Raw genomic sequence first — 57,671 nt, forward strand, 5'->3', positions numbered from 1 at the left:
CGCCTCCGCTTTTCGTGTTGTCCAGCTCCGGCGGCTAGTCCCTCGAGGTCATAAGCTAAATTGGCCAGAAAGGCAAAAAGCGCCTTTCCAGCCAATTCATCTTATGCTTGTCGGGCCTGACCAAACCGCCTCCGCTTTTCGTGTTGTCCAGCTCCGGCGGCTAGTCCCTCGAGGTCATAAGCTAAATTGGCCAGAAAGGCAAAAAGCGCCTTTCCAGCCAATTCATCTTATGCTTGTCGGGCCTGACCAAGCCGCCTCCGCTTTTCGTGTTGTCCAGCTCCGGCGGCTAGTCCCTCGAGGTCATAAGCTAAATTGGCCAGAAAGGCAAAAGGCGCCTTTCCAGCCAATTCATCTTATGCTTGTCGGGCCTGACCAAGCCGCCTCCGCTTTTCCTCTTGTATCTTCCTGAATTATCTGATAACATATATTCCTGCTCCCAAACGCCTACATAATTTTTACAGATTTCGATATGTCTTAATATCGTCTAGCTCCGGCGGCTAGGCCCTCGAAGTCATAAGATGAGTCTCTCAAGAAGGCAAAAAGCGCCTTCACGCCAGACTCATCTTATGCTTTTCGGGCCTGATCGAGCTGTCTCTGCTTTTCGTTATAAACGTTTTCCCCACCGAGAGTCGTTACCTTGGTGGAATTGGCAAGACGTTTTTTCTCCATTGCGGCTAAAACATTTGAAAGGAGAAATGTATGACGAAGGAATCGACTATTCATCCCGATTTTTCAAGTGAATCAGAACGGTTAGAGTTTACAAAGCGCTATATCGATGTGGTCATCAGCACATCTCAGACGAGTAAGGAAAAGTATAAGGAAAACATGGAAAAAGCTTTTGGAGATATTGATTGGGGAGAGTCGAGTGCCGCCTACATCGATATCTTGACGAACTCAAGCTTTTTTGAGATGTCCAAAGAAGAATTGGAGTCCCTTACGAAAGCAAAGACAAAACCTTACTTTGCCCGGATCGATTTTCAACATGAGGGTTCAGGCAAGGTGGAGAAGCATTACATCGGGAAGACCTCCCTGTATCAGCGGGAGAACCAGGAGCAGATCATCGTGGACTGGCGCTCTCCCATCGCAAACCTGTATTACGAAGGAAGGATAGGCGATGTGTCGTACGTCGTGGAAGGAGAGACGTACGAAGGTGATTTGTCCCTGAAGCGGCAATACATGATTGAAGATGGACTCCTGGAAGAAATTCGCGATATTGACTTAACGACAACGGATGAACTGCTTCAGGACTCATTAGCTAAAAGCTCCAGTAACCGGCTGACTGAAATCATTTCCACCATTCAGGAGGAACAGAACCGGATCATCCGTGCCGACTTGAACAAGCCGATCATTGTACAGGGTGCGGCGGGAAGCGGGAAAACAACCATTGCCCTTCACCGGATTTCTTATTTTATTTACAATTACAAACAACACTTTGATCCGAGACAACTGATGATTCTGGCTCCGAGTAATTTGTTCATCGACTATATTTCAGAAGCGTTGCCGGAACTTGGGGTGGAACGGGTGAGGCAAACGACATTCACGGATTATGTTATGACCTGCTTAGAAAAGAAGCTTACCATTATAGAAGATAACAAACTCATTCAGCTGATCGAGACCCATGATGAAAAGGTAGAGACAGCATCATGGATATCAGGATTCAAAGGATCTAAAGCATTCAGGAGAATTCTCGAGCATTATATAGAAGAAGTCGAACAGCGCTTTTATACATCAAAGGACTTCTATGTGGATAAATACAAGCTCTACACGGCCAAAAGGTTCACCCATCTTTTCAAAGAGGAATATACGTATATGCCGATCTATCGCCGGGTGGAAAAGCTGAAGTCACTCCTTCAAGGTTACGTCCGCTCGAACAAGAAGCAAATGGTTGCGAAGGTGGAGAAATTCTTTGATGAGCGGATCGAAACGGCACTCTTTGAACGATCAAAGGCAGGAAACCGAAAGGAATATGTCTCGAAAGCATTGGATAAGAAAACAGAGCGTGTGGACGAGATCAAGAAAGCGATACGAACAAGCGTCAATGGATATATGAAGCAGTTTGAAAAGAAAAATCTGCATCAATACTTCATAGAACTATTTTCGGATCCTGTGCGTCTTGCTTCCTACTCAAAGGGGGAAATCAGCGGCAGACAGGCGGAACAACTCTGTCACTACACGTTGAAATATGCGAAGAAAAAGCAGTACGAAGTAGAAGACTTGGCTATCCTGTTGTACTTGCAATCCCATTTATTTGGAATCGACAAATTCCATAAAGCAAAAAACATCGTCATAGATGAAGCACAGGATTATAGCTATATGCAGCTCTTTTCATTAAAACGTGCTCTTGAGACCGACATGTTTACCCTGGTCGGGGATCTTGCTCAAGGGATCCACTCATACCGGGGTCTTCAGTCCTGGGAACCTGTCTATCGGGACATCTTTCCGAGGGCGACCTATACCGAGCTTCAAAAAAGCTACCGTACGACGATTGAAATCATGGAGGAAGCGAATAAACTGCTGAGTCTCTTACCCTATGATTTCCCTAAAGTCAACCCGGTCGTACGACACGGAGATGCTCCGAGCTTTGATGAGTATGTACAAGTGGATGAACTCGCTTCCTTCATCGAGAAGAGAGTGGATTCAGGACGGAAGGAAGGATTCCAAACCTTCGCTGTCATCGGAAAAAGCATGACGGACTGTGTGAAAATAAGCGAAATCCTTCAAGAGAGGCAGCCCGGGAAAGTAAAGTTGTTGGAAGAACGGGAATCGATCCCGAAAGATCAAATCGTCGTCGTTCCTTCCTATCTCTCAAAAGGACTCGAGTTTGACGTGGTCATCATCGCTGCGGTGGAGGAATCATTCAACCCGGAAAACGAACTCGACATCAAGCTCCAGTACGTGGCCATGACACGACCACTTCATAAGCTTCTGTTCATAGGAAAGAAAAAAGAACAATTCATCGGTAGGTAGGCAAAGTAGAAGAAGAGGAGGCTCACCGCCAGCCCCGCGGAAAGCGAGCAACAGTATTTACGTAAACAGCTACATGATAAATCCGACCGATTTCTTCGTTCGGATTTTCTTTTTCCTAAAGAATTTTGTCCCAGCCTCCTATTTCTGATCAAGGAATATCCCAAAATCATAAAATTAGCAAAATGCAGATTAAGTTTGTAAAATAATGAATCAGGAGGGATGCAATATGTTGAAAAACTTACAGAGTACAAAAACGCTACATAACGGAATCGACATTCCTTATGTCGGTTTAGGAGTTTACCAAATGAAAGATCCGTCTGAAACGGTACAGGCTGTTCGAGCTGCGATTCAGTCAGGGTACCGTTCCATCGATACCGCGGCGATCTACGATAATGAAGAAAGCGTAGGTCAAGGGGTGAAAGAAGGTGGAGTAGCAAGAGAGGACCTGTTCATCACTTCGAAAGTGTGGAATAGTGACCAAGGCTATGATACGACTTTAAAAGCATTTGAAACGAGCCTGAAGAAGCTGGAGATGGATTATCTGGACATGTATCTCATTCACTGGCCGGTAGAAGGAAAGTACAATGATACGTGGAAAGCGATGGAGAGGCTGCACGGAGAAGGATTGATCAAGTCAATCGGTGTAAGTAACTTCCACCAGCATCATCTGGAAGACTTGATGAAAAACAGCAATGAAAAACCTGTATTAAATCAAATCGAGTTACATCCTCGTTTGAATCAGGAGAAAATAAGAGAATTCTGTGCTTCACAAAATATCGCAGTAGAAGCGTGGTCACCAATCGCTCAAGGGCGTGTACTGGATGAACCTACACTAAACCACATTGCAGAGAAGCATGAAAAGTCTGCTGCACAGGTGATTCTGCGCTGGCACCTTCAGAATGATGTCATCATCATTCCAAAGTCAGTTCATGAAAACCGCATTATAGAAAATGCAGATCTGTTCAACTTCGAACTATCGCTGGAAGAAATGAATCAAATCAACCAACTGAACCTGGACGAACGTTTTGGTCCAGATCCAGACAACTTCGATTTTTAATCGATAACACGAAGAGGTCCGTCCCTCCAGAGAAAGGGGACGGACCTCTTTTTTCTTCCTCCAACCCATTTCAATAAATGTTGCAAATAGTTATTGACAGAGAGGAGAAGAGTATTATACAATTATCTCGAAATCAAAATAATCACATTCGAGATAACTTGTCTATTTTTTTAATTATATATCTCAAATTCAAGATAGTTGACATAAGAATAATTGAATTTGAAATGTTTGAAGCTAAATCTCGAAGGGAAAACATGAAGGAGGAAAAAAGATGACAGCATTGGCTGCGTTCGGTTTATTGGTCATTCGTTTGGTTGTGGGATTAACTTTCGCTGCTCACGGAACACAGAAATTATTTGGGTGGTTCGGAGGTCATGGAATACAGGGCACGGGAGGTTTCTTTGAGTCGATTGGAATCAAGCCGGGAAGAATGATGGCGTTACTTGCAGGGTTATCCGAAGTAGTGGGTGGATTATTGTTTGCCGCAGGCTTCCTTACGCCATTAGGTGCATTACTCATCATTGGCACGATGATCGTGGCCATCGTGAAGGTTCACGGTGCAAACGGTTATTGGGCAACGCAAAATGGTACAGAATATAATGTGATGCTCATTGTTGTGGCACTAGGGGTAGCCCTCGTAGGAGCAGGGAGCTTTTCAATAGATGCACTATTATTTTCTTAATGGATTTACATGCAACCTGATTCTGTGTTTCATCCAATTACTATATATAAAACATATTAAAAGGAGAGATTTTGATTATGTCTAACGTAAAATTGGCAATCATGTATTACAGTTCAACAGGAACCAACTATCAGATGGCGAAATGGGCAGAAGAGGCTGCGAAAGAAGCAGGGGCAGAAGTGAAATTGCTTCGCTTTGAAGAGACTGCACCAGAAGGAGCGATTGCTTCCAACCCGGCATGGGAAAAGCACTATAAAGAAACAAAAGATACGGTCCCGGTAGCAACCCTGGATGATCTGGAATGGGCAGACGCATATCTATTCAACGTTCCAACCAGATTCGGAAATGTACCTTCTCAGGTCAAAGCGTTTCTGGATACGACTGGAGGCCTTTGGTTCAATGGGAAACTGGCAAACAAAGTAGTAAGCGCCACATCATCTGCAAGCAACTCACACGGTGGGCAGGAGCAAACAGTTCTGGCTCTGTACACAACGATGATGCACTGGGGTGCCATCATCGCAGCACCTGGATACACAGACCAATCAAGCTTTGCGACTGGAGGAAATCCATACGGTACGAGTGTAACGGTCGATCAGGAAGGGAAAATGGTTGAATCCGTTGAACCTGCCGTGAAACACCAAACCCGCCGTACGATCCAAATCGCTGAAGCGGTGAAAAATGGATTGAAATAAATATTAAAAGACCTGGTCACTCTTGATTTTGAGTGACCAGGTCTTTTTTGTGCTTATTTGATGGGGTCCATTACAACCCTACATCATCCCTGCAATCCGCCTCACATTCAATCCGTTCCCCCGTCAGAGGATGAGGGAATGAAATTCGTGCTGCATGCAGTGCCTGCCTGCTGAATACCGATTTCCCCCCATATAATGTGTCGCCAACCAGAGGGTGACCGATGTGGCTCATATGCACGCGGATTTGGTGCGTACGGCCGGTATCAAGCTGTATTTCGATGAGTGTGTTCGGATTCCTGAATTCCATCACTTTATAATGAGTCACTGCATCCTGCCCGGAAGGAGAAACCCTTCTTCTCGTATTGTGATGACGATCTCTCCCTATCGGCTCGGAAATGGTGCCTTTTTTTTGTTTCAATCGACCGTGAACCAGGGCATGATAGGTACGCTTGATCTGGCGCTCTGCAAGAAGCCTGTCAAGGATTGCCTTACTTAACGGATGCTTGGCGAAGATGAGCGCACCGGACGTATCTCGATCCAACCGATGGATATGTAAGACACGACAGCTTTCCCCTTGTGCCTGATGATGGAAAGCGACTAGGTTGGCCAGGGTATCCGTTTCATCAGGAGTATTCGGATGAGTATCGATCCCGGCCGGTTTGTTGACGACAATCAGATGTTCATCTTCAAACAACACATCCAATTCTCCGTAGGTTGGGGGAACATCGTATTCGACTTCCTTGAATAAACGGATCTGTAGAATATCCCCTTGTGAGAGGGGAGCGGTCCATGAAATCAACTCTCCGTTCACTTTGACATCACCGTCCATCCTCATGGAATGAACCAGTTTCTTAGGGGCCTGCCAGTGATTTCTAAGAATTGTTTCAATCGTTACATTTTTCCAATTATTTGGAATAACTAGGTCGAATCGTTCGCCTATTTTCCTTGTTTTCATCAAAAAACTCCTTTAAATGACAAAAATCTTATACTCTTGTGGGTATTTAATCCTACCATAACCCCTATTCAACCCAATTCATGGGTATAATTACCACGCTGTTGGTTCTACTTCTATGTTATCCTTAATATATCTATTACAGAGAGATTACAACCATTACAAAGGTGGGTTATGATGGTGAAAGTTTTACTAGCATCAACACATGAACAGGAAGACAAAATTCAAGAGCTTATACAGTACATGTATTGTACTATTTTCCCTGATTATTTCACAGATGATGAAATCGAACAATTCGATGATATGCAAGTATTACATACGACGACGAGAAACTTTGAATATTTTGGGACCCTTAAAGAAGCATTTCAGGTGATCTCAAGCCTGCAAACGCTGATCTCCATCGTCGAAAGCGGATCAAAAGAAGACGTATATGAAGATATGTTCTATCACAATGCCGGGATCCTTCAAAGCTTTGGCATGTTCTTTCCTTTATCGTATGATCAATTTACGGAAGAAGCAGACTGTAAACATAATCTCAGCATTTACTCGAGGGCGGATAACCAGCTGCTTGTGTAAGCTGTATCACGCTCTTAATAGTTAGATACTTTAGAAAATTCTCATTAACATGTTTGAAACGTTCTTGTGAGGGGAAAATAGCATGTAATAAGTTAATCTTGAAGATACAACGTATCTTCATCTTGAAATTCCTCCTCACTTGAAAGGGGCTGACTCGTGGAAAAGTCAGCCCCTCTTTTTTTATTCTGATTTTACGTTCTCTTCGAAAAATGATTTGAAATCTTCTTTAGGGTGTTCCCCTACGATTCTTGCCACTTCTTTTCCATTCTCGTAATGAACGAGTGTAGGGGTGGCTTCGATTCCGTATTGATCCCAGCCCTGTTCGAATTCAAGCAGATTATATTGAACCATGTCGACTCCCATATCTTCGGCAAGAGGTGCGAGGGTAGGTGTCGTTCTTTTACAATGGATACAAGTAGAGCTATAAAAGTATACGGTTGCATCTTCTTTGTTCTTTAATTTCTCCTCCAGCTCTTCGGGAAGGATGACATTTTGATAGTTCGGATCATCCAGCAGTTCAACGGTCGCCGGATCGAGTTTCGCTTTTTTGAATTTATTCCCCTCGGCTTTTTGATTGTTCTGGACGCTTGTGACAATGGCGATGGCTGCGAATAATGCGACAATGGCCACCAGGAATATGATGATTTTCTTCAATCTAGTTTTCCTCCTTTAAAGCTTTTAATACAATAACACTTGAACTGAAGATGATGATGAAACCCAAGAGTGCAAGGAACGGAATCGTGATAAAACCGAACAGGTTGATGTATTCACCTGTACAAGGAACACGTCCGCAGGCAGGTGCATTTTCAGTTAAGATCGTAATTTTTTGGATAGAGTAGTGATAAATGGAAATGAGTAGGCCGATACCGGAAAAAATCGTAGAATATAATGCCGCTTTAAAATCTTTGCGTACATAAGCCACTCCTAGTAAAATCACCATCGGGTACATTAATATGCGCTGATACCAGCATAATTCGCATGGCTCATATTTCATGATTTCAGAGAAATATAAACTCCCCATCGTGGCGATCAGGGAAGAAGCCCAAGCTAGGAATAACAGAGAATCTGCTTTTTTATTCATATAGAATTCCTTTCTACATATATTCTATCAAATTATAGTATGATATTATTATAAATGTAAAATGAGAAAACTTTATGAAGAAATATGATATTTTTTTAACGATTTGTGCAAACGGTTGCAGAAAGCGTTTGCTCGTTACTGACGGATCTAACAGGAGGAAAACACATATGACAAAACAATGGTGGAAAGAATCGGTAGTCTATCAAATTTATCCTCGCAGTTTCATGGATAGCAACGGTGATGGGGTCGGGGATATCATAGGAATCATTTCTAAATTGGATTATTTAAAAGAACTGGGTATTGACGTGATATGGTTATCTCCTGTCTACGAATCACCGAATGATGACAATGGATATGATATTAGCGACTATAAAAAAATCATGGATGAGTTCGGCACAATGGCTGATTGGGAAGAAATGCTTGGGGAAATTCATAAACGTGGTATGAAGCTTGTGATGGATCTAGTGGTGAATCATTCTTCCGATGAGCACGGCTGGTTTGTGGAATCCAGGAAATCAAAGGATAATCCATATCGTGATTATTATATTTGGCGTGACGGAAAAGACGGGAAAGAGCCGAATAACTGGGAATCTGTATTTAGCGGTTCTGCGTGGGAATTTGATGAGACGACAAAAGAATATTTCTTACATCTCTTTTCTAAAATGCAGCCGGATCTCAACTGGGAGAATCCGAGGTTGCGCCAGGAAATCTATGAGATGATGAGATTCTGGCTGGATAAAGGAATCGACGGTTTCCGTATGGACGTCATCAACTTTATATCGAAAGTGCCGACATTACCAGATGCGCCGAACCCTGAAGGCAAAACATATGCTTCCGGTCATGAGTACTTTATGAACGGTCCACGCATTCATGAATTTCTTCAGGAAATGAATCAAGAGGTCCTCTCTCATTATAAGGCGATGACGGTTGGTGAGATGCCGGGTGTGACACCGGAGGATGCCGTACTTTACACTGGCGAAGACCGCAATGAAGTGAATATGGTATTTCAGTTCGAGCATATGGATGTCGATTCGGGTCCAGGAGGGAAATGGGACGTGATACCATTCGATCTTGTGAAATTGAAATCAATCCTGACTAAATGGCAAACCGAACTGCATGGTAAGGGTTGGAACAGTTTATATTGGAACAACCACGATCAGCCAAGAATCGTCTCAAGGCTTGGCGATGATGGGGAGTACCGGGTGAAGTCTGCTAAAATGCTTGCGACCCTCCTCCACATGATGCAGGGGACCCCATACATTTATCAAGGGGAAGAGCTGGGAATGACGAATGTCCGATTCTCGTCCATTGACGACTACAAGGATATCGAAACCCTCAACATGTATCGTGAAAAAATAGCGTTAGGAATGGATCCTGAGGAAATTATGAAATCCATTTACGTAAAAGGAAGAGACAACGCAAGGACCCCTATGCAATGGGACGGTACGGAGCACGGTGGATTCACAGAAGGAGAACCATGGATCGCCAGTAACCCGAACTACAAAGAAATCAATGCTGAAAAGGCTTTAAACGATCCGGAATCCATTTTCTACTACTACCAAAAATTGATCGCCATCCGCAAAAAGCATGACATCATTCCATACGGATCATTCGATCTTCACTATGCCGATCACCCTTCCGTATATGCCTATACGAGGACCCATGGGAATCAAAAGATCCTCGTTCTTTGCAATGTGTCAGGAGAAGAGCAAGTCATCGACAACATTGCTTCATTTGATATCACTAAGGCTGAAGTCCTCATAACAAACGAAGGGCTACATGAAAAAGATGCATTTACTTTAAACCCTTGGGAAGCAACGGCTTATTATTTTAAAGGGTAGGATGAAAGGAAGCACCTGGAGCGGAAATCCACCACTACTGGCTTTTAAAGAAAATATAGAGACAAATCATATTTCTTCAAAAAATCCTCACCCCTTTGCTAAAATAAAAGAAATGGACTGTCATGAACTTCGTTTCAACAGTGCACTATAAGGGTATATAATTCAGGTATTTTATGAAGGAGTCGATCATAGTTGGCAGAAAAACTGGACTTATCACAATTTGAAAAGAAAATGATCATCCGTCCAATGGAACATAAGGACATTCAAGATATTATCAACATGCAGTCTGTCTGCTTTCCAGGGATGGACCCATGGAAAGTGGAGCATCTGGAGAGTCACCTCGAAGTGTTTCCGGAAGGTCAGCTCGTAGCAGAATTAGATGGGGAAATCATCGCATCATGCTCGAGTCTGATCATTAACTTTGATGAATATGACGACCGTCACTCATGGGATGATGTAACGGATAATGGTTACATAACCAATCACAATCCCGATGGCTATAACCTGTACGGGATCGAAGTGATGGTGCATCCGGATTACCGGCGCATGAAGGTAGGTCACCGTCTGTATGAAGCAAGAAAGGATCTTGCCAGGCAGTGGAATTTAAAGAGTATCATCATTGGGGGACGAATCCCGAATTATCATAAACATTCTGATGAAATGTCTCCAAGGGAGTACGTTGATTCAGTGGGGCGTCATAAGATTTACGATCCCGTGCTTTCGTTCCAGCTTCTGAATGGATTCACCCTGATGAGGATCAATCCGAACTACCTGCCTGATGATAAGCGGTCCCATAAGTACGCCACACTGATGGAATGGAATAATGTCGACTACCGTCCATCCAGCAAACGTCACTTCAAAACGAGCTATCCGGTCCGAATCTGTGTCGTTCAATATATGATGCGGAAAATCAACTCCTTTGAAGAGTTTGCGAATCAGGTGGAGTATTTCACCGATGTGGCTTCCGATGCAAAGTCGGATTTCGTGGTGTTCCCTGAGATTTTCACCACCCAGCTCATGTCATTCCTGAACATTCAATCACCAAGCCTTGCTGTCAGAAGGTTGACAGATTTCACAGAGGATTATATTGAATTATTCACGGACCTTGCCGTTCGGTACAATGTCAACATCATTGGGGGATCTCACTTCGTCAAGGAAGAAAACGATGAAATCTACAATATTGCCTATCTCTTCCGCCGTGATGGGACGATCGAAAAGCAATACAAAGTTCACATCACACCGAATGAACGAAAATGGTGGGGAATCAGCCCCGGGGATTCTGTCAGGGTCTTCGATACGGATTGCGGAAAGATCGCGATTCAGATCTGCTATGATATTGAATTCCCAGAGCTTGCCCGTATCGCAACAGACAAAGGGGCGAAGATCATCTTCACCCCGTTCTGTACAGAGGATCGTCAAGGCTATCTTCGCGTCCGATACTGTGCACAGGCACGTGCTGTGGAGAATCAGATCTATACAGTCATTTCCGGTACGGTCGGTAATCTTCCACAAACGGAAAATATGGACATCCAATACGCCCAGTCCGGCATCTTTGCCCCGTCCGACTTCGAATTTGCACGCGACGGAATCGTAGGCGAAACAAACCCGAACATCGAAATGGTCATGATCGGAGACGTCGACCTCGAAGTCCTCCGCCGCCAGCGCCAATCAGGAACCGTCCGTCAGCTCAAAGACCGACGCCATGATGTTTATGGAGTGAATTATAAGAAGTAATCCCAAACGAGCGAAAGATGAATGGGAAAAAATATCGGTAACAAAGAAAATCCGAACGGTACTTTGAATTTCTTTAATGAAATTCAAATTCGTTCGGATTTTTTCATGATTATTGTGACAACATGTTTATTGTATTTAGCAGGTTCCAGCTATTGATTGGAGTGCAAGACGAAGACTCCCACGGGAAAAGCGGAATAGGTGAGACCCCGCAGGAGCGATAGCGACGAGGAGGCTAGCCGAACGCCCGTGGAAAGCGAAGTCTTGCACGGAAATCAATAGCGGTAAACCACGTGATCTAAATCTTTTTAGTATATATTAACCTATATTAGAAAGAAAAAAGACAAATTCCAACGAGAGAAATTATGCTAAAATAAGGATTAAACGAATCTTGTCGACATGTGACGGATTGTTTTAGAAGGAATTCTACAATATATGATAGAATTCATTATTATACAGCATTAGGAGGGGATCGTTTTGAGTTGGAAAACATCTTGGGAAAAATGGAGCAGCTACTTACATCTGGACAAAGAAGTCAATGAACTTTTAGAGTCGATGAAAGACGACGAAAAGACCTTGGAAGACGCATTCTACAAAAACCTGGAATTCGGTACTGGTGGAATGAGGGGAGAAATCGGTCCCGGAACCAATCGAATGAACATCTATACAGTCAGAAAAGCCTCTGAAGGACTAGCACGATACATAGAAGAACAAGGGCAGGAGGCTAAAAACCGCGGAGTTGTAATCGCTTACGACTCCCGTTATAAATCACCTGAATTTGCCATGGAGTCAGCGAAAACCCTTGCAACCCATGGCATCCAAACATATGTCTTCGATGAATTGAAGCCGACACCGGAGCTTTCATTTGCCTTGCGTCAGCTAAAGGCATTCTCCGGCATCGTGGTGACTGCAAGCCATAATCCGCCTGAATACAATGGGTATAAAGTGTACGGGGAAGATGGTGCACAACTTCCGCCACTTGTAGCGGATGCAGTGATCGAGAAAGTGAACGCTGTTGAAAACGAACTGGAAATCCATGTTCAGACCGAAGAAGAATTAAAATCAGCCGGCCTGATTAAAATGATCGGTGAAGATATCGATCAATCATACCTGGAACATTTGATTTCGATTTCAGAGAAACCTCAGATCGCCAAGGAAACCGATTTGAAAATCGTATTCTCACCACTGCATGGCACTGCCTTGAAGATGGCAGAAAAAGGTTTGAAAGCATTAGGATATGAGCAAGTTCACATTGTAAAGGAACAGGCAGTCCCGGATCCGGAATTTACAACAGTGAAGTCTCCTAACCCTGAGGACAAAGCGGCGTTTGAATACAGCATCCGTGACGGGAAGGAAATCGACGCGGATATCCTGATTGCGACAGATCCCGATGCAGATCGTTTAGGCGTAGCGGTAAAAGGCGAAACAGGCGAGTATATCCTCCTTACTGGAAACCAGACAGGTGCCATCCTCCTGGAATATATCCTTGCCCGCAAACAGGAAAAGAACATGATCCCTGAAAACGGCCGGGTATTCAAAACCATCGTAACATCCGAATTGGGCCGTAAAGTCGCTGAGCATTATGGAGCTTCAGTCGAGGATGTACTGACTGGTTTTAAATTCATCGGTGAAAAAATCAAGCAATACGAACAAACAGGTGAATATTCATTCTTATTCGGATATGAAGAGAGCTATGGATACTTGATCGGCGACTTCGCCCGTGATAAGGATGCCATTCAAGCAGTATTGATGGCGGCAGAAGCAGCTGCATATTATAAAAGTGAAGGTAAAACGCTATACAATGTTTTGAATGAATTATTTGAAAAACACGGATTCTACCAGGAAGGACTGAAGAGTCTGACCCTTAAAGGAAAAGAAGGCGCCGAACAAATTCAGGGGATCCTGAAGGACTTCAGAAACGAACCGTTGAAAGAAGTGGCAGGCTTACGTGTGGTTTCTTCAGAGGACTACAAAACAAGTAAGAAAGTGGATATGGTATCCGGTGAGGAATCATTGATCTCTCTACCATCTTCCAATGTGTTGAAATATTATCTTGAAGATGGATCTTGGATTTGCTTCCGTCCATCAGGGACCGAACCTAAGATCAAGTTCTATTTCAGCGTGATCGGGGAGACCGAAAGCGATAGCGGTGATAAATTACAAGCCCTGCAGGATGCCATCATGGCGAAAGTCGAAACGATGATCAGTTCGTCTGTAGGAAAGGCGTAGCCTTCATTTATTCTAAAAACAAGAGATGTTCCTGCATCTCTTGTTTTTTTGACTTGTGATGAGAACGAATGTTTTCGGTCAAAGGTCGTAGAATGGTGTCATTCTTTTTGATAATACCGAAATTATGAGAAATCTATATAATAGTAGTATAGGATCAGAGAGGACGATGAACATGAATTCTGAATCCCTTTCAAATATCGGACTTTTGAAAGAGATAGCCGAATTGCTGAATAACGAAACAGAGCTTGAATCCATGCTTTCGGGTGCACTGAAGAAGCTGATCAGGGGTTCAAACTTTACAACAGGGTGGATCTTTTTCATTGAAGAAGAAGGAAGCCACGAACTTGTTTCGTATGTGAACCTGCCTGGATCCCTCTCAGACCGCAAATGTGAGCCCATGAAAAAGGGTGGGTGCTGGTGTGTGAATCGATTTCGCAAAGGTAAGCTCACCAAAGCGTCCAATATTATTGAATGTCAGCGGATCGAGCAGGCCATCGAAGATAACAGGGAAGATACAGATGATATTACGCATCATGCGACGGTTCCCCTCCAGTCAGGGGATGAGTCCTTTGGGTTATTGAATGTCGCAGCACCGAACAAGACCCACTTCACAACAGACGAACTGGCGCTTCTTGAATCGGTTGCCTTCCAGATCGGATCCGCCATCAAGCGCATTCTGCTCACGAAAAAAGAGCAGGAAGTCGCATTGATCGGAGAAAGGAACCGACTGGCAAGAGATCTTCATGATTCGGTCAATCAATTGCTGTTCTCCCTTACGTTAACGGCAAGGGGAGGGGCAGAAATGACCGGTGATGAAGAAGTGAAGGATACGTTCAAAACGATTCAAGGTATGGCTCAGGAAGCATTATCAGAAATGAGGGCTCTCATCTGGCAATTGAGACCCCATGGACTTGAGAATGGAGTCGTGGAAGCAGCCAAAGGATACGCAGAGATGCTTGGATTAACCTTGGAGACAAAAGTTGAAGGAGTCATTTCCTTAAGCTCTAGAATAGAAGAAGTGTTGTGGCGTGTCAGTCAGGAAGCACTGAATAACTGTAAGAAGCATTCCGGGGAGAAACACATCCTCTATACATTGAAAAGTGATTTGCAATTCGTTCATTTGACAATTGAAGATAGAGGATACGGATTTCAATATGACGGAATGCAGTCCCTCCCTTCAGTAGGGATCCAAAGTATGAAAGAACGTGTAAAAAGCATTGGTGGTACGTTGACCATCGACAGTCAGCTTGGAATGGGAACGGTCATAACAGTTCAATTACCGTATTAGGAGGTGCCGGGTAAATGATTAGAGTATTGATAGCAGATGATCACCACGTCGTGCGGAGAGGGTTGGTTTTCTTTTTGAAAACACAAAAAGACTTGGATATTGTCGGTGAAGCGAGTGATGGGCAAGAGGCCGTCCGAATGGCTGCAACCTTGAAACCCGATATCATTCTAATGGATCTGATGATGCCGGTCATGGACGGGATCCAGGCGACCAGGGAAATTAAAGAGAGATATCCAGATATTCAAATTCTGATGCTGACGAGCTTTTCAGACCAGAATCACGTAATTCCCGCTATAGAAGCAGGGGCGGCCGGGTATCAGTTAAAGGACATTGAACCCGATGAATTAGTGAGTGGAATCCGAAAACTCCTATCGGGAGAAAATTCTCTTCACCCGAAAGCAACCAATCATTTACTGACGAGGATCACGAAACAAGACCCGCCCCATAAAATTCATGAACTGACAAAGCGGGAGAAGGATGTTTTGATTGAACTGACGAAAGGGAAGAGTAATAAAGAGATTGCTTCAAGCCTCTATATTACGGAAAAAACCGTCAAGACCCATATTTCGAACATTTTTTCCAAGCTGGAAGTGTCAGATCGGACACAAGCGGCACTCTATGCCGTGAAACATCAGTTGACAAAAAATTAATCTGGAAAGGATTTTTATGACATGAACATCGTAATTATTAACGGAAGCCCGAGAAAACGTGGACGCACTGGAATTGCGTCAAGATTCATTGCAAGAACATATGACTGTGACCTTATTGATTTAAGTGATGGCTCCCTTCCACTGTATACGGGAGAACAGGAGCAATCGGAGGTAGCCGCCGTCCAATCACTTAAGAAAAAAGTGAAAGATGCGGACGCCGTCATTTTAACTTCCCCGGAATATCACAGCGGTATGAGCGGGGCACTCAAAAACGCACTCGATTTCTTAAGCAGTGAGCAATTTGCCCATAAACCTGTTGCGCTTCTTGCATGCGCAGGCGGAGGGAAAGGCGGTATCAACTGCTTGAATAATCTTCGTATCGTCGGTCGGGGAGTGTATGCAAATGTCATTCCGAAGCAGCTTGTTCTTGATCCCCACTGCTTTGATTATGAAGGGGATGGTCTATTAGAGGAACCTGCCAAGTTAGTGGATGATTTGTTGAGGGAATTAAAGGTGTATGTAAAAGCGGCTGAACTGGTGAAATCTGAAATTTCGTCCCAATGATGAAAAATCGGCATTTTGCCGGTTTTTTTTATGATGTTCTACCTAATAAAAGCTGATCCAATAGCGCATACTAATTGGATCAGCCGTAGGTGGAATTCTCTTTTTTGTTACATCTCTGCAAAGGTTTCCTGGAGTGGTTGCTCGACACTATAGGTAAAGTTTGCATGTTCGATATATCGTAAAAGCGTATAGAGATTACGCTCTACAACCGTGTAATCATTTGAAAAATGATACGCATGTAAGAAATGTTCAATTCTTTTTGAAAGAAGGTCATCCTTCGTTCTCACCATAAGGATCAACAGGTTATCCCATTCTGATCGGTGAGTGTAATACAAGGCCCGATCGTAATCGACTTTGTTCACTTGGTTTCCCTCCTTCTGAAGGGGTACTCCTATTGTATGGAGAAAACCGTTATTATTTCTCTGTAAAAGTTGGTACTGTTGCAAATGCTCGTTTTCCTTCTATTGGGTGAATAAAAACGCCTGATTAATTCATCCTATGTAATGAAACGTAAACAGAGGTGATGAAAATGAAGAAAGCAATCGTGATAGTATCAACTGTATTTTTTCTAGTATTTTCAAATCAGGTACACGCCGAACAGTCGGATTATAAGAAGTTTGGACGCATTGCGACAGCAGTCATCAAAGAGGACTATCCCGGGCAGCCGGTAAAGGATTATCAGTATCAGGGACGTCAGAAATTGACGGAGAACAAAGTTTCTGATGCCTTTGAATTTACCGTGCAAGAAAACAATGCAGAGAAAAAGGTCGTTGTCATCGTGGTGCACGATCTTGACAATGAAAAGGTACTCAACATCTCGGTGAAGGAGTAACGGAAAGATGAAGTCTTCTTTGAATAAGGAGGCTTTTTTTATTAGGTTGAAACTGCCATAAGGGTATTTTGGCTGGAATTTTGGTTGCTGGTATTGATTTGGCACAAGTATAGACAATGGGGAATAACCAAAATGCCACATAAAACCTGCACCCCAACATCAATCTAACGATAAACTAAAGTATTACCTGCAAAATCATCACTGTTTTGCTAAAATGAAATCATACATAATTCGTTTTGATTCTGAAAGGGGATCTTTGTTCCGATGCGATGCTGTTCTTTTCTAACCTATAAATTAACTGAATAGAGGGAGGAAGAGATATGCATTCCAATGCATTCAGAAATCTGTGGTTCGGTCAGGCATTGGCCAATATGGGGGATGTTTTCTATATCGTAGGGTTGATCTCCCTTGTTTACAACATTACCGGTTCTGCTCTTTATATGACAGCTGTTCCTTTAGTCATTACATTTTCACGATTTATCAGCAGTGTGGCAGCACCTCTTCTGTTGAATCGTACACAGTTGAAGAGCTTAATCGCGTATTCGCAAATAGGAAAGACATTTTTTTTATGTGTGTTCCTCCTGCTAATGGTACTCAATGTAGGGAATGTGTGGATCTATTTCGTTTGTGCCAGTATCATTTCTTTTTTGGATGGATGGGCACTCCCGGCGAGGAACTCATATGTGCCATTCCTTGTGAAGCGGGAAGAATTGATGGGAGCGAATGGATTTCTCTCTACCGTGGATCAGACGATTCAATTTTCCAGTTGGGCATTGGGCGGAATTCTTCTAGCGGTCCTGAATGCAACGAATCTTTTTATTGTGGTGATCCTCTTGTTCCTGGCCAGCACCTTTTATATGCTGAAACTCCCGGTCATTCCTAGTAGTACGCTGGAGGTTCGCAAGGTTTGGTGGCAGGAGCTTGGAGATGGATGGTCACAGGTTAAAAGGCGGAAGGGCCTGGTTCCCGTTTTTTGGATATACGGGCTGGAGTCGGTGTCAGGGACCGTCTGGATTGCGGCTGTTCTTTATTTGTATGTGGATCTCTTGCTTCAGCGGGGTGAAGAATGGTGGGGATTCATCAACTCAAGCTTCTTTGTCGGATTGGTCGTTGCCTCATTTCTCATATTTAAACTGCATGGCATCTTTTCAAAGTACCGGCAAAAGTGGCTCCCTTTCTGTATGATCGTCACTTCAGCTGTCACCCTTGTATTTGCATGGAATAAAATTGCCGTGATGGCACTGTTCTTGTCATTTGTATTTGGGTTGTTTGATCAAATTAAGAATGTAGTGCTTCAGACGTATTTACAGGAGAATGCGCCGCCGGAAGAGCTTGGCAAGATTTACGCTGCACAAGGGGCATTAACCACTCTCTTGTTCGGCTTATCGTCAGTGGGGGTTGGACTTCTCCTTGAAGTGATGAGTGTTTCAATGGTGTTCACCTTGTCTGCATTCTTGCTATTCACCACGCTCATTCCAGTTAAAATACTGCAAAAGAATCTGAATACGTAAGGTTGATAAAGAGGCTGTTCCCTGGATTAGGGGAACAGCCTCTTTAGGGTGACCCGTCACATGCTTGTCGCCCCAGAACGAGCCCCTTCCGCTTTTCTGCGATGTCCAGCTCCGGCGGCTAGTCCCTCGAGGTCATAAGCTAAATTGACCAAATAGGCAAAGACCGCCTTTTCGGTCAATTCATCTTATGCTTGTCGGGCCTGAGCAAGCCGCCTCCGCTTTTCTTTATGTCCAGCTCCGGTGGGTAGAGGCTCGAGGTCATAAGCTAAATGGGCCAAGAAGGCAAAGGGGCGCCTTCTTATCCCATTCATCTTATGCTTGTCGCCTCTGCCCAACCCGCCTCCGCTTTTCTTTGTCCAGCTCCAGGGGCTTGGGGCTCGAGGTCATAAGCCAAGTCACCCATAAAGGCAAAGTGCGCCTTTCCGGGTGACTCGTCTTATGCTTGTCGCCCCAGAACGAGCCCCTTCCGCTTTTCTTTTCATCAAATCACCTTTCTCTTCATACATTTAGATAAGAGTATAAAGAGGGGGATGAAGATGAATTTAGAGGAGCAGAAGAATTTGCAAAATGCGATAGGGGAGATTACGGAGATTGCAGACGGTTTTGGTCTGGATTTTTATCCGATGCGTTATGAGATTTGTCCTGCTGACATTATATATACATTTGGGGCTTATGGGATGCCGACACGGTTTTCTCACTGGAGTTTCGGGAAGCAGTTCCATAAGATGAAACTTCAGTATGATTTGGGGTTGAGTAAGATTTATGAGCTCGTAATCAATTCGGATCCTTGTTATGCGTTTTTGCTGGATTCGAATTCTCTTATTCAGAATAAATTGATTGTCGCTCACGTGCTGGCACACTGTGATTTCTTTAAAAACAATGTCCGGTTCCAGAATACGAAACGGGATATGGTGGAAAGTATGGCGGCTACTGCTGAACGGGTACGCAGATATGAGATTGAGCACGGAAAACAGGAAGTTGAGAATTTCCTCGATGCGGTTCTTGCCGTGGATGAACACATCGATCCTTCCCTGATGCGTCCGAAGCTGTCGTGGACAATGGATGATGTAGAGTGGGAAGAGGAGGAAGTGAATCATGCATCCCCTTATGATGATCTGTGGTCACTTGACGAAAAGCCGAAAAGCAGGGAAAAGAAGAAGGTGAAGAAAAAGTTTCCTCCCCAGCCGGAGAAGGACATTCTTCTTTTCATCGAACAGTACAGCAGGGAATTATCGGACTGGCAGCGGGATATATTGACGATGATGAGGGAAGAAATGCTGTATTTCTGGCCACAGCTTGAAACGAAGATCATGAATGAAGGTTGGGCCTCGTATTGGCATCAGCGGATCATTCGTGAAATGGATCTGACAAGTGGTGAATCGATCGAGTTTGCCAAGTTGAATGCTGGTGTCGTACAGCCGTCCAGGACACAGATCAATCCCTATTATCTCGGTCTGAAGATTTTCGAAGATATTGAGGATCGGTTCGATAACCCGACGGAAGAAATGAAAAAACGGGGGGTAAAGCCGAATTCCGGTCGTGAAAAAATGTTTGAAGTGCGTGAAATCGAATCGGATATTTCCTTTTTACGAAACTATTTAACGAAGGATCTGGTGATGAGAGAAGATATGTACTTGTTCCAAAAACAGGGGAAGGATTATAAAATTGTCGATAAGGAATGGACCCATGTCCGGGATCAGCTTGTGGGCATGAGGGTGAATGGCGGTTTCCCTTACATCACAGTGAATGATGGGGACTACATGAAGAGCGGAGAGCTCTATCTTAAGCACTGGTTTGAGGATGTTGAGCTTGATATTAAATATTTGGAAAAGGTTTTACCTTATTTGCACCAGCTCTGGGGAAGACCGGTCCATATCGAGACTCACGTGGAGAACAGGGATATGCTTTTTACGTATGACGGAAGGAGCGTCCAGCGAAAATATTTATAACAACGCGTGGAGTCGCATTCAGTAGAAGAATCCTGAGGCGGCTCTTTTTTTGTTCTAAAAATGATGGACTAAGTTTATACATTGTAGAGTAGACGATTATTGATCGAGGAGGAGATAGGATGGCGGATGTTGAAGTCTTTATCGGTGATTTGACGGACCGGACATTCCATTATGAAGGGGGAGACTGGAATCATAATTACCCGAAGCGGATCAGTCCGTTCTTTCCTAAAGGCTACGAACTGTTTTTTACCCTGTTGGATGGCATTTACTATAGGAAATACGAAGGCAGGCAAACAGACTGGGGAAGCCACACCTGCCTGATGTACCCTGAGGAAATGCTGTCTGTGCTGGAAGACTACTATAAGAGAGAGCAGGATAATGATGAGGTGCAGCAATTGTTTCAATTCATTAAGAAGCTGGACCATGGACGGCAATATGGATTAGTGGCATGCGAAATGTCATGACGTTTAAAGGACAAACTGCCTGAGGCGGTTTGTCCTTATTGATCCAGCTCCAGGGGCTCATATGCTAAATGGTCCATTCATCCTATGCTTGTCGTCTCTGACCAAGCCGCCTCCGCTTTTCATTGCTTAGATCCGGAAACCGGGTATGGAGTTTTCCGGTGAAGTATAGAAACGATTTTTGGAAGATGGGACTTTGGATGAACGTATAAATAAATGTGAAAATGAAGACCGGTCCGGAGAGGAGTAGACCGATCAGTAAGATGGTGCACTCGCATATGATCCGGACTCTGCTGATGGAAAGATTGGTCAAATCTGAAATGGTTAGCATGAATCCGTCCCTTGGTCCCGTTCCAAGATGAGCAGCAGAATACAGGCCGCCTCCAACCCCCATCAACAGAATGGCAGACAAGAGAATCAGAATATCAATAACCGGACCCGTTTGTGGGGGAAGCAAATCATAAAAAAGGAAAAAGTCAACAAGCATGCCGACCATTACTCCATTCAGGATGGTTCCGATTTGAATATATTTCCCTTTCAAGATAAGCGTGCCTGCTATTAGAGTGGCACCGACGATGATATTCCAGGTTCCGATCGTTAGCCCGAACTTTTCAAACATGGCGATATTTAAAACATCCCATGGGTGAATGCCTAAGTATTGGACTTTAATGGACATGCTGATTCCATAGCTGAAAATAAGTAACCCGATTACAAAATAGCTGATTTGCCAATAGATTTTCATCGTTTCTCCTTTATATCTGACCGTCATCTCTACTCTAACATTATTTTACAATGAAACGCTTTATGATGAAATGGTCCTTTTTTCATTCTGTTTATGAAAAATGAGGAATGAGTCAATTTGACAAATTGTGGTTGATACTTGTTTATATCTGTTTCTTCAAGGGGTATGGTCCTGTATGAGAAGAAAAGGGGGAATAGGTGAATGCAAACAGCGAAAGATGCTTGGAAAACGCTATGGGGGTGGCATGGTGATGTATTGGAGACGATCAGGTTTTTTACATCAGGAAGTACTCCAGTTGGGGTAAATGGAGGGGTGCAGACGGATCGCTCTCCAGAACCTTCTGCAAATCCCGGGCAGAAAATCGGCTTTGTTTTAGGGCCGCTTTTATTTTTTCTAATCATTCTGTTCTTTTCTCCTGAAGGATTGTCCAAAGAAGCAGTGGCGGTCCTTGCCGGAACAGTCTGGATTGCTACTTGGTGGATTACAGAAGCGATCCCGATACCGGCTACATCCCTTCTGCCGATCATTCTGTTTCCAGTTACCGGGGCACTACAGTCGGGGGATGTTACATCTGCCTATGGGGATGGGACCATCTTTTTGTTTATGGGAGGGTTCATCATAGCGATTGCCATGGAAAAATGGAATTTACATAAGAGAATCGCCATGAACATCATCCTGCTGATAGGGACAAGTACGGAACGCATCGTCCTGGGGTTTATGCTTGCAACCGGATTTCTGTCCATGTGGATTTCGAACACGGCAACGGCCATGATGATGCTGCCTATCGGAACCGCAGTGATCTACCAGGTGAATGAAAGTTTAAAAAAAGAGGGAGCGAAAAGGACAGGGCACTTCAGTAAAGTAATCATGCTGGGGATTGCCTACAGTGCATCAATCGGAGGATTAGGGACATTAATTGGGACGCCCCCGAATACCATATTCGCTGCAGTTTTAAAACAGCTATATGGAATCGATTTTTCCTTTGCCAAATGGATGCTTTTCGGAGTGCCTCTTGCAGCCATTCTCCTCATCGCTACATGGTGGTACCTTATTAAATTGGCGTTTCCTTTGAAAATAAAAGAACTGCCGGGGGGGAGGGAAATCGTCGAAAAGGAAAACCGCTCCCTCGGGCGCATTTCATTTGAGGAAAAGCTCGTTCTCACTGTCTTTTCAGTCACTGCTCTATGCTGGATCACACGGTCGTTCTTATTGAACCAGTGGATCCCTTCTTTGGATGACACGATCATTGCCATGACCGGCGCCATTGCCCTCTTTCTTCTTCCAGGAAGAAAAGAGGCAAGGTTGATCAATTGGGAGGATGCAAAGAAGCTTCCATGGGGAATCCTTCTTCTATTCGGGGGAGGACTTGCCATTGCCAAAGGGTTCAAGGAAACGGGATTGGCTGAGTGGATCGGAAAGCAGTTGACGGTCCTTGAAGGGGTATCCTTTATTATCATCCTTGCAGCTGTGACCATTTTTGTTATATTCCTGACGGAAATCACGTCCAATACGGCTACAGCGACGATGATGTTTCCGATAATGGCAGCATTGGCTGCCGCTTTGGACGTTCATCCTTACAGTCTGATGGTAGCCGCTGGACTTGCTGCCTCTTGTGCTTTCATGCTTCCGGTTGCAACTCCTCCGAACGCGGTTGTCTTCGGCTCTGGCTATATTAAAATGGGGGATATGGTGAAAGCTGGCATCTGGTTAAATTTGATAAGTATTATATTCATCACTCTTATGATTTATTTTGTGATGCCGCTTGTGTGGGGAGTAGACCTTAGTGCATTTCCCGTACACCTGAAGTAAAGAAAAATCGGATCAGAAAACCTGATCCGATTTTTCTGTTACTGAGCTGTATATCCACCATCCAACACAACCGCTTGACCTGTTACACCCTTTGCTTTGTCACTTGCAAGGAAGATGGTGTAGTCCGCAATTTCTTCTACTGATAGCAATCGTTTTTGTGGAACAAGGGGATAAATGACATCCTCTAACACCTTTTCAAGCTCAACACCACGGGTCGTGGAGATATCTTTCAGCTGGTTTCGGACAAGGGGGGTATCAACGTAACCAGGGCACATCGCATTGACAGTGATACCGTGCTCAGCACCTTCTAAGGCCGAGACTTTTGTCAATCCTATGACTCCATGCTTCGCGCTATTATAGGCAGCTTTGCCCGCAAATCCAATCAGGCCATTTATGGATGCCATATTGATGATTCGACCGAACTTCTGTTTTTTCATATGTGGAAAAGCAAATTTTGTTGCGATGAATGGGGCAGTAAGCATGATTTTGATTAATAGTTCGAACTTTTCAATCGGAAAGTCCTCAATGGGTGAAACATGTTGAAGACCAGCATTATTGATCAGGACATCTATCCGTCCGTAGTGTTCCACGGTCTTATTGATTCCCGCCTTGACTTCGTCTTCACTGGTTACGTCGCATTTAATGCCAAGGCATTCAAACCCCCTGCTTTTGAGTTCATCAACCGCTTCATCCAATCCTACTTGATTGATATCGGACAGAACGACCTTTGCACCGTTTTGAGCAAAATGTGCACCGATTTCAAATCCGATTCCTCTTGCAGCACCTGTAATAAACACCACTTTGTCATTGACCATTTTGATTTCCTCCTCGAAGTAGTAAATTCCCGAATTGGCTAGGATGATTGAGACAATTTCCGCGATTGTTGGAATAAGCAGCCCGACCACAGCAACATCTAAATAAGAATCTTTATAGCGAATAGGGTCAGAAGAGCGCCATTATGAGGCAGAATAGATACTCCGGAAGAGATGGACGCGGTCCTATGGGCTCTTAGTGAGACTCGTTCGCTTCAGACATATTCTTATTTATTTTGATGACTTCCAGGTACTGAATATGATGGCCGTCGATTTTCTTGACTTTAAAGCAATAGCCTTGTTCTTCGATTTTATCTTCAGGCTTGACTTCATATTTTTGAGTGAGGAACCAGCCTCCGATTGTATCGACTTCCTCTTCATCAATCGAGATGCCCAGAAGGTCATTCACATCTTCAATGAGCATGACGGCATCGAAAATATAATGATCTTCTTTAATCTTCTGGACTTCAGGAATTTCATCGATATCGAATTCATCCCGGATCTCACCGACGATTTCTTCAATGATGTCCTCTACTGTAACCAGGCCTGCCGTTCCGCCGTATTCATCAAGAAGAACGGCCATCGGGGAGCGTTCCTTTTGCAACTTGACGAGCAATGCTTGAATCGGGATGGTTTCAATGACGCGGATGACGGGCTTAATAAAGGAGGTCACATCCTCATGCTCGCTTTTATGATTCACGAGGGTCGTTAAGAGTTCCTTCACATTCACAATTCCAAGGATATTGTCTTTATCCCCATCCACTACAGGGTATCTCGTGTACCGCTCTTCTTTAATGACCGATAGTACTTCATCTATGGTGGATTCTGCAGATAGAGTCACGATGTTTGTCCGGGGAACCATGATTTCCTTGGCGATGCGCTCGTCAAATTCGAATATCTTATTCACATACCTGAATTCGGATGAGTTGATTTCACCGCTCTTGTAACTATCGGAAAGAATGATTCTGAGCTCTTCTTCCGAATGGGCGATTTCATGCTCTGAGGCCGGTTTCAAACCGAACATCCCTGTAAACACCCGTGCCGAACTATTCAAGGTCCAAATGAATGGATAAGCAATCCGGTAGAACCAAATCAAGGGCTTGGCGAATAGTAATGTGATTCTTTCAGCTTTTTGAATGGCAAAGGTCTTCGGGGCCAGTTCCCCTATCACCACATGCAGAAAGGTAATGACAGAAAAAGCCAGTGCGAATGAAATGATGCTTGAAATAGACGGATTTAAATCAATCTTCTCAAATGCCGGGTGGAGCAGCGTTTCAATGGTCGGTTCTCCTAACCACCCAAGTCCAAGGGAGGTGATGGTAATCCCCAACTGACAGGCAGAAAGGTATTCGTCCAGATGGGAAATGACCCTTTTCGCAGCAACGGCTGTTTGATTTCCTTCAGAGACCAACTGATCGATTCTTGAACCCCTTACTTTCACGATGGCAAATTCAGAAGCGACGAAGAAAGCTGTCAATCCGATTAATAGGGCAATAAGTAGTAAATTAATTAATATATCCAATGAGTAGAAGTCAAAAGAACGGGTAGTTTTCCCTTTCTTTCGCTTCAATCACCTCCTGTATGAAATAGTCATGATAACGAAATATTTGAGGGCAGAATGCCACTTGAAATCCTTTCGTATTGAGTATATCCTTTTTACGTATTACATCCCCATTTGTCCGATTGTCATTGAAATGCTATACATATTGGGTTATTCTGAAATATAACGATCAACCGGTATGATTCATGATTTCATCATAGTGAATATTTCTGAACAATACAATCATTTAGGATTCAAAACACTGGATAGTTGGAAAGGAGGACGATCATGGCAGACGTATTTAATCAAGAGTTTGTTGTATCCCTTATCATGGCCTTTTCGGTTTATATCATTATAAGAGGAGTAGCAATTTTCTTCGGCAAAGCAGGAAAAGGGTATCTTGAAAATCTTCAATCCCAAACAGGACGGTTATACCTGCACTTAATTGGAGGGTACTATATATTATCAGGTGTATTAGGCCTGCTTATTCCACGATTAGACTGGAAAACAGAAGACATCTACTTCGCCATCGCCATCTTTGCCATAACATCCGTGGTATTCTGGGTAACACTTGACCTCTTCATGAAGCGCGAACGTAAAAAACTTCAACAAAATTAATCCTTCAGCGAGCCCTGGGTTTTAGTCCGGGGTTTTTTTATGTTTATATATTGTCTTCTGTAACCTTCCTTGTCATAGGTTCGTAACAGATTTTTGCTTAATGAAAGCGACGGTACGTATAATATTAAGTAGTATGAGAGTACGTAGAAGAAAAAATCGGAAGGAGGGATATCATATGGGTCACGATAACAGGCATGGCCACAACCAAAATAAAAAAGCATTATTAATCAGCTTTCTTTTCATTTTTACTTTTATGATTGTTGAAGTGGTGGGGGGAGTCGTTACAAATAGTCTCGCCCTTCTTTCTGATGCAGGGCATATGCTCAGTGATGCAGCGGCACTTGGCCTTAGTCTGGCCGCTTTCTATATAGGGGAGAAGGCGTCGGATTTGGGGAAGACTTACGGGTACAAACGTTTTGAAATCGTAGCTGCTTTTCTGAACGGGATCACCCTGATTCTGGTTTCTCTTTATATCTTCTGGGAAGCTTACCGCCGCTTCATCGATACTCCAACTGTATCACCCGGTATGATGACCATCGCCGTAATTGGCTTGATTGTGAACATCATTGTCGCCTGGATCCTGACGAAAGGTGACAAAGAACATAATCTGAATGTCCGCAGTGCATTCCTTCATGTACTGGGGGATATGCTCGGATCAGTCGGGGCCATCATAGCGGGTCTTCTCATTTACTTCTTTGATTGGAATCTGGCAGACCCGATTGCTTCTGTCATCGTAGCGATTCTGATTGTCATTTCCGGATGGAGGGTGACGAAGGATTCCATTCATATATTGATGGAAGGTTCCCCGGGGGATGTGGATATGGAAAAGGTGTCAAAGAGCCTGTCTCAGGTACCGGGAGTCATGGAAGTCCATGACCTCCACGTATGGTCAATCACTTCTGATTTTAAAGCTTTAAGCTGCCATGTTGTCGTAGGGGATGAAGTGGATAGGGATGCAATCTTAGTACAGCTGACAGCTTTTCTTGAACATGAATTTGACATTCGTCACTCAACCATCCAGGTGGAAGGGGAAAACCTGTTGGAGGGGGATCATCATACTTGCACCTGATAAATTGGAAATAGTATGAAGGGATGCCCTCTGACGATTGAATCGACTGGGTTTTATTATGATGATTCAAGAAAACTGAAAAATGGATGTTTATGTATCGCCAAGATCGGGGTATATCCTCAACTGGAGGGATGAACATGCTACATCAAGAAACGAAATCTGAACAGAAGAAAACACCCGAAATTAAAAAAGATTTTTATATACAACAATTATTGAGGATCGGCGTCTATAAATCGTTCGGGAAGCAGCTTTATGAACTTTCAATGGATGAATTGCAGGATGTGTACCTTGAATATTATGTTGGTGGAGATATAGCTCAATAAAAAGACGACCCTTTAAAGAAAGGATCGTCTTTTTTCATGTGTGCATATCGCTTAAGGGATATCGTGTCCCATGGACGTCTGCAGGATTTCAAACCACTGATCATGGCTCAAAGAGATGGAAAGAGAGTCGATGGCATGTTGAATCCGTTCTTTTTTACCTGAACCGACGATCGGCATGATGTTGGCCGGATGATTAAGCAGCCAGGCATATAGTACCTGGTCGATCCCCGTCGCTCCTGTTTCCTCCTGCACTTTCTTTAATGTATGTTGAAGACGGACAGCTTTCCTATCTTCCCCTTTGAAGACCGCCCCGCCTGCCAGCGGTGACCAGGCCATGGGAGCCACACGCTTTTCCTGACAGAGGTTTAATGTGCCGTCCTCAAAGTTTTCCAGGTGGTAGGCGGATAATTCAATTTGGTTTGTAATCAATGGAAATGGTAAATAAGATTGAAGCATCTTCCACTGATGATCTTTAAAGTTGGAGACTCCAAAATGACGGACTTTCCCTTCTTCTTTTAACTGAGTGAAGGCTTCAGCTACCTCTTCGCCATTCATATATGGATCCGGTCTGTGGATCAACAATAGATCAATGTAGTCCGTCTTTAGTTGTTGGAGAGAATTTTCAACGGAGGTGAGAATATGTTTTTTACTGGTGTTGTAGTGATGCGTCTTATGCTCCGGACGATTGTCAGAAGGCAGGACAATGCCGCACTTTGTTACGATCTCCATTTTCTCCCGCAATGAGGGTTGGAGGGCAAGGGCCTCACCGAATAAGGTTTCACACGTATAAGAACCATAAATGTCGGCATGGTCAAAAGTTGTGATTCCTTTATCAAGATTGTGTTGGATTAAAGAAAGCGTTTCTTCCTTGGACTGCTTCCAGTCCGATAGTCTCCATAATCCGTGAATGATCCTCGAGAATGATAAATCTTCTGTCATTTGTATTCGTTGCATAGGGGAAACCTCTCTTCATATGGTATGCAGATTTTCTTTCATAGTCATACTACAAGTATATTACTATGTATTGAAAGGAAATAGAAATGATTGAACCTCTTCAGGATATTATGCGTCAGTGGGGAATGGAGCCTGCTTCAATGGAAACGCTTCTCCTTCATCCAAATGTTACGAAAGTGAAGGCAGAAGGAAAGACCTTCTATTTGAAAAGAAGAGAGTATTCTTCTATTGAAAATAGGATGGAGGAGCTCTATCTAACCTCTTACTTAATAAATAATCACCTCAAGGTTGAAACTCCCATATTAACTTCGTCGCACCTTCCGTATGTAAAAGAAGGAGAGCAACTTTATTCTTTTTATGAGGCACTTGAAGGAATGCCGTTAAAGGAATTTTCCATCGACTCACTGACAAAGGCGGGAACCAACCTTTCAACCCTACACCTCATCCTTAAAGAATATCAGTGTCATAATGAAGTGAAGGGCTGGGAGATTGAAAGGCATGTAAGAGAATGGGTGAACGAGCTGAATTCTGAATCGATCGGTAGAAGGGGACAGGTGATCTTATCAAAGATGAGGGGGTGGGGGACATCCTTTGAGTGTTTGCCCCATCAAATCGTTCATAGCGACTACAATCCGGGGAATATTTTGATGCAGGGAGGAGAGGTGAGCGGGATCATTGATTTTGAACGGATCCTTACAGCACCAAGGATTACTGACATCGGCTACTTCCTCGCAGGGATGCTTAAAAGGATCCCTGCAGAGAAAAAAGATCATTCTATTAAAGGGATCCGGTTTTTTATACAAGGATATGGAAAGCATGAACCTCTTACTGCAGGGGAGAGAAGAATGCTGCCGGCAATAGTCATTCTCTTCCTGCTGCAACATGCCTTTTTTTACTTTCAGCAGGGATATTCAGAAGCTAGTTCTTCGTGCATGGATTTTATCGAGGAAATGATTGAATCCGCTTATTTCCATGAAGTCTTTCAATATGAGAAGGAAAAGCTTGAATAACCTTTCGTTCTATGGCAAAGTAGGAAGGAAGATAACGTTTAATTTCATATTCCAAGTGTAGGGGGACCGGATTGCCGGTTGAGATTGTATCCTGTAGATACTGACCCTTTGAACCTGAACTGGCTGATACCAGCGTAGGAAACATTCTCTTAAACGATACATAACCTGTTTAACGATGCGTCCCACGGCTGAAGCTTGGGGCGTTTTTTTATTGTATCACGGACTTTACGTCTCAAACTCCACTGGTTTACATTCATTCTCTATAATAAGCGAAGAATAAATAATGGAATGAAACGTTATGACCGCAAAGAATCGAAGGAGGAGTCACCATGAAAAAGTGGATGTTCCTCATCTGCTCTGTACTTATTTTAACCGCCTGTAACGGTGGGAAAGACACAGCTGATGAGAAGAAGGACAATCTAAAAAAAGTAAGTGTCGTACTCGACTGGACACCGAATACCAACCACACCGGATTATATGTAGCGAAAGAAAAAGGCTACTTTAAGGATCAGGGATTGGATGTAGACATCATCCTGCCCGGAGAAGCAGGTGCCGATCAGCTCGTTGCATCAGGGAAAGCTGAATTTGGTGTTGGATATCAGGAAAGTGTCACTCAAGCGAGGGTCCAGGATGTACCCATCGTATCCATCGCTGCCATCATCCAGCATAATACGTCGGGGTTTGCTTCCCCGAAGAGTAAGGGTATTACTAAACCAAAGGATTTTGAAGGGAAAAGCTATGGCGGATGGGGGTCACCCGTGGAAAAAGCCGTCATGGATTCGATCATGAAGCAAGAACAAGCGGACGTGAAAAAAGTGAATTTCATAAACATGGGAGACACCGATTTCTTTACTGCCGTTAAACGCGATGTGGATTTCGCCTGGATTTATTATGGGTGGACAGGAATTGAAGCAGAACTTCGCGGTGAAGAGTTGAACATGATGTATGTAAAGGATTATTCTGATAAACTGGATTACTATACTCCAGTCCTCACAACAAATGAAAAAATGATCGATTCAGATCCTGAAACGGTCAAGGCATTCATGGCAGCTGCTTCCAAAGGGTACCAATACTCGATAGACAACCCGAAAGAGGCGGGGGAGATTCTGTTGGATGCAGCCCCGGATCTTGATAAAGAATTAGTCATGAAGAGTCAGGAATGGCTAGCACCCAAATATAAAGATGATGCTGACCGATGGGGAGAGCAGAAACTGGAAGTCTGGGAGAATTATGCACAATGGATGTATGAAAATGATTTATTAGATAAGAAACTCGAAAGCAAGAAAGCATTCACGAACGAATTCTTACCAAAATAAGAGGTGAATAAAATGGGGAACGCACTTGTAAGTATACAGATCATTCCGAAGACAAAGAACGGTGAAGATGTGATTCCATATGTGGATGAAGCGATCGCAATCATTGAAAAGTCCGGAGTACGATATGAAGTCCATCCTTTGGAAACGACGATGGAGGGGAATCTGTCGCAATTATTCAAGGTGATTGAACAGATGAATGAACGAATGATTGAAATTGGAAGCAAAAACGTCATATCCCAAATCAAAGTATTGTACCAGCCGGATGGGATCGAGATGAACGATTTAACGGAGAAATATAGAGGATGAAAACTTGGATTGCAAAAGGATGGAGACCCTTCTTGGTCCTCATCCTTTTATTCATCATTTGGGAAGCTGCCATCAACGTATTTAAGGTTCCAGCCTGGCTGATGCCGTCGCCTTCAGAGATATGGGAAGAAGGAATCGCTTCGTGGTCTGAGTTCAAGGGGCATTTCTCATCAACGGCATTCCTGACAATCGCAGGGTTTGCGATTGGCTGTTCAATTGGACTCGGGACAGCGGTCGTACTGCATCTCCTGCCAAAGGTAAGGGAAGCGGTTTATCCACTCATGATCCTGTCTCAGAATATACCCATCATTGTCTTGGCCCCTCTCCTTGTCATTTGGTTCGGATTCGGACTCCTTCCCAAGATCATCGTCATTACCCTGATTTGTTTCTTCCCGTTGGCCGTTTCGGCGATGGATGGATTCAGGCAGACGAATGGAGAGTATATCCTTTATATGAAAATGTCCGGTGCAACAAAAGGGCAGATATTCCGGAAAGTGGAGTGGCCGCATGCACTGCCTTCCATCTTCTCCGGTTTGAAAATCTCAGCTACCTATAGTGTGATGGGAGCGGTCATTTCGGAGTGGCTTGGTGCCCAAAAAGGGATTGGCGTCTATATGACACTTGCATCCTCTTCCTTCAGGACCGACAGGGTTTTTGTCGCCATTTTCATGATCATGCTCCTGAGCCTGCTGTTCTTTGGAGTCATTGTACTATTAGAAAAAATCATGGTGAAGTGGAATCGAAAGGAGGGCAAATGACATGACGACGTTATCAATACAAAATATGTCCAAATCCTTTGATGGTGAATTGATTCTCGATGATCTTTCCATTCAAGTAGGGGAAGGAGAGTTCGTTTCGATTCTTGGCCCTTCCGGAAGTGGGAAAAGTACGCTATTTCACGTGATCGGTGGGTTATTCGCACCCGATTCAGGAGATATAAAGCTCGATGGACAGACGATAAATGGCCGTAGAGGGTCCATCAGCTATATGCCACAAAGTCCGTCCCTCTTACCGTGGAGGACGGTGATCGAGAATGTGATGCTTGGTCAGGAGTTACACGGAAAGAGGGATAAGGAAATGGCAATGGGGATGATTGAACGCGCCGGTTTGAAGGGCTATGAGGACGCTTATCCTGAAGATCTCTCAGGTGGAATGAAACAGCGTGTCGCATTCATCCGTGCACTGGTCAGTCCTCAATCCTTTTTATGCCTGGATGAACCATTTTCTGCCCTTGACGAATTTACACGATTGGACATGCAGAGGTGGCTCCTTTCCATATGGGAGGAAGACTTAAGTTCGGTCCTGTTTGTCACTCATAATATCGATGAAGCCCTCTTCTTGTCGGACCGTATCATTGTGTTATCAACCAGACCGGCCCGTGTGCAAAAGGAGTTCAACGTGCCATTCCCGCGACCGCGTGACAAAGAAATCCTTCTAACCGAGGAGTTTCTGAAATGGAAAACGGATATCTTTGAGGAATTATCTCAATATGTGTAAATCATCGCTTATTGATGCTCATATTCATCTGGACTTATATGAAGTGGAAGAACGAGGGAAAATACTGCAGGAACTAGATCTTTATTCTGTGGATGCTCTCATTTCGGTATCCTTTCACCTTCAATCGTCCGAGCAAAATCTTGCATTTGCGAGGGGAGATAGACGGATAAAGGCAGCTGCCGGTTTTCATCCTGAACAAGAACTCCCATCAGAAAGGGAGGTAGAGGAACTTTTAGCATTTATTCAGAAGAATCGTAAAGATCTGGTTGCAATCGGGGAAGTCGGGTTGCCCTATTACAAAATGAAAGAAGAACCTTCACTTTCACTCTGTGGATATATAAAACTGTTGGAACTCTTTATCAAAGAATCAAAGCGGCTGAATAAACCCATCATCCTTCACGGGGTTTATGAACATGCTCCCATCATCTGCGGTTTATTAGAGAAGCATTCCGTTACAAGAGCCCATTTTCATTGGTTTAAAGGAGATCGTGAAACGATTAAAAGAATGGTCAGGAATGGTTACTTCGTTTCAATTACACCGGACGTCCTATATGAAGAGGAAATACAGCAATTGGTCAGGGACTACCCCATCGAAAGGCTGATGGTGGAAACGGACGGCCCTTGGCGGTTTGAAGGAGCCTTTCAAAAAAGAATGACTCATCCAGGTATGATGCACAGGTCCCTAGAGAAAATCGCAGAAATTAAAGGTTTGTCAGAAACAACTGTATATAAACAATTGTATAGGAATACGACTGAATTTTATAGGTTATAAAAAAAGAGGTTCCCAAGCTACTCGAGCACGGGAAGCCTCTTTTTTTGCAAGAAAAAACGATTAAACATCTTTTACCATCATATTTCTATCTCGATTGACAGAAAATGAAAGTAATGAATGATAGGAAAAGGTGAGAAAAATGGAATTGAACGATCATTATACGCCATATCGAGCTGGCGATGTTGTTTACGTGATTTACCGTAATCCGCATACTCAAAGTGTAGCCAATGTACAGGAAGCAGCGATTGTGCACGATCCGGAAAACCCAAACGAATTAGCATTATTTCTTTATGAAACCTATTATCCGTTAACACATGAAGTAGCCGTCTATTCTACCGAAGAAGAAGCAGAAGAGGCTTATTCACAATCATTTGGAGACCTGTAGGAGGGAATAATATGGTAAAGCCATTCGTGCCTCAATTGGTCTATTTTGAACCCAATGCACTGGATTACCCATTAGGAAAGCAATTAAAGGAAAAGTTCGAGAAAATGGATATAGAAATCCGCTATACCACTTCCCACAATCAGGTTCGAAATCTCCCTGGGGATAATCATTTTCAAAAATACAGGATCGCCAAATCAACGTTAGTGGTGGGCGTGCGGAAAACGCTGAAGTTCGATACCTCCAAGCCGTCAGCTGAATATGCCATACCGTTTGCGACAGGTTGTATGGGTCACTGCCATTATTGTTATCTGCAAACCACAATGGGGAGTAAGCCGTATATTCGCACGTATGTGAATGTAGATGAGATATTTGAGGCGGCAGATCGGTATATCGAGGAAAGGGCACCAGAATTTACGCGTTTTGAAGCAGCGTGTACCTCTGATATCGTCGGTGTGGACCATCTCACACATACGCTAAAGCGCGCGATCGAACATTTTGGTGAATCGGAGTATGGGAAGTTACGTTTCGTAACCAAATTTCATCACGTTGATCATTTGCTGGATGCGAAACATAATGGGAAGACAAGATTCCGCTTCAGTATCAACGCAGATTATGTCATTAAGAATTTTGAACCGGGTACATCCCCACTCGATAAAAGGCTGGAAGCAGCAGGTAAGGTTGCCAGGGCTGGGTATCCATTGGGTTTTATCGTAGCACCCATTTATATACATGAAGGATGGGAGGAAGGGTATAAGCGGATGTTCGAACACCTGGAAGCTCATCTCCCTGAAGAAGCGAAAAAAGATTTAACATTCGAATTCATCCAGCATCGCTTTACGAAGCCGGCGAAAAGAGTGATCGAGAAGAATTACCCGATGACGAAGCTTGAATTAAATGAAGAAGAACGGCGATATAAATGGGGAAAATACGGAATCGGGAAGTATATATACCAGAAGGACGAAGAGCAGGAAATCAAGGATCATCTGTATGCTTATATGGAGAAGCATTTTCCGCAAGCAAAGCTTGAGTATTTTACGTAAAAAAAGGGACTGATTACATTGAACGTCTCGTTGTAATCAGTCCTCTTAATGTAATTGTGGAAGTAAATGTTCTAAATCTTTTACCCGCATTGCAATCTCGTCACAGATTTCCTGGTAATGTACCCATTCTTCAATTAATGTCCCAGCACGCTTTCTTGGATTCGGTAAATTCCAATAGATGACTTTTTCTTCTAATTCAGAAGGAAGTTCAATCTTATCATCGTATTCTGTATCCTGAATCGCAACGATAACCGAGGCATCACCAAGTTCCTTCATCTCGATTCGCGAGAGAGGAAATGAACTTATATCGATACATAATTCTTTCATTGCCAGAACGCTGAATTCTGCGCGACTTTGAGCAACCCATCCCGCACTTTTAAATGACCAATCCGACACTTTGAGTTTCTCTGCCCAGCCTTCAGCTATCAGGCTGCGATGTTGACTACTTGAAAGAAAATAGACTGTTTTATTCATAATTGTATGTTCCTTTCTACTTTCATGCTGTTATTACTATTTACCCAATTGCGTATCATTTAATCCTTGAAAGAAGAAAAGAAATTATTGGAAAGGTTTACTTAGTAGAATGGATTCATTGAACTCCCTTAAATTATGACATATTCAAACAGATTCTAGTAAAATCGATGTGAATCTCCCATAACCATCTTTAATTATAAAAAAAATCAGTATAATGGGGAAAGGTGAATGAAGTTCTTTAACGAACAAGGCAGCCGGGGGGATGACAACGAAGGAATTCATTCAATAATTGGTATGAAAATTTTTGGTTTTATAAAAAAGATATAAGGGTAATATCTTTATATTATTTGGAAAATTATAGGGAGGTACATCTATGAAATTTAATTTGACAACAAAGATTATTACAGCCTTGATATTAGGGGCAGTAGTAGGATTGATTCTGAACATTTTCGCAAAAGATTTATTCGATATACTAGATCCTTATCTGTTCACACCTCTAGGAAAGATTTTCCTCAACCTGATCAGTATGCTTGTCGTTCCGATTGTTTTTCTTTCTATTGTTCTCGGTTCCGCAGGATTAGGGGACCCGAAGAAGCTAGGGAGAATCGGATTGAAGACGATCGTCTACTTTTTACTGACAACCTGTATCGCCATTGTGATTGGTTTGACTTTGGCATACATCATTGATCCTGGAATGGTAGAAGGCATCGACACATCTCAATCAGAAGGCTTTAAAACAGAAGAAGCTCCTCCTGTAGGGGAAACACTCATGAACATCATCCCTAAAAACCCCCTTACGGCCATGACCGAAGGCAATATGCTGCAAATTATAGCGTTTGCCATCTTCATCGGATTCGGATTAACGGCACTGGGTGAAAAGACAAAAGGAATTTTAAAACTTGTGGAGCAAGGGAACGATCTGATGATGTATCTCGTAACCCTTGTGATGAAATTCGCTCCGTACGGAACATTTGGATTGATCGCTTCAGCAATCGGCAGTCAGGGTTCCAGTGCCCTGAAAGCCATGTGGCTTTATTTCGTAGTTGTTTTAGCGGCTTTACTTGTACATGCCTTTATCACCTATGGCGGGACGATACTCTTACTCGCAAAGAAAAACCCAATATGGTTCTTCAAGAATTTCAGTCCTGCCATGAGTGTCGGGTTCAGTACATCAAGCAGTAATGCAACCCTCCCGATTTCGATGGACGTTGCCCAGCAGCGGCTTGGTGTCTCAAAACCGGTAAGTTCATTCGTCCAGCCCCTGGGAGCCACGATCAACATGGATGGAACGGCCATCATGCAAGGGGTTGCCACTGTGTTCATCTCTCAGGTATACAATGTGGATTTATCCATGGAACAGCTGATAACCGTCGTCCTCACGGCTGTACTTGCAAGTATCGGTACAGCAGGGGTGCCTGGTGTCGGATTGATCCTCCTGGCCATGGTCTTAAGCAGTGTCAATCTTCCTGTTGAAGGAATCGGTTTGATCCTTGGAATAGACCGTCTGTTGGACATGGCCCGTACGTCCATTAACATCTCAGGGGATGCTGCATGTGCCCTGTTTGTATCTGAGTCAGAGAAAAAACGGACCATTAAGATCCAAAGGGGCGAATCATAACCGTTCGCTCATCGTCATGGTGAAAGAAAAAAGGATGAAATCAATTCGATTTCATCCTTTTTTTGTAAAACGAAGCGGGTCGTGCCAGATATGTATGTTCTCCATATCGATTCGACAGATTATAGAAGACGGACTCTGTGAAAAATCCGGTATGTTATCCTAAGATAGTGAAAGCCGCAAAGTGATCACTGTATTCCATTTAAGGAGTTGTTTTTCTTGAAAGTACTGATGATTGTTGCCCATCCGCGATTGAACTCCCTCACATTTTCCATAACAAAGCATATTCAGAAAGGTCTTCATGACAAAGAATATAAGTCATCCATTTTAGATTTGTACAGGGAGGAATTCAATCCCCTACTTGATGAAAAGGGTGAAGAAGAGTGGGATAACCCTATGAAAGGGAAGCCTTCCTATATCGTTGAGAAGGAAAGGAAGAAATTAAAGCGATATGACGCCCTGATCTTTGTTTTCCCGATTTGGTGGTATGGTTTACCGGCCATCATGAAAGGGTATATTGATCGAGTCTTTACATATCCGGCATTCACTCAGATCAATCCTCAGAAGGTTCTTTGGGTCGGGCTTGCAGGTGAAACGAAAGAGGAATTTATTTCTAATGGTCATGATGAATCGTTGAGACACCAGTTAATAAAAGGGATTTCAGAAAAAATGGGAGTCATTGACAAAGAAGTGGAGATCTTTTTTGACACAATGGACAGGGATAAAAAATTTGATTATGAAAAAACTATGAATAAAGCGTATCTGCTTGGGACGTTATTTTGATTCAAGTGAGAAAAAAGTACTGTTTTTCAATAAATTTAAATAATTTTTTGTGAATAAATATTGAGTAATACTTGATATATGACGAAAATATCGAATATTATCGTATATTTATTCACGTATTTATCTCTGTCGAGAGCAGAAGACTTTAAAAAATTCTCGTTTATGGTATGATAATTCTTGTGTCTACAACAGCGGTAAAATTAACATTTAAAAATAAAGTGTATAAAAAATACACTTAAATGCATAAGGAGGAGGTACTTAATATGGGTGAAGAATTAACATTGGGAACCTGGTTATGGTTATTAATTCCGATGCCGACATTGATCATTTTATCAATCATTACTTTTTTTACAGAAAAAACAAAGGAGTAGATTATGGACATTAATATTCAAACGTTAACATCGATTATTATTTATTTAATTGGAATGGGTATTATTGGTTACATGGCAGCCAAGTTAACCAGCAATTTATCTGACTATGTGCTGGGAGGCAGGCGACTAACTGCCGGTGTAGCTGCCTTGAGTGCAGGCTCTTCCGACATGAGTGGTTGGTTGATGCTCGGTCTACCTGGTGCCGTATATGCCAGTGGTATGGGGTCAATCTGGTTAGCGATTGGTCTATCAGTAGGTGCTTACTTGAATTGGCAATTCGTTGCAAAGCCATTCCGGGTTTACACGGAAGTGGCGAATGATTCAATCACAGTACCGGATTTCTTTGAAAATCGTTTTCACGATTCAAGCAAAATTCTTCGAGTGTTCTCTGCTATCATCATCCTGATCTTCTTTACGTTCTATACTTCATCAAGTTTAGTGGGTGGAGCAATCTTACTTGAAGAATCTTTTAACATGGATTACCGATTAGCTTTATGGGTTGGTGCAGGGGTTATCCTCTCTTATACGTTCTTTGGAGGATTTCTTGCAGCCAGCTGGACAGACTTCATTCAAGGGATCTTGATGTTCCTTGCTTTAATCATCATTCCGATTGTAGCCATTTCCGAGATTGGCGGCTGGGATGCAACGGTGAATGCCGTATCAAACATTGATCCATCTTACTTGAATGTATACACGGGAGCGACCTTCGTTTCAGTTGTATCGCTTCTGGCATGGGGCTTGGGTTATTTCGGACAGCCTCATATCATTGTACGTTTTATGGGTATCAAATCAACGAGAGAAATACCTAAAGCACGTTTAATTGGTATGGTGTGGATGATTGTCTCCCTATTTGGAGCCATCTTCATCGGTTTCTCTGGTATTGCGTATTTCGCCGATTCACCGTTAGAAAACTCTGAAACGGTGTTCATTATGTTCTCACAAGTATTGTTCAATCCTTGGGTAGCCGGTTTCTTACTTGCGGCCATCCTATCCGCAATCATGAGCACAGTGGATTCTCAGCTTCTTGTTTCATCAAGTGCACTGGCTCAGGATTTCTATAAAGCGATTTTCCGAAAAGAAGCAAGCCAAAAAGAAGAAGTATTGGTTGGTCGAATTTCGGTAGTGGTCATCGCGATCCTTGCCATTTTCCTAGGATATGACCGCGATAGTAAAGTACTTGAGTTAGTCAGCTATGCATGGGCAGGATTCGGTGCTGCCTTTGGACCGGTCGTGATCTTGAGCTTATTCTGGAAACGCATGACACGTAACGGTGCCCTTGCAGGTATGATTACGGGTGCGGTAACGGTCATTGTATGGAAGCAGTTGTCTGGAGGACTCTTCGATGTTTATGAGCTCCTTCCAGGATTCATCTTCGCGACCATCGCGATCTTTATCTTCAGTTTTGTTGGTAATCCTCCTGCCAAAGAAGTACAGGAAGAGTTCGAAACTGTTAAGTTGCGTCTGAAAGAATAACGTATGATCCAGAAAGGACCCGATACGAGCGTATCGGGTCCTTTTTTTGCATTATTTTATCTCCTCATAGTGCTCCAATGCCCTTTTCCTGGCTGCCTTGTGATCGACGACAGGATATGGATAATCCACTCCAAGGGTTATGCCGGCACTTTTCAACACATCGCCGGGAGCGTCTGAAGGTTTGTGTATATATCGATTTGGAAGATGACTCAATTCAGGAACCCACATCCGTATATAAGTCCCTTCTTTATCAAATTTTTCACTTTGAAGGGTAGGATTGAAGATCCGGAAGTAAGGTGCTGCATCAAATCCTGAGCCTGCCACCCACTGCCACCCCATGGAGTTATTGGCAAGGTCTGCGTCGATCAGCGTATCAAGAAACCACTCTGCTCCCTTTTGCCATGGGATGAGCAGGTGCTTCGTGAGGAAGGATGCCACAATCATTCGCACCCGATTATGCATGAGGCCTGTTGCCCACAATTCCCTCATCCCTGCGTCGACGATGGGATAACCGGTTTTTCCTTTTGTCCATTTTTCCCATCCTTCATCATCACTGTGCCAATGGAATTCGGCAAACTTTTCATTAAGTGGACGTATTGGCGACTCGGGATAATGAAGGAGGACTGAATAGGAGAATTCCCTCCATATAAGCTGCTTCATAAAAGGTTCGATGGGTTTGCTCTCCATATCAATGAGGGCATGATAGATTCCCCTGACAGAAATGACCCCGAGAGCCAAATAAGGGGACAGGGTGGAATGTAGTCCCTTGCCCGGGAAATCTCTACCTTCTGAATAATCATGTAATCTTTTAGTAAAGAATGAATTCATCCTTTTGAATGCAGCTTCTTCACCGGGGTCCCATATACTTTCCATGATGTGATACCAGGGGATGGTCGGAAGGAGATCTAATTCGTTCAGGGTCATCCCGTCATCTTGAAGCTGTGGAACCGACATCCGTTTAAGAGCTGGAAGGGGCTTTGGGATTTCTTCTTTCCTGAGTGATCGGTAATAAGCCGAGTACACCTTATATGGAGTACCGTCATCCTTTTTGATTTTCCAAGGGGGTAGAAGAAGGGTCCCTTCGAACGTTTTGACTTGGATGCCTTGGGAAGATAAGGACTGGGCCATCGTACGATCCCTTTGATATATATCGGGCTCGTATATCCGATTCCAGTAAACTGCTTTTGCATTTGTGTTCTTCACCCATTGGGAAAGGACTTCTTCCACTTTTCCCTTATCCAGCCATAATCGGCCGTTAATCGATTGAAGGGTGTGCTGGTAGGTCTCGATATTACGGTGCAGCCACCACTTCTTTGCTTCACCGAGGGTGGTTTCCTCATCCAAGATATACAGGGGGATCACGTGCCCTACCTGACAAGCTGCATAGAGAGCGGGGTGATCGTGAATCCTTAAGTCCTCCCTGATTAGAACGATGATGGGATTCTTCACCTTGATTCCTCCTTTGAGACGGTGCTATTTTTAGCGCATGTTTGCAAATGTTTTAAATGAATTCTAAGTAGAAGTATAATGAATCATTGAGTGGTATTCAAAACTCAATGGGTTGCTTAAAAGATGTTTGATAGAGATTGAAAATAGGTATGAGATAGGTGTAATATTACACTATAAACAAGTAGGGTGTGAAACCATGACAAAAGAAGAAATTATATTAATCATCTCGGATAAATTAAGGTTGGTAAGGACGGAAGCGGGGTACACGCAAGATAAGATGGCAACTGTCATAGGGCTTTCAAAAAAAACCCTCGTACAGATTGAAAAGGGCAGAGTGATGGCCGGCTGGACCGCGGCAGTCGCCGTTTGTGCGTTATTCAAGGATAGTGAAACGTTAACGACCAGTCTGGGTGGAGAACCCCTTGAGGTCATCGAGACCATCGCCCGCGAAGGCATTGACTATCGAAAGGAAAAAACACTTGGAGGCAAGATTTGGTGGAAGGATATTAAAAAGACCAAAGAATACATCCTGCAGCAAAATCTGTTCAGCAAACATTATCGAATACTCGATGCTGAGGCCTACCGGATCTATAGCAGCTTTGATGAGGAAAGCAGCCGTAAGCGATTGGATGAATTAACGGCTGATTAGAATACATAACAAAGAGGAGGGACCGACCTTTAAAGGTCTGTCCCTCCTCTTTGTTAATTGCTTACTTTACCACCAGGACACTGGATTCACAGTTTTGTGTGACTTTTTCGCTGACACTTCCGAGAACCCACTTCTTCATCCCGGATTTACCACTGCTTCCAACGACCACCAGGTCGGCCTGTATTTCCTTGGCGTATTCACATATTCGTTTCGCTTCAGAACCCGACAGGTGAATGAAATTAGCATCCACTCCATGAGGAGAAAGTTTTTCCCTGGCATTTACTAAATATGGATGTGTGGAGGAAGGTGTCTTGATTTCAGGCCTATCTTCGCCACGAACTTTGTTATCAGGAGAAACCGAAAGATTCCCCATGTACTGGTTATCGAAACCTGGAGACGTATCAGCGATTGCGTGAGTCGGTGTAAAGTTTTCACGAGGTTCATTCGCTGTCTTTTCATCTGAAATATGAAGTACGGTTAATTTAGAGTCTATGGAACTTTTCATTAATTTCGAAACTTCATCTAATGCTTTTTTACTGCCATCTGTTTCATCGTAAGCTAATAGAATATGTCTATACATGTTAATCACCTCAATATTGGGATATCTGTTGTTTACCCGTTTAAAGAATTTTTAATCTTATTTGGCAAATTACCAAGATGTGATGTGGATTATTTTGAATGGCTTTATTCGTAAACTTTGTTACTATGTAAGGTAGCGGGTAATGGTTGATTTCTGCTTCAGGTGCTCGCTTTCCGCGGGGCTGGCGGTGAGCCTCCTCGGGCTACAAGTGGTGTCCTACCCTGTCCAGCTCCGGCGGCCAGCCCCTCGAGGTCATAAGCTAAATGATCCAAGAAGGCAAAAAACGCCTTCTTAGGCCCGTTCATCTTATGCTTGTCGGGGCTGAGCAAGCCGCCTCCGATTTTCGTTGTTTCCCGCAGGAGTCGAGCATCTTCCGCTACAATCAGCTTTATTGTTATGGAGGATTAATCTACCTCTGTACACCTCTAGAAAACATCATTTTCAATGTGTGGAGTGGTCAATTTTAGCTTGAATAGTAAAATGTTGTTTTATTCGTTTTTTCACTCGTAGGCTCTGTCACGCTATCTCATTTAGATGGGGAGGGGAACGGCGTAGACTCCTGCGGAAAAACGGACGAGACAAGACCCCGCAGCGAATGCGAGGAGGCTTGGCCGTTCGTCCGCAGGAAAGCGAAGCCGTTCCCCTCACCATCTATCCATACACACATAGACAGAGCCTCAGGGTTCCTATGTTAGAAAACAACAATCTTTGCGAAAAGAGCTTTTTGAAAAGAAAAATAAGGAGCAGAATGGGGGGAAGATCCATTCTGCTCCTTCGCTTTCAATAATATAACTTCAAATAATTGCAAGAATAATGTTTGGCTGATAGGGTCTCTTTTAAAGCATGCTGATGATCCAGCCAATAACAACAATTGCGCCAATGACCATTAAGATCGTACGTACCATGAAAATCACCTCGACTCATTGTATCGTGAAGAATGTTTCTTGTTTCTAACCGGTTAAAGTAAACATACCCCGTTTTCAAATGGTTAAAACATTCTCCCTCTGTTCGTTTAGCCAATTTACTCCTGCAGGTGTTATTTCAGTTCCGATTCTCCCTCTTTGGATGTACACATATCCCAAAGCCTGTAATTCGTTCAATCTTGTCCTGATTTGTTGAACGGAAAGCGGGGTAGAACTTTGTTTGAGTGAAGAATGAATCTTATTTCTGCTTGCCCTCTTTCCATCTTTAAGGTACTCCGCTAATACAGTCAGGATATTGATACACTCCTTGGATTTAGATATGGTGATTTCCGCGGGAGAATGGGTACCGTTAGTTTGTTCTTTTTCAGTGAAATTATAATCGTTTCTCGGTAATTCCTGTAGTGTCAGCCTGTTGTGCCGGGCGACGGTCATCATATATAGGAGTGTATTCTTCAGTTCCCGAATATTTCCCCTCCACGGAGCTTTCTTCATTGCTTCCAATACAGCACAATCGATAGTGGTGATTTTACTATGTTCCATCATGAGGAAGTGTTCGATAAGGAGAGGGATATCTTCACTTCTTTCCCTGAGGCTTGGAAGCTGTAAGGATAACACTTTTAATCGATGGTAGAGGTCTTCCCGAAATGTTCCTTCTATTATTAAGGTTTGAAGATCTTTATTCGTGGCAGCGATGATCCTCACATCCACCGGAATATTTTTGTTTCCTCCAATCCTTCTGATTTCCATTTCCTGAAGGACCCTTAGGAGTCTTGCCTGAAGCTTTAAGCTGATATCCCCAATTTCGTCAAGGAACAGTGTGCCTCCATCAGCTTGTTCGAATAACCCCTTTTTTCCTCCCTTTTTAGCACCTGTAAAGGCGCCTTCCTCATAACCGAATAATTCACTTTCTAATAGTTCATCTGGTAAGGCGCTGCAGTTAACAGCAAGGTATGGGCTGTTCTTTCGGGAAGAATCATTATGCAGTGCGCTTGAAAACAACTCTTTCCCAGTCCCTGTCTCACCGTAAATCAAAACCGGCAGCTCGCTTTTTGCGAGTTTTTCTGCAATCAATTTAGATTCGTTAATAAGGTGGCTGTTTCCCAATATGCTGTCAAATGTATACTTAGCGATATATCCCCTTCGCTGAAGCTCACGTTTTCGGACTTTCTCCATTTCAATCGTCTCTTCCATATCTTTGAAAGTCGCCACAATGACACCTTCAGCCTCCAACCGGAAACGATACACCATGACATTCTGCTGTCGGAGAGTGAAATATTCCAGATCTTCATCCTGCTTAGAGGTCAGGAAATGATTGAGCTCGATGTTTTTGAACACCCTGCTCAATTTCTTCCCCTTTGCGTGAGCCGCGGTGATCCCAATCATTCTTTCGAGCACTTCATTGAAGACGGTGATTTCCCCATCCTCCTGAAAGGCGAGAATCCCGTCATTAACTCCATCGACTACTTTATTTAAAAATTTGTTTAATGTTTTTGCTCGTCGGTTGATGGCGCCGAGCTTCTGACTGAGCTCAATGATTTTTCTCGTATAACGGTCCGTTACGTCAAAGGTCAATCTCTCTGATAATTGAAAGTGGTGGATGATTTTCAAGATCGTATTTAAATCGATCAGCCTGACACCTATATCGATTTTTTTCTGGATGGAAGAGGGGATGCTTGCCATTTCCCCGGGAGAAATAGCTGTATCAATATGTTTCGAATCTCCTCCCCCTGATGGGGAATAAGGAATATAGTCCACATGATCAATCCCGAGACGTTTTAAAGTAGCGACGGCCTCTTGGGCAGTTTCGATGAAGTCATTGACATAAAGGATCTTCTTTCCCGGAGGCAATTCAAATATACGGTCTATGTATTCATAGTTCACAGTGCGTCGGGCTTTCATGATGGTACAGGAATCGAAATCGATATATTCCTGTACTTCAGGCTCGATCAGCGCAGAAGAGTATACAATCAGCTCGTTTGTGAAAAACGTGTGGATCCCCTCATCACAGGCATAACTAGTAATATGGATCAGTTCGCCAAAAACGGACTGTAACTGTTCCTTCAGGGCTCTCTCTGTTTCCTTTGTGCCGGCTAATAGAATTAATTCACGTTTCATTTGAATCCTCCTTATGGTTATGGTTAATGAAAGGTTTTGGGTTATCTATATTCTAACCCATTTCAACCATTAGTGGGATTGAAGTTTGTATTTTCAGATAATATAGGGTTGGCACGGAACTTGCATGATAGAAAATGAAGGATATTAATCTGTCAAACGGGGGGATAAGAAATGGAGAAAGAACAAAAAGCTTGGAAGGTGCCGCATACGTTTATCATTGTGTTTTTTGTCGTACTTGCTGCTGCCGTTTTAACGTATGTCATACCTAAGGGGCAATTTGCAACCGAAGAGATCACGTATATGCAGGATGGGGAAGAACAAACGAAAACGGTCTTGAATCCGGATTCGTTTAGCTATTTAAAAGATGAGGATGGAAATCTGATCAAGGAAGGAACAAGCCTTTTTGAACCTGGTGGTGGGATAGGTTTCCTGAATTATGTATTCGAAGGTCTTGTATCAGGGGATAAATGGGGATCCGCGGTTGGGGTAGTGGCCTTTATCCTCATTATCGGAGGAGCCTTCGGGATCATCATGAAAACAAGGGCTATCGAAGAAGGGATCCTCAAGGTGATCGATCGGACCAAAGGGAAGGAATCCCTCATCATCCCGATCATGTTCTTCTTATTTTCATTGGGTGGAGCCGTTTTTGGTATGGGGGAAGAGGCCATCGCCTTTGCCATGATCCTCGTTCCGATCATGATCGCCATAGGATATGATGCCATTACGGGTATCATGATCACGTATGTGGCAACCCAGATCGGATTTGCCACGTCGTGGATGAATCCATTCGGGGTAGCAATCGCTCAAGGGGTTTCCGGTGTTCCGGTTCTATCAGGAGCCGGCTTCCGAATTGTCATGTGGATCGTCTTTACTGTGGTCGGAATCATTTACACTTGGAGATATGCCAATGCGATCAAGAAGGACCCTAAACGAAGCCTTTCTTATACAACCGATGAGTACTTCCGGAAAGAAGGTAAAGTGGAAAATTTACATGCGAAATTCACTTTGGGCCACTCACTCGTCATTCTTACAGTAGCAGTGGGGATTGCCTGGATCATTTGGGGGGTAGTGGAGCATGCTTACTATATCCCTGAGATTGCGAGCCAATTCTTTACGATTGGTTTAGTAGCAGGAATCATCGGCGTTCTGTTTAAATTAAATGGAATGAGTTGGGATGATGTAGCAAACGGCTTCATCGACGGTGCCAAGGATCTATTGCCTGCCGCATTGGTGGTCGGGATGGCAAAAGGGATCGTCATCATCCTTGGTGGAGACGCACCGGACGCACCATCTGTATTGAACACGGTATTATATGGTGCAGGGCAAGTGGTCGGTGATTTCCCGGAAGCCATCTCTGCTTGGTGTATGTATTTATTCCAATCTGTATTCAACTTCTTCGTGGTTTCCGGTTCTGGTCAAGCAGCGCTCACGATGCCATTGATGGCCCCGCTTTCCGATATCGCCGGCGTCACCCGTCAAGTATCGGTACTGGCTTTCCAACTGGGGGATGGATTGACGAATATCCTGGTTCCGACTTCTGCCGCCCTTATGGGTACATTGGGAGCAGCGCGGGTCGACTGGGGTGTGTGGGCTAAATTCATCTTTAAATTCATGCTGATTCTATTCGTCCTATCATCCATCTTCGTGATTACGGCGACACTCATCGGTTTCTAATGAGCCATTCTTCGAGTCGGGTTCAGTATCTGCTCGATTATATAAAAAGCAATGAAAGGAGCAAACATCATGCTAACATTAATACAAAACGGGGAAGTTTATGCTCCAGCATATCTAGGGAAAAAGGATATCCTCCTGGTAGGTGATAAAATAGGATTCATTGAAGATAAGATTGAGCTTCCCGGTCAATTTGTGGATATTAAAGTGGTGGATGCAACTGGGAAGTATGTTGTACCCGGATTCATCGACTCACATGTCCATATTATGGGCGGAGGGGGCGAAGGAAGCTTCCGTACTAGAACCCCTGAAATCCGATTGACTCAGGCCACTCTCTCCGGAATCACCACTCTTGTCGGTGTCATCGGCACAGACGGGACAACGAGGACGATGGCAAGCCTCATTGCCAAAGCGAAGGGGCTTGAGGAAGAAGGCATTACCTGTTATACGCAAACCGGTTCATACCAGGTACCTTTGAAAACACTTACCGGAAAGATTGAAAATGATATCATCTTAGTGGATAGAATCATTGGTGTGGGTGAAGTGGCGATTGCCGATCACCGCTCATCCCAGCCGACGATAAACGAGTTAGCGAAAATCACTTCCGCCGCAAGGATCGGAGGGATGTTGTCGGGGAAAGCCGGGATTGTCAATGTCCACGTCGGGGATAGTTATGATCACCTGAACCTGCTGGAAGAGATTGTCGAGTCAACGGATATTCCGATCAAGCAGTTCTATCCGACACATATCAACCGGAATGCCCATCTCTTTGAAGCAGGGATTCAATATGCCCTTAAAGGTGGATATGTAGACTTTACAACAAGTACCATCCCTCAGTTTCTGGAAGACGGTGAAGTCAAATGCAGTCAGGCACTTAAACGCATGCTCGCTGAGGGTGTACCGGTGGAACAAATCACCTATACTTCCGATGGACAAGCAAGTCTGCCGAATTTTGATAGTGATGGGGAGCTGATTGGACTGCAGATCGGTCAGGTGTCTAGCCTTTATGATGAAGTGAAGGACGCCGTTCTGGTGGAAAATATCCCATTGGAAACAGCGATCAGGGTCATTACCTCGAATCCAGCTAAAATCCTGAAACTAAAGCAAAAGGGACACGTGGAAGTCGAAAAGGACGCTGATCTTGTCCTGTTGGATCAGGAAACCCTTGACGTGAATACGGTTTTCGCCAGGGGGAAATTGATGGTGGAGAACGGGGAAGCGATCGTGAAAGGGACATTTGAACAGTGATTGAAAGAGGGATAGCTCGGAGTCTCGGTGCTCCGGGCTATTTTTATTGAATTGGAATGATTTATTAGAGCGATACTTGTGAAATCTTCATTTTATCAGCAAATTATTAGCAGATTGGCTAATGCTCCCCATTTGCTCCTAAACCTAATCCGACCCGAGGCGGAGGGAAAAACCACCAGCAGCCCCTACTGTCCTTAAGTTCATTTCAATATGATAAAGATAGTTATTTATTGATGGGGGACGGATGTTATGAAAAAAATGATTGAAATCTTTAAGAATCCGATATTTTTAAAATTATTCTTCGCGAATTTCACTTCACATATGGGAAGTGTGATCGGCCTGACGGCGTTTATGTTTTATCTTCTGGATCGATTTTCTGATCAGCCCATGTATGCTTCGATGACAGAAATGATGTATTCAATTCCTACTCTTGTTGTGTTTTTCCTGGTGGGGGTGTTCGCTGACAGAATGGACCGTCAAAAAATTGCATATCACTGTGATACAATCAGTGCCTTTCTCACACTGTCCTTATTCGGAGCCATATTCATCGGTTGGCTGCCACTCATCTTTGCCGTACTTTTCCTGAGAAGCGGCGTGCAGAAATTTTTCTTTCCCGCGGAACAAGGCATCTTGCAGGGTGTGCTTTCCAAGGATGATTATGCTACAGCAGCCGGATTGAATCAGATGGTGATGAGTTTGTTTATGCTGCTAGGAAATGCCGTTGCCATCTTTGTCTATTGGACCGCTGGGATTTACGGGGCCATTGTGGTGGATTTCGTTACGTTTGTGATTTCAGCCATCTTGATTAGAAGATGTGTCATTCCCGAAGAAGTCCGGCTCCCTAATGGAAAGCATTCCTGGAAAGACTTGAACATCCAATCGGTCGCGAAAGACTTTACAGCCGGGATGAAGTATATCCTGAACCATAAGCTCCTTCTATCCTTGATTGGCGGGTTTATCGTTTTCGGGGTCGTGAACGGGGGGTTCTCGGTGATTCCTATCTTTATATTGAAATATAAGCTGGCTCCCGGTTCTTATGAAGAATACTCAATTTTATTAGGAGTCGCATTCGGGGCAGGTGTACTGATCGGAAGTATCTTCTCTTCGATGTTGACCCAGAAATTCAAGCTTCATGTCCTGATTGTGGCAGGTCTGGTGATTTCGGGGACATTCATCATCGCTGCATCCTTTGCTCCGTCCACTTGGATCTTCCTTGCCATCATCTTCTTGGCAGCACTCGGGTTGCCACTCGTAAACATCGCGATTGGCGGGTGGATGCCGAGCATCATCGACCCCAAAATGATGGGAAGGGTTCAGGGGTGGATCAATCCACTCATGATGCTGTCTCAATCGATTACTCTCGGAGTCATCGCCGTCACATTCCCATCCACCGTAACCGTAGAAATGCTCTACTGGCTCGTCGGCGGCTGCCTCCTCATCGTAGCCGTATTCTACACCATCATCCTGCCAAAATACGTGAAAGAAGAAACACAACCAGCAGTGGTGAATGGATAACATTAGTTGCCTCCAATGAAGGGGTAAAACATATAGTGTATAGAAAATTACTAATAAAGATAATATTGACACAATTCGCGTTATGTAGTATGGTTATTAATGGAATAAACACATTAAATGAATGGAGGGTTTGTGATGATGAAAGTGTATAGAATTAAAGGAGCACCATCAGCTTGTCCTATCAATTTCATATCATCACATGACCAGTAACTCCTTACGATTTTATATGAATCAATGAGCACAGGTTATGAATGTAATCTGTGCTTTTATATGTCCAAAAATTATGACGGACGTTCATAAAGCGCAAAAGATCCGGTTGGTCCAATGGTGGGCTCTGCTGAATCTGACCGCTTTTGGACGTCCGTCTGTTTTATTTTTCGCAAGGGGTGTATCCAAGGAAATCCTTGATCACATATACATTTAATTTATTGAGGAGGAAATGAAGATGGTAATGGTTCAACTGAAGAAGATGATGACTGCTGTGGAGACAGAAGGTGGATAGATGAGAAAGTCAATTTGAGGAGGTAAATGGGATGTTTAGTATTTTTAAGAAATTATCATGGTTTTTTATTGAAAATTGGAAAAGATATACAATTGCGATCATCCTTTTGACGATTGTCGGAATTCTTGATGTGATCCCGCCAAAGCTTGTGGGGAATGCCATCGATGACATTCACCTTGGTGCGATGACCTGGGATGTGGTGGGGAAGTATCTTTGGATGATTGCAGGGATTGCCATCATCTCGTATGGGATGACGTATGTGTGGATGTACCAATTGTTTGGCGGAGCCTTTCTCGTTGAGAGGAAGCTGCGCAGCAAATTTATGGGGCACCTCTTAAAGATGACCCCGACGTTCTTTGAGAAGAATCGCACGGGTGATTTGATGGCGCGGGCGACGAATGATTTGAAGGCGATCTCGGTTACGGCAGGTTTCGGTGTGCTGACATTGATCGATTCCAGCGTGTTCATGTTAACGATTCTGTTTACGATGGGGTTTCTCATCAGCTGGAAACTGACGATAGCAGCTGTTTTACCCCTCCCGATCATGGCGCTGTTAATGAAGGTATACGGTGCGAGGATCCACAAACGGTTCACCGAAGCACAGGATGCATTTGGAGACTTGAATGATAAAGTACTTGAGTCGATTGCGGGGGTCAGGGTCATCAGGGCTTACGTACAGGAAAGGGCAGATGAGAAGCGATTCGCTGATATGACGGAAGATGTATATAACAAAAATATAGGTGTAGCCAAGATCGATTCACTCTTTGAGCCGACCATTAAAGTCCTTGTCGGGTTAAGTTATTTAATCGGATTGGGCTATGGGGCTTATCTTGTATTCCATCAGAGCATAACGCTTGGACAGTTGGTTTCTTTTAATGTGTACCTGGGGATGCTGATCTGGCCGATGTTTGCGATTGGTGAATTGATCAATGTGATGCAGCGTGGGAATGCGTCCCTCGATCGGGTTCAGGAAACCCTCGATTATGTCCAGGACGTACAGGATAGAGAGAATACTAAAACAATTGATTCCCCTGAACAAATCGGATTTAAGAATGTGGACTTCAAGTATCCTTCCTCACAGGTACTGAACCTATCCAACATCAATGTAAACATACATCAAGGAGGTACTCTTGGAATAGTCGGAAAGACCGGCAGCGGCAAGACGACTTTCATTAAGCAGCTTCTCCGTGAATATCCAGCGGGAAGTGGTTCGCTATGCATTGGAGGAATCCCGATAGATGACTTGTCCATACAGCAGGTAAGGGACTGGATTGGCTATGTACCACAAGATCATGTTCTTTTTTCCAGAACCGTACGAGAAAATATATTATTCGGAAAGCATGATGCAACAGAGGAAGATTTGGAAACGGCGATAGAACTGGCTGATTTCAAAAAGGACCTCAAGATGCTGCCTGATGGTCTGACAACTCTTGTAGGTGAGAAGGGTGTAGCCCTCTCAGGCGGGCAGAAACAACGGATTTCGATTGCAAGAGCACTCATCAAGAATCCTGAAATCCTGATTCTTGATGACTCATTATCGGCCGTAGATGCAAAGACAGAATCAAAGATCATAGAAAATATTCGAACAGAACGTGAAGGGAAAACAACGATTATTACGACTCATCGTCTATCCGCGGTCCAGCATGCAGATTGGATCATCGTATTTGAAGATGGGAGAGTGGTAGAGGAAGGGGTTCATGAAGTGCTCCTCGAGAGTGGCGGTTGGTATAAAGAACAATTTGACCGTCAACAAGTTGAAGATTCCTCACTTGAGGAGGTGGGCACATGAAAGTCGGAAGAAAACTAACCGAATATGCGCTTGTGTATAAAAAAATCATCATAGCGGCCCTCCTGATGCTCAGTGTATCAGTGGCGGCAGAACTTGCAGGGCCTTTCATAGCCAAAAAACTGATTGATGACCATATTCTGGGGATTGAGTCGACCTGGTATGAAACGGTGGAGGGGAAAGAAGCTGTACCTTATGAAGGTACTTGGTATAAGCGTGATCAATATTTCCATGAAGGAGAGACAAAAGGGGAAGACGTCCGAATCCTTCAGGTTGGCAGAGCGTTTTATTTTGTTCCAGCCACGGTTTCATTTGACGGGGCACGATCTGTGTCATCAGGGGAGATGACGATTACAAAAGGCGGGGAATCAGCAACCTATCCCGTTGAGAAGCTAACAGGAGATGAGCTTCTCAGGTTCTATAATCCGGAAATCCCAAGGATCATCCGATTGCTTGCCTTTTATTTCGGCTTGCTTGTCGTCGCGGCCTTTTTCCAATACGGCCAGCGGTTCTACCTTCAGAAGGCGGCGAACCGTGTCATACAAAAGATGCGTAATGATGTATTTCAGCATATCCAGAAGCTTCCGATCCGCTATTTCGATAATCTGCCGGCAGGGAAAGTCGTTGCCAGAATCACAAACGACACGGAAGCAATCAGGGACCTTTATGTAACCGTATTATCCACATTCTTCTCCAGTACGATATATATTATCGGGATTTACATTGCACTCTTTATCCTTGATGCAAAATTAGCGGCCATCTGCTTGATCCTGATACCGATCCTTGTTGTGTGGACGTATCTTTATCGTATTTATGCGTCGAAATACAATCACATCATCAGATCGAAAGTGAGTGATATCAATGCCATGGTCAATGAATCAATACAGGGTATGAACATCATTCAGGCATTCAGCAGAGAGAAGAAAACGAACGAAGAATTCGAAGATTTGAACGAAACCCACTTCAAATATCAAAATAAGCTACTAAGCTTAAATTCAATGACCTCCCATAACCTTGTCGGGGTTCTGAGGAATATTACGTTCGTTGCGTTCATATGGTATTTCGGAGGAGCATCGATCGGAGTGGGATCTGTTGTCACGCTTGGCGTGCTTTACGCCTTTATCGACTACATCAACCGGTTGTTCCAGCCAGTGACAGGAATCGTGAACCAACTTGCCAACCTTGAACAGGCACTTGTTGCGGGAGAACGGGTTTTCCAGCTCCTTGAAGAGACGGGGACCCCTGTGGAAGATGGGAAAATGAGCAGGTATGACGGAAATGTGAGCTTTGAGCATGTATTCTTTGGATATAAAGAAAATGAGTATGTATTGAAAGATATTACGTTTGAAGCGAATAAAGGGGAAACTGTTGCCCTGGTGGGACACACGGGTTCAGGAAAGAGCTCGATCATGAATCTGTTGTTCCGTTTCTATGATAGCAATGAAGGGAAAATCCGGATTGATGGAAAAGACATTGTCGATATTCCATATCAGACGATTCGGGAGCATATGGGAATCGTCCTGCAGGATCCCTATTTGTTCACAGGGACGATTGCTTCTAATGTCAGTCTCGATGATCCAAGGATTTCGAGGGAACAGGTGGAGGCGGCACTCAATGCTGTAGGTGCGGAAAAAGTGTTCAAAAACCTGGAGAATGGATATGATGAACCGGTGATCGAGAAAGGCAGCACACTTTCATCCGGTCAACGCCAACTGATATCATTTGCCCGTGCACTTGCCTTTAATCCAGCGATCCTGATTCTCGATGAAGCGACTTCGAGCATCGATACAGAGACTGAGGCCATTATTCAGGAAGCGATGGAAGTCCTGAAAAAGGGCAGAACGACCTTCATCATCGCTCACAGGTTATCCACGATCAAAGAAGCTGATCAAATCCTTGTGTTAGATCGAGGGGAAATCGTAGAACGTGGAAATCATGATGAGTTAATGAAAAGTGTGGGTCGTTATTATCAAATGTATCAGCTACAACAAGGAACAAAAGATAATCTGGCAGGATAGAAGGGGAAAGCGTCTGACGATAGCAGTCGGATGCTTTTTCTTATTTAATGATTTCAATATTGAAAATACCCCGCAATAATTTTAAAATATGCTGGTGATAAGGGGAATCATCCATGTGTAAATACTATTTCCTGTTAAGAAAACAGGACTTTCGGGGGATTTTGTCGTTTTAAATCGAATTTATCCCCTTCTCAATGTATAATTTAATTGATGAAAAAGTTTCATAAAGGGAGGATCCTATGATGGGATGGGCTATCGCCATTTTATTTGGGTCAGCAGTTGTGCTGCTCATTTTATCGTTTATTAAAACGACACAAACCAACTCGAGGCTTGAGCAACAGATAGAGCATGTATCCATTTCTGTATTGAATGAGGTTCATGAGCTGGAGAAGCAATTACGAAATATACAATTAGATGCAGAAATTACAGCACAGCAGGCAGGAGCTGCACCTGCTGTATCCGAGGAGCGCGAATTGCTCCGTGAGATGCTTGATTTGTATAAAAGAGGCTATTCTGTTGAAAGTATTGCAGGGAAAACAAAGCTCAAACCTAATGAAGTGGAGCATATGCTTTCACCATTTATGGCTCAAAAGGGTGAAAGGGGCTTAGTGGCACAATGACAGTGACATCGAATTCATTACGGAGTTTTGCTGGAGGGATTTTGATCGCAACGTCTTTGATTGGAGCTGTGTATCTTTTCGGGCCTTCTGAAGCAAAGAGTACCGGGAAAGAAGAACCTGCTGAAGTGCAAAAGCTGTCAGAGGATGAAATGGTGAAGAAGCTGACTTCAGAAGGCTATGTCATACATACAGAAGACCAGTGGAACAAACAGCTGAAGGCTATGAATGAAAAGCAGGAAGAGAATGCATCTGATAAGAAAGATGACGGTAAGGTGGTCTACAAAACGATGCTCACGGTTTCTACCGGTATGACGAGTATCGACGTAGGAAACGCTTTGGAACAAGCCAATATCATAAAAAATGGTTTGGATTTCTATAAAGAGGTAGAAAAGCGGGGACTTGAGAATGAGCTGCGCCCAGGTACCTTTGAAGTCGAAAGTGGAATGAGCACGGACGAAATCATTTCTACCATCTTTAAATAAAAGGAAAACGGGACTGACGTTCAGTCCCGTTTTTTCATACTCAATAACAGATGCCAACCCGGCTTTTGATGAAGGATTCGTCTGATAGTTGTTTGTATATGAAATCTCCGGTGTCATACATGGAAATGCTGCTCCCGCCTTCAGGAAGAACATCTCTTTCCGTTCGGTAATTCCTGAGCCTTTCTCCATCCGGCAAATAGGTCGGACAAACGATGGTCCAGTCCATTCCGGATGCCTGAAGCATGAGAAAAGCCCTTAAATGGTCTTCCGCAGCGGTTGTGCGTCTCCGCTTTGATTCACTTGATTGAAAACGGTAAAGACGATCGTCCTTCCGCGCCTGGAGGATGCCTGCCGTCCCGCACGTGATGATCCGTTTTACTCCATGCCTTCTCATGGCTTTCAACAGGATTGGCATACTTTTTGTGAGGACATCCTGTTTATCTGTATTCAGGCAGCTGATTACGGCATCTGAGCCTTCGATGGTCTTCATCACATCTTCTTCATTCAACACATCCCCGACAATTTCCGTACCGGAGGCATCTGGTCCACCGCCTCTCCGTACCAATCGATTCACTTCATATTCTGACACAGCCCGTTGAAAGACTACGGAACCAACCCGGCCCGTGCTCCCGAATAAAGCAATTTTCATATCATGCCCTCCTGTTTTCTTATAAAAATAGTGTATCTTATAATCGGAAATTTTTACATGTTTGTGTATTCAGGGATACATACTAAAGACATGATGAAAAAATCTCGAGATGAAACATTTATGTTGACTTATTTGTGGTAACGTTTTATGATGACATTCGTAACGAATTTAAATCCGATAAGAATAGTGGGGGTTTTACGATGAAAAAGTGGAAATTATCCATCATCATGCTAATCGCCTTATCCATGGTATTAGCTGCATGTGGTCAATCTAAAGATAAAGATGAATCAAATGGTGATTCGAAAAAGACATCCCTTTACGATAAGGTAAAGGAAGATGGAGAATTACTTGTAGGGACGGAAGGTACATATCCTCCTTTCACATTCCATGACAAATCAGGAAAGCTGACCGGGTTTGATGTAGAAATCGCCCGTGAAATAGCGAAGCGTCTTGGTGTCGAAGCAAAATTCCAGGAAACGCAATGGGATGCCATGTTCGAAGGTTTGAACTCCAAGCGTTTCGATATGATCGCAAATCAGGTGGGGATTCGTGAAGACCGCGAAAAGAAATACGATTTCTCTAAACCATATATCGAATCAAGCGCCGTAGTGGTCGTGTCAAAAGACAACAAGGATGTTACATCATTTGAGGATATCAAAGGATTGACTTCAGCTCAGTCCTTGACAAGTAACTATCGTGATATCGCTGAAAAAAACGGGGCAAAGATCCAAGGTGTGGAAGGTTTATCACAATCAATCCAGCTTCTTGAACAAGGCAGAGTGGACGTGACCGTGAATGATAAAATTTCCATTCTTGATTACTTAAAGAAACAACCGAACGCCAAAGTCAAAATCGCTGCTGAAGCGGAAGATGCAGGTCAAAGCGGTTTCATGTTCCGTAAAGGGAATGACAAGTTGGTTGAAGAGGTAAACAAAGCGTTAGAGGACATGATGGAAGACGGCACGTACAAAGAAATCTCTGATAAGTGGTTCGGAGAAGATGTATCTCCTAAGTAGCATTTACCAGGATCCTGAAGCAATGATTGATATTTTACAAAGCTCCCTGCTTCCAATGTTAGAGGGGGCTTTGTATTATTCTATCCCTCTGACGCTGATTTCTTTTGCTTTAGGTATGATTCTGGCTGTACTCACTGCTCTTGCACGTCTATCAAATATATCGATCTTAAGGGGAATTGCCCGATTTTATGTTTCGGCCGTACGAGGCACGCCTCTCCTCGTGCAATTGTTTATCATATTCTATGGGTTACCTACTCTTGGGATCAAATTTGATCCATTCCCATCAGCTATCATTGCCTTTTCATTGAACAAAGGTGCGTACTCATCAGAAATCGTCCGTGCGGCGATTCAATCGATTCCAAAAGGGCAATGGGAAGCAGGATATTCAATCGGTATGACCTATTCACAGGCATTAAAAAGAATCATCCTGCCGCAGGCGACGAGAGTATCGATTCCGCCATTAGCAAACTCGTTCA

At 43.6% G+C, this 57,671-nt stretch carries 54 protein-coding genes and 1 riboswitch (1 of these 55 only partly in view); of the genes, 41 read left to right on the forward strand and 13 right to left on the reverse strand.

What is annotated here, in order from left to right:
* Window positions 1-699 precede the first annotated feature (699 nt).
* The 4 genes from helD to wrbA all read left to right on the forward strand — a co-directional run bounded on the left by helD (window position 700) and on the right by wrbA (window position 5,398).
* Window positions 700-2,967, forward strand: coding sequence for an RNA polymerase recycling motor HelD (gene helD / locus NQ095_RS14050; RefSeq protein WP_258264093.1), 2,268 nt, complete (start codon window positions 700-702; stop codon window positions 2,965-2,967).
* A gap of 226 nt (window positions 2,968-3,193) precedes the next feature.
* On the forward strand, window positions 3,194-4,024 hold the full coding sequence (locus NQ095_RS14055; RefSeq protein WP_258264094.1) for an aldo/keto reductase: 831 nt from the start codon (window positions 3,194-3,196) through the stop codon (window positions 4,022-4,024).
* Between the two features lie 271 nt (window positions 4,025-4,295).
* Entirely contained in the window at window positions 4,296-4,706 is a 411-nt protein-coding gene (locus NQ095_RS14060) for a DoxX family protein (RefSeq protein ID WP_375162841.1), read from the forward strand.
* 77 nt (window positions 4,707-4,783) lie between these two features.
* Window positions 4,784-5,398 (forward strand): NAD(P)H:quinone oxidoreductase, encoded by a 615-nt coding sequence (gene wrbA, locus NQ095_RS14065; RefSeq protein WP_258264095.1) that lies wholly within the window; start codon window positions 4,784-4,786, stop codon window positions 5,396-5,398.
* Window positions 5,399-5,468: 70 nt separating this feature from the next.
* Here wrbA and NQ095_RS14070 read toward each other — a convergent pair whose 3' ends face one another.
* Window positions 5,469-6,353, reverse strand: a complete 885-nt coding sequence (locus tag NQ095_RS14070; protein ID WP_258264096.1) for an RluA family pseudouridine synthase — start codon at window positions 6,351-6,353, stop codon at window positions 5,469-5,471.
* Window positions 6,354-6,524: 171 nt separating this feature from the next.
* On the opposite strand from NQ095_RS14070, the gene NQ095_RS14075 reads away from it, so the two are divergent.
* Entirely contained in the window at window positions 6,525-6,926 is a 402-nt protein-coding gene (locus NQ095_RS14075; protein WP_258264097.1) for a YhcU family protein, read from the forward strand.
* 180 nt (window positions 6,927-7,106) lie between these two features.
* Here the strand turns inward: NQ095_RS14075 and NQ095_RS14080 are convergent, their stop codons facing one another.
* Together NQ095_RS14080 and NQ095_RS14085 are read right to left on the reverse strand one after the other, a co-directional pair.
* Complete coding sequence (locus tag NQ095_RS14080) at window positions 7,107-7,580, reverse strand: thioredoxin family protein (RefSeq protein WP_258264098.1); 474 nt, start codon at window positions 7,578-7,580, stop codon at window positions 7,107-7,109.
* Between the two features lies 1 nt (window position 7,581).
* A complete protein-coding gene (locus NQ095_RS14085; protein WP_258264099.1) occupies window positions 7,582-8,007 on the reverse strand; it encodes a disulfide oxidoreductase in 426 nt (141 codons plus the stop codon).
* A gap of 167 nt (window positions 8,008-8,174) precedes the next feature.
* Between NQ095_RS14085 and NQ095_RS14090 the strand changes: the two genes are divergently transcribed.
* The 6 genes from NQ095_RS14090 to NQ095_RS14115 all read left to right on the forward strand — a co-directional run bounded on the left by NQ095_RS14090 (window position 8,175) and on the right by NQ095_RS14115 (window position 16,310).
* Window positions 8,175-9,848, forward strand: a complete 1,674-nt coding sequence (locus NQ095_RS14090) for a glycoside hydrolase family 13 protein (protein ID WP_258264100.1) — start codon at window positions 8,175-8,177, stop codon at window positions 9,846-9,848.
* Between the two features lie 192 nt (window positions 9,849-10,040).
* On the forward strand, window positions 10,041-11,582 hold the full coding sequence (locus tag NQ095_RS14095; protein ID WP_159361671.1) for a bifunctional GNAT family N-acetyltransferase/carbon-nitrogen hydrolase family protein: 1,542 nt from the start codon (window positions 10,041-10,043) through the stop codon (window positions 11,580-11,582).
* Window positions 11,583-12,056: 474 nt separating this feature from the next.
* Complete coding sequence (locus NQ095_RS14100) at window positions 12,057-13,808, forward strand: phospho-sugar mutase (RefSeq protein WP_258264101.1); 1,752 nt, start codon at window positions 12,057-12,059, stop codon at window positions 13,806-13,808.
* Between the two features lie 172 nt (window positions 13,809-13,980).
* Window positions 13,981-15,096, forward strand: coding sequence for a GAF domain-containing sensor histidine kinase (locus NQ095_RS14105; RefSeq protein ID WP_258264102.1), 1,116 nt, complete (start codon window positions 13,981-13,983; stop codon window positions 15,094-15,096).
* Between the two features lie 14 nt (window positions 15,097-15,110).
* Window positions 15,111-15,746 carry a response regulator transcription factor gene (locus NQ095_RS14110; protein WP_258264103.1) on the forward strand — a complete coding sequence of 212 codons (636 nt, stop codon included), beginning with the start codon at window positions 15,111-15,113 and terminating at the stop codon, window positions 15,744-15,746.
* 21 nt (window positions 15,747-15,767) lie between these two features.
* Window positions 15,768-16,310, forward strand: a complete 543-nt coding sequence (locus NQ095_RS14115) for an NADPH-dependent FMN reductase (protein ID WP_258264104.1) — start codon at window positions 15,768-15,770, stop codon at window positions 16,308-16,310.
* A gap of 107 nt (window positions 16,311-16,417) precedes the next feature.
* On the opposite strand, the gene NQ095_RS14120 is transcribed toward NQ095_RS14115, so the two are convergent.
* Window positions 16,418-16,672: a YhdB family protein gene (locus tag NQ095_RS14120; RefSeq protein ID WP_034763164.1), complete on the reverse strand. Its 255-nt coding sequence runs from the start codon at window positions 16,670-16,672 to the stop codon at window positions 16,418-16,420.
* Between the two features lie 167 nt (window positions 16,673-16,839).
* Here NQ095_RS14120 and NQ095_RS14125 point away from each other — a divergent pair, with 167 nt between their 5' ends.
* From NQ095_RS14125 to NQ095_RS14140, 4 genes are all read left to right on the forward strand, one after another.
* Window positions 16,840-17,142 carry a YqzG/YhdC family protein gene (locus NQ095_RS14125; protein WP_258264105.1) on the forward strand — a complete coding sequence of 101 codons (303 nt, stop codon included), beginning with the start codon at window positions 16,840-16,842 and terminating at the stop codon, window positions 17,140-17,142.
* Window positions 17,143-17,462: 320 nt separating this feature from the next.
* Window positions 17,463-18,653 carry an MFS transporter gene (locus NQ095_RS14130; protein WP_258264106.1) on the forward strand — a complete coding sequence of 397 codons (1,191 nt, stop codon included), beginning with the start codon at window positions 17,463-17,465 and terminating at the stop codon, window positions 18,651-18,653.
* Between the two features lie 536 nt (window positions 18,654-19,189).
* Complete coding sequence (locus tag NQ095_RS14135) at window positions 19,190-20,602, forward strand: SpoVR family protein (RefSeq protein WP_258264107.1); 1,413 nt, start codon at window positions 19,190-19,192, stop codon at window positions 20,600-20,602.
* 119 nt (window positions 20,603-20,721) lie between these two features.
* Window positions 20,722-21,066 carry a hypothetical protein gene (locus NQ095_RS14140; protein ID WP_258264108.1) on the forward strand — a complete coding sequence of 115 codons (345 nt, stop codon included), beginning with the start codon at window positions 20,722-20,724 and terminating at the stop codon, window positions 21,064-21,066.
* Between the two features lie 82 nt (window positions 21,067-21,148).
* Here the strand turns inward: NQ095_RS14140 and NQ095_RS14145 are convergent, their stop codons facing one another.
* On the reverse strand, window positions 21,149-21,805 hold the full coding sequence (locus NQ095_RS14145; protein WP_258264109.1) for a YczE/YyaS/YitT family protein: 657 nt from the start codon (window positions 21,803-21,805) through the stop codon (window positions 21,149-21,151).
* Between the two features lie 201 nt (window positions 21,806-22,006).
* Here NQ095_RS14145 and NQ095_RS14150 point away from each other — a divergent pair, with 201 nt between their 5' ends.
* Window positions 22,007-23,614 (forward strand): SLC13 family permease, encoded by a 1,608-nt coding sequence (locus tag NQ095_RS14150; protein WP_258264110.1) that lies wholly within the window; start codon window positions 22,007-22,009, stop codon window positions 23,612-23,614.
* A gap of 38 nt (window positions 23,615-23,652) precedes the next feature.
* Here NQ095_RS14150 and NQ095_RS14155 read toward each other — a convergent pair whose 3' ends face one another.
* Together NQ095_RS14155 and NQ095_RS14165 are read right to left on the reverse strand one after the other, a co-directional pair.
* Window positions 23,653-24,429, reverse strand: a complete 777-nt coding sequence (locus NQ095_RS14155) for a 3-hydroxybutyrate dehydrogenase (protein ID WP_258264111.1) — start codon at window positions 24,427-24,429, stop codon at window positions 23,653-23,655.
* A 193-nt stretch (window positions 24,430-24,622) separates the two neighbouring features.
* Window positions 24,623-25,948 carry a hemolysin family protein gene (locus tag NQ095_RS14165; RefSeq protein WP_258264240.1) on the reverse strand — a complete coding sequence of 442 codons (1,326 nt, stop codon included), beginning with the start codon at window positions 25,946-25,948 and terminating at the stop codon, window positions 24,623-24,625.
* Window positions 25,949-26,254: 306 nt separating this feature from the next.
* Between NQ095_RS14165 and NQ095_RS14170 the strand changes: the two genes are divergently transcribed.
* The 3 genes from NQ095_RS14170 to NQ095_RS14180 all read left to right on the forward strand — a co-directional run bounded on the left by NQ095_RS14170 (window position 26,255) and on the right by NQ095_RS14180 (window position 27,976).
* Complete coding sequence (locus NQ095_RS14170) at window positions 26,255-26,584, forward strand: hypothetical protein (RefSeq protein ID WP_258264112.1); 330 nt, start codon at window positions 26,255-26,257, stop codon at window positions 26,582-26,584.
* A gap of 175 nt (window positions 26,585-26,759) precedes the next feature.
* Window positions 26,760-27,653 carry a cation diffusion facilitator family transporter gene (locus tag NQ095_RS14175; protein WP_258264113.1) on the forward strand — a complete coding sequence of 298 codons (894 nt, stop codon included), beginning with the start codon at window positions 26,760-26,762 and terminating at the stop codon, window positions 27,651-27,653.
* A gap of 137 nt (window positions 27,654-27,790) precedes the next feature.
* On the forward strand, window positions 27,791-27,976 hold the full coding sequence (locus NQ095_RS14180; RefSeq protein WP_258264114.1) for a Fur-regulated basic protein FbpA: 186 nt from the start codon (window positions 27,791-27,793) through the stop codon (window positions 27,974-27,976).
* 51 nt (window positions 27,977-28,027) lie between these two features.
* On the opposite strand, the gene NQ095_RS14185 is transcribed toward NQ095_RS14180, so the two are convergent.
* The gene (locus tag NQ095_RS14185; RefSeq protein ID WP_258264115.1) at window positions 28,028-28,930 is read right to left on the reverse strand and encodes an aldo/keto reductase; all 903 of its coding nucleotides are present in this window, start codon (window positions 28,928-28,930) and stop codon (window positions 28,028-28,030) included.
* Between the two features lie 86 nt (window positions 28,931-29,016).
* On the opposite strand from NQ095_RS14185, the gene NQ095_RS14190 reads away from it, so the two are divergent.
* From NQ095_RS14190 to splB, 8 genes are all read left to right on the forward strand, one after another.
* On the forward strand, window positions 29,017-29,940 hold the full coding sequence (locus NQ095_RS14190; protein ID WP_258264116.1) for a phosphotransferase enzyme family protein: 924 nt from the start codon (window positions 29,017-29,019) through the stop codon (window positions 29,938-29,940).
* 49 nt (window positions 29,941-29,989) lie between these two features.
* A riboswitch (TPP riboswitch) is annotated at window positions 29,990-30,098 on the forward strand.
* Window positions 30,099-30,269: 171 nt separating this feature from the next.
* Window positions 30,270-31,256, forward strand: coding sequence for an ABC transporter substrate-binding protein (locus NQ095_RS14195; protein WP_258264117.1), 987 nt, complete (start codon window positions 30,270-30,272; stop codon window positions 31,254-31,256).
* Between the two features lie 12 nt (window positions 31,257-31,268).
* A complete protein-coding gene (locus NQ095_RS14200) occupies window positions 31,269-31,562 on the forward strand; it encodes a thiamine-binding protein (protein WP_258264118.1) in 294 nt (97 codons plus the stop codon).
* Entirely contained in the window at window positions 31,559-32,320 is a 762-nt protein-coding gene (locus tag NQ095_RS14205) for an ABC transporter permease (protein WP_258264119.1), read from the forward strand. Before NQ095_RS14200 ends, NQ095_RS14205 begins: the two co-directional genes overlap by 4 nt.
* 1 nt (window position 32,321) lies before the next feature.
* Window positions 32,322-33,059: an ABC transporter ATP-binding protein gene (locus NQ095_RS14210; RefSeq protein ID WP_258264120.1), complete on the forward strand. Its 738-nt coding sequence runs from the start codon at window positions 32,322-32,324 to the stop codon at window positions 33,057-33,059.
* The gene (locus tag NQ095_RS14215; RefSeq protein WP_258264121.1) at window positions 33,052-33,831 is read left to right on the forward strand and encodes a TatD family hydrolase; all 780 of its coding nucleotides are present in this window, start codon (window positions 33,052-33,054) and stop codon (window positions 33,829-33,831) included. The genes NQ095_RS14210 and NQ095_RS14215 overlap by 8 nt, the downstream gene beginning before the upstream one ends.
* A 139-nt stretch (window positions 33,832-33,970) precedes the next feature.
* Window positions 33,971-34,216 (forward strand): transcriptional regulator SplA domain-containing protein, encoded by a 246-nt coding sequence (locus NQ095_RS14220; protein ID WP_258264122.1) that lies wholly within the window; start codon window positions 33,971-33,973, stop codon window positions 34,214-34,216.
* 11 nt (window positions 34,217-34,227) lie between these two features.
* Window positions 34,228-35,256: a spore photoproduct lyase gene (splB, locus tag NQ095_RS14225; RefSeq protein WP_258264123.1), complete on the forward strand. Its 1,029-nt coding sequence runs from the start codon at window positions 34,228-34,230 to the stop codon at window positions 35,254-35,256.
* Window positions 35,257-35,301: 45 nt separating this feature from the next.
* Here the strand turns inward: splB and NQ095_RS14230 are convergent, their stop codons facing one another.
* The gene (locus NQ095_RS14230) at window positions 35,302-35,730 is read right to left on the reverse strand and encodes a low molecular weight phosphatase family protein (protein ID WP_258264124.1); all 429 of its coding nucleotides are present in this window, start codon (window positions 35,728-35,730) and stop codon (window positions 35,302-35,304) included.
* A gap of 373 nt (window positions 35,731-36,103) precedes the next feature.
* On the opposite strand from NQ095_RS14230, the gene NQ095_RS14235 reads away from it, so the two are divergent.
* From NQ095_RS14235 to putP, 3 genes are all read left to right on the forward strand, one after another.
* Complete coding sequence (locus NQ095_RS14235) at window positions 36,104-37,348, forward strand: dicarboxylate/amino acid:cation symporter (protein WP_258264125.1); 1,245 nt, start codon at window positions 36,104-36,106, stop codon at window positions 37,346-37,348.
* Between the two features lie 216 nt (window positions 37,349-37,564).
* The gene (locus NQ095_RS14240) at window positions 37,565-38,128 is read left to right on the forward strand and encodes an NAD(P)H oxidoreductase (protein ID WP_258264126.1); all 564 of its coding nucleotides are present in this window, start codon (window positions 37,565-37,567) and stop codon (window positions 38,126-38,128) included.
* Between the two features lie 374 nt (window positions 38,129-38,502).
* Window positions 38,503-39,972 carry a sodium/proline symporter PutP gene (gene putP / locus NQ095_RS14245; protein WP_258264127.1) on the forward strand — a complete coding sequence of 490 codons (1,470 nt, stop codon included), beginning with the start codon at window positions 38,503-38,505 and terminating at the stop codon, window positions 39,970-39,972.
* Between the two features lie 51 nt (window positions 39,973-40,023).
* Here the strand turns inward: putP and NQ095_RS14250 are convergent, their stop codons facing one another.
* A complete protein-coding gene (locus NQ095_RS14250; protein WP_258264128.1) occupies window positions 40,024-41,421 on the reverse strand; it encodes a cryptochrome/photolyase family protein in 1,398 nt (465 codons plus the stop codon).
* Between the two features lie 196 nt (window positions 41,422-41,617).
* On the opposite strand from NQ095_RS14250, the gene NQ095_RS14255 reads away from it, so the two are divergent.
* On the forward strand, window positions 41,618-42,070 hold the full coding sequence (locus tag NQ095_RS14255; protein WP_258264129.1) for a helix-turn-helix transcriptional regulator: 453 nt from the start codon (window positions 41,618-41,620) through the stop codon (window positions 42,068-42,070).
* A gap of 61 nt (window positions 42,071-42,131) precedes the next feature.
* On the opposite strand, the gene NQ095_RS14260 is transcribed toward NQ095_RS14255, so the two are convergent.
* Both NQ095_RS14260 and NQ095_RS14265 read right to left on the reverse strand, forming a co-directional pair.
* Window positions 42,132-42,650 carry a universal stress protein gene (locus NQ095_RS14260; protein ID WP_258264130.1) on the reverse strand — a complete coding sequence of 173 codons (519 nt, stop codon included), beginning with the start codon at window positions 42,648-42,650 and terminating at the stop codon, window positions 42,132-42,134.
* A gap of 980 nt (window positions 42,651-43,630) precedes the next feature.
* Window positions 43,631-45,688: a sigma-54 interaction domain-containing protein gene (locus NQ095_RS14265; protein WP_258264131.1), complete on the reverse strand. Its 2,058-nt coding sequence runs from the start codon at window positions 45,686-45,688 to the stop codon at window positions 43,631-43,633.
* 171 nt (window positions 45,689-45,859) lie between these two features.
* Here NQ095_RS14265 and yfcC point away from each other — a divergent pair, with 171 nt between their 5' ends.
* The 8 genes from yfcC (at window position 45,860) to NQ095_RS14305 (ending at window position 55,530) form a co-directional block, all read left to right on the forward strand.
* Entirely contained in the window at window positions 45,860-47,362 is a 1,503-nt protein-coding gene (yfcC, locus tag NQ095_RS14270; RefSeq protein ID WP_258264132.1) for a putative basic amino acid antiporter YfcC, read from the forward strand.
* 69 nt (window positions 47,363-47,431) lie between these two features.
* On the forward strand, window positions 47,432-48,607 hold the full coding sequence (gene iadA, locus NQ095_RS14275) for a beta-aspartyl-peptidase (protein WP_258264133.1): 1,176 nt from the start codon (window positions 47,432-47,434) through the stop codon (window positions 48,605-48,607).
* A 249-nt stretch (window positions 48,608-48,856) separates the two neighbouring features.
* Complete coding sequence (locus NQ095_RS14280; RefSeq protein ID WP_258264134.1) at window positions 48,857-50,122, forward strand: MFS transporter; 1,266 nt, start codon at window positions 48,857-48,859, stop codon at window positions 50,120-50,122.
* Window positions 50,123-50,405: 283 nt separating this feature from the next.
* On the forward strand, window positions 50,406-50,546 hold the full coding sequence (locus tag NQ095_RS14285) for a hypothetical protein (RefSeq protein WP_258264135.1): 141 nt from the start codon (window positions 50,406-50,408) through the stop codon (window positions 50,544-50,546).
* A 109-nt stretch (window positions 50,547-50,655) separates the two neighbouring features.
* Complete coding sequence (locus NQ095_RS14290; protein ID WP_258264136.1) at window positions 50,656-52,413, forward strand: ABC transporter ATP-binding protein; 1,758 nt, start codon at window positions 50,656-50,658, stop codon at window positions 52,411-52,413.
* Window positions 52,410-54,428, forward strand: a complete 2,019-nt coding sequence (locus NQ095_RS14295) for an ABC transporter ATP-binding protein (protein WP_258264137.1) — start codon at window positions 52,410-52,412, stop codon at window positions 54,426-54,428. Before NQ095_RS14290 ends, NQ095_RS14295 begins: the two co-directional genes overlap by 4 nt.
* 239 nt (window positions 54,429-54,667) lie before the next feature.
* Entirely contained in the window at window positions 54,668-55,048 is a 381-nt protein-coding gene (locus tag NQ095_RS14300; RefSeq protein WP_258264138.1) for a hypothetical protein, read from the forward strand.
* Complete coding sequence (locus tag NQ095_RS14305) at window positions 55,045-55,530, forward strand: endolytic transglycosylase MltG (protein ID WP_258264139.1); 486 nt, start codon at window positions 55,045-55,047, stop codon at window positions 55,528-55,530. The genes NQ095_RS14300 and NQ095_RS14305 overlap by 4 nt, the downstream gene beginning before the upstream one ends.
* Before the next feature lie 40 nt (window positions 55,531-55,570).
* On the opposite strand, the gene NQ095_RS14310 is transcribed toward NQ095_RS14305, so the two are convergent.
* Window positions 55,571-56,179, reverse strand: coding sequence for an NAD(P)-dependent oxidoreductase (locus NQ095_RS14310; protein WP_258264140.1), 609 nt, complete (start codon window positions 56,177-56,179; stop codon window positions 55,571-55,573).
* Between the two features lie 200 nt (window positions 56,180-56,379).
* Here NQ095_RS14310 and NQ095_RS14315 point away from each other — a divergent pair, with 200 nt between their 5' ends.
* Both NQ095_RS14315 and NQ095_RS14320 read left to right on the forward strand, forming a co-directional pair.
* Window positions 56,380-57,195: an amino acid ABC transporter substrate-binding protein gene (locus NQ095_RS14315; protein WP_258264141.1), complete on the forward strand. Its 816-nt coding sequence runs from the start codon at window positions 56,380-56,382 to the stop codon at window positions 57,193-57,195.
* Window positions 57,179-57,671: the 5' portion of an amino acid ABC transporter permease gene (locus NQ095_RS14320; RefSeq protein WP_258264142.1), read on the forward strand. It continues 203 nt past the right edge of the window; 493 of the gene's 696 nt are visible here — the first part of the coding sequence; it begins with the start codon at window positions 57,179-57,181; the stop codon falls past the right edge of the window. Before NQ095_RS14315 ends, NQ095_RS14320 begins: the two co-directional genes overlap by 17 nt.

It is taken from the genome of Rossellomorea sp. SC111 (assembly GCF_024733565.1).
Classification (GTDB): domain Bacteria; phylum Bacillota; class Bacilli; order Bacillales; family Bacillaceae_B; genus Rossellomorea.

What these genes read in the sequence shown, in the direction of transcription:
- helD (WP_258264093.1), top strand. Translation starts at nt 700, where the DNA reads ATGACGAAGGAATCGACTATTCATCCCGATTTTTCAAGTGAATCAGAA.
- NQ095_RS14055 (WP_258264094.1), top strand. Translation starts at nt 3,194, where the DNA reads ATGTTGAAAAACTTACAGAGTACAAAAACGCTACATAACGGAATCGAC.
- NQ095_RS14060 (WP_375162841.1), top strand. Translation starts at nt 4,296, where the DNA reads ATGACAGCATTGGCTGCGTTCGGTTTATTGGTCATTCGTTTGGTTGTG.
- wrbA (WP_258264095.1), top strand. Translation starts at nt 4,784, where the DNA reads ATGTCTAACGTAAAATTGGCAATCATGTATTACAGTTCAACAGGAACC.
- NQ095_RS14070 (WP_258264096.1), bottom strand. Translation starts at nt 6,353, where the DNA reads ATGAAAACAAGGAAAATAGGCGAACGATTCGACCTAGTTATTCCAAAT.
- NQ095_RS14075 (WP_258264097.1), top strand. Translation starts at nt 6,525, where the DNA reads ATGATGGTGAAAGTTTTACTAGCATCAACACATGAACAGGAAGACAAA.
- NQ095_RS14085 (WP_258264099.1), bottom strand. Translation starts at nt 8,007, where the DNA reads ATGAATAAAAAAGCAGATTCTCTGTTATTCCTAGCTTGGGCTTCTTCC.
- NQ095_RS14090 (WP_258264100.1), top strand. Translation starts at nt 8,175, where the DNA reads ATGACAAAACAATGGTGGAAAGAATCGGTAGTCTATCAAATTTATCCT.
- NQ095_RS14105 (WP_258264102.1), top strand. Translation starts at nt 13,981, where the DNA reads ATGAATTCTGAATCCCTTTCAAATATCGGACTTTTGAAAGAGATAGCC.
- NQ095_RS14110 (WP_258264103.1), top strand. Translation starts at nt 15,111, where the DNA reads ATGATTAGAGTATTGATAGCAGATGATCACCACGTCGTGCGGAGAGGG.
- NQ095_RS14115 (WP_258264104.1), top strand. Translation starts at nt 15,768, where the DNA reads ATGAACATCGTAATTATTAACGGAAGCCCGAGAAAACGTGGACGCACT.
- NQ095_RS14125 (WP_258264105.1), top strand. Translation starts at nt 16,840, where the DNA reads ATGAAGAAAGCAATCGTGATAGTATCAACTGTATTTTTTCTAGTATTT.
- NQ095_RS14130 (WP_258264106.1), top strand. Translation starts at nt 17,463, where the DNA reads ATGCATTCCAATGCATTCAGAAATCTGTGGTTCGGTCAGGCATTGGCC.
- NQ095_RS14135 (WP_258264107.1), top strand. Translation starts at nt 19,190, where the DNA reads ATGAATTTAGAGGAGCAGAAGAATTTGCAAAATGCGATAGGGGAGATT.
- NQ095_RS14140 (WP_258264108.1), top strand. Translation starts at nt 20,722, where the DNA reads ATGGCGGATGTTGAAGTCTTTATCGGTGATTTGACGGACCGGACATTC.
- NQ095_RS14145 (WP_258264109.1), bottom strand. Translation starts at nt 21,805, where the DNA reads ATGAAAATCTATTGGCAAATCAGCTATTTTGTAATCGGGTTACTTATT.
- NQ095_RS14150 (WP_258264110.1), top strand. Translation starts at nt 22,007, where the DNA reads ATGCAAACAGCGAAAGATGCTTGGAAAACGCTATGGGGGTGGCATGGT.
- NQ095_RS14155 (WP_258264111.1), bottom strand. Translation starts at nt 24,429, where the DNA reads ATGGTCAATGACAAAGTGGTGTTTATTACAGGTGCTGCAAGAGGAATC.
- NQ095_RS14170 (WP_258264112.1), top strand. Translation starts at nt 26,255, where the DNA reads ATGGCAGACGTATTTAATCAAGAGTTTGTTGTATCCCTTATCATGGCC.
- NQ095_RS14175 (WP_258264113.1), top strand. Translation starts at nt 26,760, where the DNA reads ATGGGTCACGATAACAGGCATGGCCACAACCAAAATAAAAAAGCATTA.
- NQ095_RS14180 (WP_258264114.1), top strand. Translation starts at nt 27,791, where the DNA reads ATGCTACATCAAGAAACGAAATCTGAACAGAAGAAAACACCCGAAATT.
- NQ095_RS14185 (WP_258264115.1), bottom strand. Translation starts at nt 28,930, where the DNA reads ATGCAACGAATACAAATGACAGAAGATTTATCATTCTCGAGGATCATT.
- NQ095_RS14190 (WP_258264116.1), top strand. Translation starts at nt 29,017, where the DNA reads ATGATTGAACCTCTTCAGGATATTATGCGTCAGTGGGGAATGGAGCCT.
- NQ095_RS14195 (WP_258264117.1), top strand. Translation starts at nt 30,270, where the DNA reads ATGAAAAAGTGGATGTTCCTCATCTGCTCTGTACTTATTTTAACCGCC.
- NQ095_RS14200 (WP_258264118.1), top strand. Translation starts at nt 31,269, where the DNA reads ATGGGGAACGCACTTGTAAGTATACAGATCATTCCGAAGACAAAGAAC.
- NQ095_RS14205 (WP_258264119.1), top strand. Translation starts at nt 31,559, where the DNA reads ATGAAAACTTGGATTGCAAAAGGATGGAGACCCTTCTTGGTCCTCATC.
- NQ095_RS14210 (WP_258264120.1), top strand. Translation starts at nt 32,322, where the DNA reads ATGACGACGTTATCAATACAAAATATGTCCAAATCCTTTGATGGTGAA.
- NQ095_RS14215 (WP_258264121.1), top strand. Translation starts at nt 33,052, where the DNA reads ATGTGTAAATCATCGCTTATTGATGCTCATATTCATCTGGACTTATAT.
- NQ095_RS14220 (WP_258264122.1), top strand. Translation starts at nt 33,971, where the DNA reads ATGGAATTGAACGATCATTATACGCCATATCGAGCTGGCGATGTTGTT.
- splB (WP_258264123.1), top strand. Translation starts at nt 34,228, where the DNA reads ATGGTAAAGCCATTCGTGCCTCAATTGGTCTATTTTGAACCCAATGCA.
- NQ095_RS14230 (WP_258264124.1), bottom strand. Translation starts at nt 35,730, where the DNA reads ATGAATAAAACAGTCTATTTTCTTTCAAGTAGTCAACATCGCAGCCTG.
- NQ095_RS14235 (WP_258264125.1), top strand. Translation starts at nt 36,104, where the DNA reads ATGAAATTTAATTTGACAACAAAGATTATTACAGCCTTGATATTAGGG.
- putP (WP_258264127.1), top strand. Translation starts at nt 38,503, where the DNA reads ATGGACATTAATATTCAAACGTTAACATCGATTATTATTTATTTAATT.
- NQ095_RS14255 (WP_258264129.1), top strand. Translation starts at nt 41,618, where the DNA reads ATGACAAAAGAAGAAATTATATTAATCATCTCGGATAAATTAAGGTTG.
- NQ095_RS14260 (WP_258264130.1), bottom strand. Translation starts at nt 42,650, where the DNA reads ATGTATAGACATATTCTATTAGCTTACGATGAAACAGATGGCAGTAAA.
- NQ095_RS14265 (WP_258264131.1), bottom strand. Translation starts at nt 45,688, where the DNA reads ATGAAACGTGAATTAATTCTATTAGCCGGCACAAAGGAAACAGAGAGA.
- yfcC (WP_258264132.1), top strand. Translation starts at nt 45,860, where the DNA reads ATGGAGAAAGAACAAAAAGCTTGGAAGGTGCCGCATACGTTTATCATT.
- iadA (WP_258264133.1), top strand. Translation starts at nt 47,432, where the DNA reads ATGCTAACATTAATACAAAACGGGGAAGTTTATGCTCCAGCATATCTA.
- NQ095_RS14280 (WP_258264134.1), top strand. Translation starts at nt 48,857, where the DNA reads ATGAAAAAAATGATTGAAATCTTTAAGAATCCGATATTTTTAAAATTA.
- NQ095_RS14285 (WP_258264135.1), top strand. Translation starts at nt 50,406, where the DNA reads ATGACGGACGTTCATAAAGCGCAAAAGATCCGGTTGGTCCAATGGTGG.
- NQ095_RS14290 (WP_258264136.1), top strand. Translation starts at nt 50,656, where the DNA reads ATGTTTAGTATTTTTAAGAAATTATCATGGTTTTTTATTGAAAATTGG.
- NQ095_RS14295 (WP_258264137.1), top strand. Translation starts at nt 52,410, where the DNA reads ATGAAAGTCGGAAGAAAACTAACCGAATATGCGCTTGTGTATAAAAAA.
- NQ095_RS14300 (WP_258264138.1), top strand. Translation starts at nt 54,668, where the DNA reads ATGATGGGATGGGCTATCGCCATTTTATTTGGGTCAGCAGTTGTGCTG.
- NQ095_RS14305 (WP_258264139.1), top strand. Translation starts at nt 55,045, where the DNA reads ATGACAGTGACATCGAATTCATTACGGAGTTTTGCTGGAGGGATTTTG.
- NQ095_RS14310 (WP_258264140.1), bottom strand. Translation starts at nt 56,179, where the DNA reads ATGAAAATTGCTTTATTCGGGAGCACGGGCCGGGTTGGTTCCGTAGTC.
- NQ095_RS14315 (WP_258264141.1), top strand. Translation starts at nt 56,380, where the DNA reads ATGAAAAAGTGGAAATTATCCATCATCATGCTAATCGCCTTATCCATG.